Origin of the sequence: Weissella sp. MSCH1, from assembly GCF_045799135.1 — a bacterium.
GTDB lineage: Bacteria > Bacillota > Bacilli > Lactobacillales > Lactobacillaceae > Weissella.
In genome coordinates this window covers 1-57671 of record NZ_JBJMBA010000033.1, presented here as the reverse complement: position 1 = coordinate 57671, position 57671 = coordinate 1, and the positions used below count along the sequence as shown (strand labels likewise).

The 57671-nt window shown below is 44.1% G+C and carries 51 protein-coding genes, 1 tRNA gene and 1 other RNA gene (1 of these 53 running past the window's edge); 41 read left to right on the top strand and 12 right to left on the bottom strand.

The features are described from left to right. The 13 genes from murC to ACJ28U_RS03710 all read left to right on the top strand — a co-directional run. On the top strand, positions 1-792 hold the 3' portion of the coding sequence (gene murC, locus ACJ28U_RS03770) for a UDP-N-acetylmuramate--L-alanine ligase (protein ID WP_099088055.1). It extends 549 nt beyond the left edge of the window; only the last 792 of its 1341 coding nucleotides appear in the window; its start codon lies beyond the left edge, outside the window; it ends in the stop codon at positions 790-792. A 146-nt stretch (positions 793-938) separates the two neighbouring features. Next, a complete protein-coding gene (locus ACJ28U_RS03765; RefSeq protein WP_099088054.1) occupies positions 939-1670 on the top strand; it encodes a Bax inhibitor-1/YccA family protein in 732 nt (243 codons plus the stop codon). A 98-nt stretch (positions 1671-1768) separates the two neighbouring features. Beyond that, entirely contained in the window at positions 1769-4483 is a 2715-nt protein-coding gene (gene polA / locus ACJ28U_RS03760; protein WP_407618423.1) for a DNA polymerase I, read from the top strand. A gap of 189 nt (positions 4484-4672) precedes the next feature. Further along, a complete protein-coding gene (gene mutM, locus ACJ28U_RS03755; protein WP_407618422.1) occupies positions 4673-5506 on the top strand; it encodes a bifunctional DNA-formamidopyrimidine glycosylase/DNA-(apurinic or apyrimidinic site) lyase in 834 nt (277 codons plus the stop codon). 3 nt (positions 5507-5509) lie between these two features. Then, positions 5510-6103, top strand: a complete 594-nt coding sequence (gene coaE, locus ACJ28U_RS03750) for a dephospho-CoA kinase (protein ID WP_407618421.1) — start codon at positions 5510-5512, stop codon at positions 6101-6103. Positions 6104-6117: 14 nt separating this feature from the next. Then, positions 6118-7473 (top strand): DnaD domain protein, encoded by a 1356-nt coding sequence (locus ACJ28U_RS03745; protein WP_407618420.1) that lies wholly within the window; start codon positions 6118-6120, stop codon positions 7471-7473. Between the two features lie 6 nt (positions 7474-7479). Further along, positions 7480-8424, top strand: coding sequence for a primosomal protein DnaI (gene dnaI / locus ACJ28U_RS03740; RefSeq protein ID WP_099088049.1), 945 nt, complete (start codon positions 7480-7482; stop codon positions 8422-8424). Beyond that, the gene (locus ACJ28U_RS03735; protein ID WP_407618419.1) at positions 8424-9530 is read left to right on the top strand and encodes a YibE/F family protein; all 1107 of its coding nucleotides are present in this window, start codon (positions 8424-8426) and stop codon (positions 9528-9530) included. The genes dnaI and ACJ28U_RS03735 overlap by 1 nt, the downstream gene beginning before the upstream one ends. Then, complete coding sequence (locus tag ACJ28U_RS03730; protein WP_407618418.1) at positions 9527-10318, top strand: YibE/F family protein; 792 nt, start codon at positions 9527-9529, stop codon at positions 10316-10318. The genes ACJ28U_RS03735 and ACJ28U_RS03730 overlap by 4 nt, the downstream gene beginning before the upstream one ends. Before the next feature lie 98 nt (positions 10319-10416). Further along, entirely contained in the window at positions 10417-11106 is a 690-nt protein-coding gene (locus tag ACJ28U_RS03725; protein ID WP_010373616.1) for a response regulator transcription factor, read from the top strand. A gap of 15 nt (positions 11107-11121) precedes the next feature. Further along, positions 11122-12594, top strand: a complete 1473-nt coding sequence (locus ACJ28U_RS03720; protein ID WP_099088046.1) for a HAMP domain-containing histidine kinase — start codon at positions 11122-11124, stop codon at positions 12592-12594. Between the two features lie 60 nt (positions 12595-12654). Continuing rightward, on the top strand, positions 12655-13656 hold the full coding sequence (locus ACJ28U_RS03715) for a nucleoid-associated protein (RefSeq protein ID WP_010373612.1): 1002 nt from the start codon (positions 12655-12657) through the stop codon (positions 13654-13656). Positions 13657-13774: 118 nt separating this feature from the next. Further along, positions 13775-14593, top strand: a complete 819-nt coding sequence (locus tag ACJ28U_RS03710) for a glycoside hydrolase family 73 protein (RefSeq protein ID WP_407618417.1) — start codon at positions 13775-13777, stop codon at positions 14591-14593. Between the two features lie 46 nt (positions 14594-14639). Here the strand turns inward: ACJ28U_RS03710 and ACJ28U_RS03705 are convergent, their stop codons facing one another. Continuing rightward, entirely contained in the window at positions 14640-15068 is a 429-nt protein-coding gene (locus ACJ28U_RS03705; protein ID WP_010373607.1) for a hypothetical protein, read from the bottom strand. Between the two features lie 255 nt (positions 15069-15323). On the opposite strand from ACJ28U_RS03705, the gene yjeM reads away from it, so the two are divergent. The 7 genes from yjeM to ACJ28U_RS03670 all read left to right on the top strand — a co-directional run bounded on the left by yjeM (position 15324) and on the right by ACJ28U_RS03670 (position 22112). Further along, a complete protein-coding gene (yjeM, locus tag ACJ28U_RS03700) occupies positions 15324-16808 on the top strand; it encodes a glutamate/gamma-aminobutyrate family transporter YjeM (RefSeq protein ID WP_407618416.1) in 1485 nt (494 codons plus the stop codon). Between the two features lie 105 nt (positions 16809-16913). Beyond that, on the top strand, positions 16914-17288 hold the full coding sequence (locus tag ACJ28U_RS03695; protein ID WP_099088042.1) for a hypothetical protein: 375 nt from the start codon (positions 16914-16916) through the stop codon (positions 17286-17288). A gap of 77 nt (positions 17289-17365) precedes the next feature. Next, positions 17366-17437: transfer RNA gene (locus tag ACJ28U_RS03690), tRNA-Gly, on the top strand. 142 nt (positions 17438-17579) lie between these two features. Further along, positions 17580-18866 (top strand): ISL3 family transposase, encoded by a 1287-nt coding sequence (locus tag ACJ28U_RS03685; protein ID WP_407618415.1) that lies wholly within the window; start codon positions 17580-17582, stop codon positions 18864-18866. A gap of 263 nt (positions 18867-19129) precedes the next feature. Next, positions 19130-20074 carry a membrane protein insertase YidC gene (gene yidC, locus ACJ28U_RS03680; RefSeq protein WP_010374295.1) on the top strand — a complete coding sequence of 315 codons (945 nt, stop codon included), beginning with the start codon at positions 19130-19132 and terminating at the stop codon, positions 20072-20074. Positions 20075-20206: 132 nt separating this feature from the next. Next, on the top strand, positions 20207-21025 hold the full coding sequence (locus ACJ28U_RS03675; protein WP_407618414.1) for a glucose 1-dehydrogenase: 819 nt from the start codon (positions 20207-20209) through the stop codon (positions 21023-21025). A gap of 181 nt (positions 21026-21206) precedes the next feature. Continuing rightward, positions 21207-22112 carry a YitT family protein gene (locus ACJ28U_RS03670; protein ID WP_407618413.1) on the top strand — a complete coding sequence of 302 codons (906 nt, stop codon included), beginning with the start codon at positions 21207-21209 and terminating at the stop codon, positions 22110-22112. Between the two features lie 65 nt (positions 22113-22177). Here ACJ28U_RS03670 and ACJ28U_RS03665 read toward each other — a convergent pair whose 3' ends face one another. The 5 genes from ACJ28U_RS03665 to mvk all read right to left on the bottom strand — a co-directional run bounded on the left by ACJ28U_RS03665 (position 22178) and on the right by mvk (position 26938). Then, positions 22178-22729 (bottom strand): TetR/AcrR family transcriptional regulator, encoded by a 552-nt coding sequence (locus tag ACJ28U_RS03665; protein ID WP_029237510.1) that lies wholly within the window; start codon positions 22727-22729, stop codon positions 22178-22180. A gap of 170 nt (positions 22730-22899) precedes the next feature. Continuing rightward, positions 22900-23937, bottom strand: a complete 1038-nt coding sequence (gene fni, locus ACJ28U_RS03660; RefSeq protein WP_099088040.1) for a type 2 isopentenyl-diphosphate Delta-isomerase — start codon at positions 23935-23937, stop codon at positions 22900-22902. Positions 23938-23948: 11 nt separating this feature from the next. Next, a complete protein-coding gene (locus tag ACJ28U_RS03655) occupies positions 23949-25007 on the bottom strand; it encodes a phosphomevalonate kinase (protein WP_407618412.1) in 1059 nt (352 codons plus the stop codon). Continuing rightward, complete coding sequence (mvaD, locus tag ACJ28U_RS03650) at positions 25007-25993, bottom strand: diphosphomevalonate decarboxylase (RefSeq protein WP_407618411.1); 987 nt, start codon at positions 25991-25993, stop codon at positions 25007-25009. The genes ACJ28U_RS03655 and mvaD overlap by 1 nt, the downstream gene beginning before the upstream one ends. A 9-nt stretch (positions 25994-26002) precedes the next feature. Then, positions 26003-26938, bottom strand: coding sequence for a mevalonate kinase (mvk, locus tag ACJ28U_RS03645; RefSeq protein ID WP_099088037.1), 936 nt, complete (start codon positions 26936-26938; stop codon positions 26003-26005). Positions 26939-27078: 140 nt separating this feature from the next. Between mvk and ACJ28U_RS03640 the strand changes: the two genes are divergently transcribed. The 4 genes from ACJ28U_RS03640 to ACJ28U_RS03625 all read left to right on the top strand — a co-directional run bounded on the left by ACJ28U_RS03640 (position 27079) and on the right by ACJ28U_RS03625 (position 32633). Then, positions 27079-29901, top strand: a complete 2823-nt coding sequence (locus tag ACJ28U_RS03640; protein WP_099088036.1) for a helicase C-terminal domain-containing protein — start codon at positions 27079-27081, stop codon at positions 29899-29901. Between the two features lie 63 nt (positions 29902-29964). After that, on the top strand, positions 29965-30477 hold the full coding sequence (locus tag ACJ28U_RS03635) for a DUF5590 domain-containing protein (RefSeq protein WP_407618410.1): 513 nt from the start codon (positions 29965-29967) through the stop codon (positions 30475-30477). Positions 30478-30506: 29 nt separating this feature from the next. Further along, on the top strand, positions 30507-31802 hold the full coding sequence (gene asnS, locus ACJ28U_RS03630; protein ID WP_010374320.1) for an asparagine--tRNA ligase: 1296 nt from the start codon (positions 30507-30509) through the stop codon (positions 31800-31802). Between the two features lie 90 nt (positions 31803-31892). Beyond that, complete coding sequence (locus ACJ28U_RS03625; RefSeq protein ID WP_099088034.1) at positions 31893-32633, top strand: DnaD domain-containing protein; 741 nt, start codon at positions 31893-31895, stop codon at positions 32631-32633. Between the two features lie 38 nt (positions 32634-32671). Here ACJ28U_RS03625 and ACJ28U_RS03620 read toward each other — a convergent pair whose 3' ends face one another. Beyond that, complete coding sequence (locus ACJ28U_RS03620) at positions 32672-35008, bottom strand: PBP1A family penicillin-binding protein (protein WP_407618409.1); 2337 nt, start codon at positions 35006-35008, stop codon at positions 32672-32674. Positions 35009-35026: 18 nt separating this feature from the next. Next, positions 35027-35629 (bottom strand): Holliday junction resolvase RecU, encoded by a 603-nt coding sequence (recU, locus tag ACJ28U_RS03615; RefSeq protein WP_010374330.1) that lies wholly within the window; start codon positions 35627-35629, stop codon positions 35027-35029. Positions 35630-35729: 100 nt separating this feature from the next. Here recU and ACJ28U_RS03610 point away from each other — a divergent pair, with 100 nt between their 5' ends. The 14 genes from ACJ28U_RS03610 to accA all read left to right on the top strand — a co-directional run bounded on the left by ACJ28U_RS03610 (position 35730) and on the right by accA (position 51613). Then, positions 35730-36293, top strand: a complete 564-nt coding sequence (locus tag ACJ28U_RS03610) for an SLOG family protein (RefSeq protein ID WP_099088032.1) — start codon at positions 35730-35732, stop codon at positions 36291-36293. A 92-nt stretch (positions 36294-36385) separates the two neighbouring features. Further along, positions 36386-36766 (top strand): cell division regulator GpsB, encoded by a 381-nt coding sequence (gpsB, locus tag ACJ28U_RS03605; RefSeq protein ID WP_010374335.1) that lies wholly within the window; start codon positions 36386-36388, stop codon positions 36764-36766. A gap of 24 nt (positions 36767-36790) precedes the next feature. Continuing rightward, an RNA gene (rnpB, locus tag ACJ28U_RS03600) (RNase P RNA component class B) lies at positions 36791-37161 on the top strand. Between the two features lie 98 nt (positions 37162-37259). After that, the gene (locus ACJ28U_RS03595) at positions 37260-38390 is read left to right on the top strand and encodes a class I SAM-dependent RNA methyltransferase (RefSeq protein ID WP_099088170.1); all 1131 of its coding nucleotides are present in this window, start codon (positions 37260-37262) and stop codon (positions 38388-38390) included. A gap of 37 nt (positions 38391-38427) precedes the next feature. After that, the gene (pcrA, locus tag ACJ28U_RS03590; RefSeq protein WP_407618408.1) at positions 38428-40719 is read left to right on the top strand and encodes a DNA helicase PcrA; all 2292 of its coding nucleotides are present in this window, start codon (positions 38428-38430) and stop codon (positions 40717-40719) included. Between the two features lie 23 nt (positions 40720-40742). After that, the gene (ligA, locus tag ACJ28U_RS03585; protein WP_407618407.1) at positions 40743-42779 is read left to right on the top strand and encodes an NAD-dependent DNA ligase LigA; all 2037 of its coding nucleotides are present in this window, start codon (positions 40743-40745) and stop codon (positions 42777-42779) included. A 53-nt stretch (positions 42780-42832) separates the two neighbouring features. After that, entirely contained in the window at positions 42833-44017 is a 1185-nt protein-coding gene (locus ACJ28U_RS03580; RefSeq protein WP_407618406.1) for a CamS family sex pheromone protein, read from the top strand. 104 nt (positions 44018-44121) lie between these two features. Beyond that, a complete protein-coding gene (locus ACJ28U_RS03575; RefSeq protein ID WP_010374849.1) occupies positions 44122-44757 on the top strand; it encodes a YfbR-like 5'-deoxynucleotidase in 636 nt (211 codons plus the stop codon). A 120-nt stretch (positions 44758-44877) separates the two neighbouring features. Then, a complete protein-coding gene (locus tag ACJ28U_RS03570; protein ID WP_407618405.1) occupies positions 44878-46026 on the top strand; it encodes a CAP domain-containing protein in 1149 nt (382 codons plus the stop codon). A gap of 22 nt (positions 46027-46048) precedes the next feature. After that, positions 46049-48061 (top strand): excinuclease ABC subunit UvrB, encoded by a 2013-nt coding sequence (gene uvrB, locus ACJ28U_RS03565; RefSeq protein ID WP_407618404.1) that lies wholly within the window; start codon positions 46049-46051, stop codon positions 48059-48061. A gap of 80 nt (positions 48062-48141) precedes the next feature. Beyond that, positions 48142-48555 carry a biotin/lipoyl-containing protein gene (locus ACJ28U_RS03560; protein ID WP_010374855.1) on the top strand — a complete coding sequence of 138 codons (414 nt, stop codon included), beginning with the start codon at positions 48142-48144 and terminating at the stop codon, positions 48553-48555. A gap of 64 nt (positions 48556-48619) precedes the next feature. Then, positions 48620-49996, top strand: coding sequence for an acetyl/propionyl/methylcrotonyl-CoA carboxylase subunit alpha (locus tag ACJ28U_RS03555; RefSeq protein WP_407618403.1), 1377 nt, complete (start codon positions 48620-48622; stop codon positions 49994-49996). Then, positions 49993-50847, top strand: coding sequence for an acetyl-CoA carboxylase carboxyltransferase subunit beta (locus ACJ28U_RS03550; protein ID WP_407618402.1), 855 nt, complete (start codon positions 49993-49995; stop codon positions 50845-50847). The genes ACJ28U_RS03555 and ACJ28U_RS03550 overlap by 4 nt, the downstream gene beginning before the upstream one ends. After that, entirely contained in the window at positions 50840-51613 is a 774-nt protein-coding gene (gene accA / locus ACJ28U_RS03545; protein ID WP_407618401.1) for a carboxyltransferase subunit alpha, read from the top strand. Before ACJ28U_RS03550 ends, accA begins: the two co-directional genes overlap by 8 nt. Positions 51614-51655: 42 nt before the next feature. Here the strand turns inward: accA and ACJ28U_RS03540 are convergent, their stop codons facing one another. The 4 genes from ACJ28U_RS03540 to ACJ28U_RS03525 form a co-directional block, all read right to left on the bottom strand. Then, positions 51656-53116 (bottom strand): peptide MFS transporter, encoded by a 1461-nt coding sequence (locus ACJ28U_RS03540; RefSeq protein ID WP_407618400.1) that lies wholly within the window; start codon positions 53114-53116, stop codon positions 51656-51658. A gap of 174 nt (positions 53117-53290) precedes the next feature. After that, positions 53291-54058 (bottom strand): 6-phosphogluconolactonase, encoded by a 768-nt coding sequence (locus tag ACJ28U_RS03535; protein ID WP_407618399.1) that lies wholly within the window; start codon positions 54056-54058, stop codon positions 53291-53293. 155 nt (positions 54059-54213) lie between these two features. Next, positions 54214-54483 (bottom strand): hypothetical protein, encoded by a 270-nt coding sequence (locus tag ACJ28U_RS03530; protein ID WP_407618398.1) that lies wholly within the window; start codon positions 54481-54483, stop codon positions 54214-54216. A gap of 3 nt (positions 54484-54486) precedes the next feature. Beyond that, the gene (locus ACJ28U_RS03525) at positions 54487-54909 is read right to left on the bottom strand and encodes an HIT family protein (RefSeq protein ID WP_407618397.1); all 423 of its coding nucleotides are present in this window, start codon (positions 54907-54909) and stop codon (positions 54487-54489) included. 122 nt (positions 54910-55031) lie between these two features. Here ACJ28U_RS03525 and ACJ28U_RS03520 point away from each other — a divergent pair, with 122 nt between their 5' ends. The 3 genes from ACJ28U_RS03520 to trmB are packed head-to-tail and all read left to right on the top strand — an operon-like array spanning position 55032 to position 57488. Next, complete coding sequence (locus tag ACJ28U_RS03520; RefSeq protein ID WP_010374871.1) at positions 55032-55733, top strand: ABC transporter ATP-binding protein; 702 nt, start codon at positions 55032-55034, stop codon at positions 55731-55733. Next, on the top strand, positions 55733-56842 hold the full coding sequence (locus ACJ28U_RS03515) for an ABC transporter permease (protein WP_407618396.1): 1110 nt from the start codon (positions 55733-55735) through the stop codon (positions 56840-56842). Before ACJ28U_RS03520 ends, ACJ28U_RS03515 begins: the two co-directional genes overlap by 1 nt. After that, positions 56826-57488 carry a tRNA (guanosine(46)-N7)-methyltransferase TrmB gene (gene trmB, locus ACJ28U_RS03510; protein WP_099088020.1) on the top strand — a complete coding sequence of 221 codons (663 nt, stop codon included), beginning with the start codon at positions 56826-56828 and terminating at the stop codon, positions 57486-57488. Before ACJ28U_RS03515 ends, trmB begins: the two co-directional genes overlap by 17 nt. The last annotated feature ends 183 nt before the right edge of the window (positions 57489-57671 follow it).

Genomic DNA, 57671 nt, shown 5'->3' with positions numbered 1-57671 from the left:
TACACAGGTGTTGATGATGTTCGGAGCGCTTTTGAAGACTTTGGTAATCACGTCAAGAAGGGGATTTTTGCTTGGGGTGATGATGAACAATTGCGCAAGATGCAAGTTGATGTGCCCGTCTATTTCTATGGTACAAATCCAGAAACTGATGATTTTTACGCCAAAGACATTAAGCGTTCAACAACTGGTTCAAGTTTCGATGTTTACTATCATGATGAGTTTTTGGGTAACTTTGAAGTGCCTTTGTTTGGACAACACGGTGTCTTGAATTCTTTGGCGGTGATCGCTGTTGCGTACTTTGAAAAGATTGATGGCGACTTGGTTCGCAAGGAGTTGTTGTCTTTTAAGGGTGTTAAGCGCCGCTTTACTGAAAAGCAAGTCGGCCCCGTAACCATTATTGATGATTACGCACACCACCCATCAGAAATCACTGCGACGCTTGATGCAGCTCGTCAAAAGTATCCTGGCCGTGAGCTGGTAGCGGTTTTCCAACCACACACATTCTCACGTACCATCGCGTATCAAGATGACTTTGCAAAGTCACTTGAACTCGCAGACAAAGTATATCTAACGGAAATTTTTGCATCTGCTCGTGAGCAAGCGGGCGATATTTCGTCAAAAGACTTAGGGGCTAAAATTTCAAAGTTTGGTGGGATTGTATCACCAACTGATGTTGCGCCATTGTTGGATCATGAAGATGGGGTCTTTATCTTTATGGGGGCCGGCGATTTGCAAAATACAGAATTTGCGTTTGAAAAGATTTTGGCAAATACGCAAACCAATTTGCAGTAAACCAAATTGGCTTTTAGCTTAAAAATTATTTAACCTTAGTGCGACTTTTAATGTTGTACTAAGGTTTTTTGGTATAATAATAGTATGGGGTTAGTAATTGAAACACCAAACCATTGCCGAATAGGGCAACGAAAGAGGTAGACTATATGGATAATTTTGGTTTTGAACAACAAGGACCGCGTTTGGTAAATCCAGACGCAACAGGTCTAAATGATTTCTTTAAAAAGGTTTACACCTACATGGCGTTGGCTTTGTTAGTAACAGCAGCGACAGCATATCTTGGTGTAACACTGTTTGCCGCACAAATTGCAGCTATATTTAGTAGCACAATGTCATCATTGGTGATGTTTGCCGTGATGATGGGATTTGTCTGGTTATTTTCTAGTCGTGTGTACACAAATCCCGGCCAGGCATTCGGAATGCTAATGGGATTCTCTGTGTTGAACGGTGTAACCTTTGCAGTCATTGGATTGACAACTAGCTTGGGGATGATTGCCTCTGCTTTCTTCACAACGGCTTTGTTGTTTGCAGGAATGGCCTTGTATGGCTTTACAACAAAGAAGTCGATGTCGTCACTTTCAAGCATCTTGTTTGGCTCGGTAATCGCTTTGATTATTGGCGGTATCATCAATATGTTTTTCTTTAACAGCATTGTTTACTTGTTCTTGTCAGTTGTCGGTGTTGTCGTATTTGCGATTATGACGGCCTATGATATGAATCGACTTAAGACGATGTATATTGAGTACGGCTCACAAGGTGACGCCACACTGACACAAGGATTGGCTGTGTCAGGTGCCTTGTCATTGTACATGGACTTCATCAATTTGTTTATTTATATTTTGCGTTTGTTCACGGCTTTTGGCGGCTCACGCGATTAAACTTAATTTTATTAACGGCATCTCTGCGGAGGTGCCGTTTTTCTGTTACTATATTAAGTATCAAAACGTTTGGGGGCATCCCCGGAAAAGAGATGAAAATGGCAAAACCAACATTACTTTTAATTGATGGTAATTCCCTGGCTTTTCGGGCATTTTTTGCACTGATCAATCAGGTTGACCGCTTTGTAAACCATGAAGGCCTTCATACCAATGCCTTAGTTGGCTTTAATAACCTATTAGATGGAATTGTCGATCCATTCAAGCCCGATTTGGCGTTAGTTGCCTGGGACGCTGGCAAAACAACTTTCCGCACGGGTAAATTTGATGATTACAAGGGTAATCGTGATAAGACACCACAAGAATTGGTTGAACAATTTGAACCGTTGCGTAAAATGGTGGAATTACACGGGATTAAGTCGTACGAGCTGCCAGGTTACGAAGCTGATGACATTATTGGGACAACGGCTCGCATGGGCGAGGCTGCTGGTTATGCGGTGACCATTGTGACCGGTGATCGTGATATGACTCAGTTGGTGTCTGATGATGTCTCAGTTTGGGTAACTAAGAAGGGAATCAGCGAAATTGATCATTATACGCCTGCAATGGTTGCGGAAGTCTATGATGGTCTCACACCAGCCCAAATTGTCGAAGTGAAGGGGCTGCAAGGCGACACAAGTGATAATTATCCAGGAGTTGCGGGTATTGGCCCTAAAACAGCGATCAAGCTAATGAAGGAATACCATACCATTCCTGAAATGTATGAACGTCTGGACGAAATGAAAGCCTCGAAGCAAAAAGAAAAGTTGATTGCCGGCAAGGAGGATGCACTCTTGTCGCGTGATTTGGCAACGATTCGGACGGATGCACCGGTTGATTATGATTTAACTAGTTTGACGTACAACGGACCGGATTACGAGGCAATTATTCCGTTCTATCAACATCTTGATTTTAAGGCTCAACTAGTAAAGTTGGCGAATCAGGGGCATACCATTCCAGTACCTACGGGTATGCAGAATGGGGACGATGGTGAACCGGCTCATGATATGAACAATACGCCATTGGAAGTCCGTTCATTAACGGCCACTAATCTAACGCATATTGAACAGCTTGGTGATGAGATTAGTTTTTATCTTGAGCTTGATGATGAAAATTATCATACGGCAAACCCAGTTGGTTTTGTGATTGGTAATAACGAACACGGCTATTTTGTGAGTCGCGACATTGAGTTGCTGGTACAAGGCACACCGGTTAACCGAATTCTACAAGATCCAACTGTTAAAAAGAACGTCTTTAATGCGAAGGGCACGATTGTTGCATTACGTCGCTTAGGCCTAACATTGCCTAACGTCGCATTTGATTTGTTGTTAGTTGCCTACTTGCTTGACGCAAATGACAACAACAATGATATGGGGGCTTTAGCCCATGAAAATGGTTACTACGCCGTTCGCACGGATGAAGAAGTTTATGGTAAAGGCGCTAAATTTGCGATTCCTGAGGCGGATGAGGATCTTTTCGAACACTTGGGGCGCAAAGCAATGGCTATTCAATATTTGAAGGACCCATTGATGGCGAAATTGACAGAACACGAACAAACACAGTTGTATGATGACATTGAATTGCCACTGACGTATGTACTGGCCGATATGGAAGCGACCGGTATTACAGTTGATGCGAATACGCTACTTGAGATGCGAAGTAAATTGACTGAGCGGTTAGCGGAACTCGAGCAAACTATTTACCAACAGGCCGGCCACGAGTTTAACGTGCAGTCACCAAAGCAGTTAGGTGTAGTCTTATTTGAAGAGATGGGTTACACCCCAATCAAGAAGACGAAGACAGGTTATTCAACAAGCGTAGAAGTTTTGGAGCAAATGGGCGATGTACCGCTAGTTGCCTCGATTTTGGCTTATCGTCAAATTGCAAAGATTCAATCGACTTACGTTGAAGGATTACTACGTGTGATTCACGGTTCGGATTCTAAGGTACACACGCGTTATCTGCAAACCCTAACTCAAACTGGTCGATTGTCGTCAGTCGATCCAAATCTACAAAATATTCCGGTCCGGATTGAAGAAGGACGTCGGATTCGCAAAGCCTTTGTACCACGTGAGAAGGGGTGGCGAATTCTAAGTGCTGATTATTCACAGATTGAGTTGCGTGTCTTGGCACACATTACAGGCGACAAGCACTTACAAGAAGCGTTTATCAATGGCGAGGATATTCACGCGGCAACAGCGCGTCGTATTTTCGGAATCGGTCCGGATGAGACAGTCGACGGTAACATTCGTCGTCAAGCCAAGGCGGTTAATTTTGGTATCGTGTATGGTATTTCTGATTTTGGTTTAGCAAAAAATATTGGTGTCTCACGAAAGCAAGCTAAGCAAATTATCGACACGTACTTTGAACAATATCCTGGGGTGAAGACGTGGTCTGAAGAAATTATCGCCGCAGCACGCGAGCAAGGATATGTTGAGACGATTGCACATCGTCGTCGTTACTTGCCAGATATTAAGGCGAAAAATTTCAATTTACGTAGTTTTGCTGAACGCACAGCCATGAATTCACCTATTCAAGGCTCAGCGGCTGATATTATTAAAATCGCCATGATTAACATGGAGAAGGCGTTGCGTGACGCTGGTTTGCAAGCTAAAATGCTCTTGCAAGTACACGACGAATTGATTTTTGAAGCGCCTGAGTCAGAATTACCAATTTTGCATGAGCTTGTACCACGTGTCATGGATTCAGCAATGAAATTGGATGTCCCTTTGATTGTTGCATCGCATGAAGGTGAAACTTGGTATGATGCAAAGTAACGTTTAATCGCATACTGACACTGTAAGCATTAGTTTCGGCTAGTGCTTATTTTTGTATTTCCAGGTTAATAAGTCACATGAAAAATGGTAGACTAGAAGATACCGAAAACATAAAGTTTGCTTTAATCCATGGGTGCTAGCCTAGGAATAAAGTGTTAATGAGCACATGCCAAAGGGGGATGAAGACAGATGCCAGAATTGCCAGAAGTCGAAACAGTCCGACGCGGGTTAACCCGCTTAGTTGTCGGGCGAACTGTACAAGGTACTGCCGTACGGTGGGAGAAAACAGTCGACGGCCTATCACCGGAGGAATTTGATGCTGAACTAGCCGGGCGACGAATTGAGGCGATTGATCGTCGCGGTAAATACTTACTGTTCCGCTTTTCCGGCGGGATGACCATGGTGTCTCACTTACGAATGGAGGGGGCGTATTATACTGTGCCGGCAGGAATCGAGCCGGGTAAGCATGATTTAGTGACTTTCCACTTAGATGATGGCATCGATTTGTTGTATCGTGATACACGTAAATTCGGTCGGATGAAATTAGTGCCCGACACGGAGGCGTTACAAGTTGCTGGCTTAGCCAAAATTGGTCCCGAGCCAACCGAGGCGACTTTAAGCTTGGCCTATATGGTGGCAGAGTTTGGTAAATCACGCATGCACGTGAAGCCGTTTTTACTAGATCAAAGTCATATTGCTGGATTAGGTAATATTTATGTTGATGAAACACTATGGCAGTCAAAGATTCATCCTTTGACACCGGCAAATAAACTTTCTGAAGATGAGTTAGCGGTACTTCGGGACAATATTATTGCTGAATTAGCACGGGCAACCGAACATCACGGCACCACTGTGCATAGTTTTACCACCGCATTCGGGGAAGCTGGTGAGTTCCAAAATGAGCTACAAGTTTACGGACGGGTTGGTGAACCTTGTTTACGATGTGGTCATCCCCTAGAAAAGATGAAAGTCGCCCAACGTGGGACGACTTTTTGCCCGGTTTGCCAAGTAGAAAAGGATTAAAACATGTTTAAATTAGGATTGACCGGTGGGATTGCCACTGGTAAGTCAACGGTATCAACACACTTCAAAGAGCAACACATCCCGGTGTTAGATGCAGACGTCATTGCACGTGAGATTGTTATGCCCGGTGAGCCTGCTTTAGCTGAGATTGTGGCAACCTTTGGAGAAGAGATGTTGCTGGCTGACGGTACGCTCAATCGTCAGGCACTTGGGTCAGTTGTCTTTGGTAATCCCGCCAAATTGCAGCAATTGAATGCCATCACGCATCCGCGGGTACAAGCATCCATGCGGGCGCAAATTGCCGCACATGAAGCTGCAGGAGAACCACTAATTGTATTGGACATCCCACTATTATTAGAAGGAAATAACGCTGCCGGCGCCGATGCGGTAATGGTTGTTAGTGTGCCGGAAGAGGTGCAAAAGCAACGGCTCATGGCACGTAATAATCTGTCTGAAGAGGCCGCTTTAAAGCGGATTAACTCGCAGATGTCTTTGGCCGAGAAACGCCAGTTGGCTGATTATGTTATTGATAATGCTGGCACAATTGCTGAAACCTATGCACAAGTGGATGCCGTGTTAGCACAAATTTTGCATTAAAAGGAGCAAATGGGATGACTGAATTTAGTATTCGTCAGCGCTATCGTTTGATTTACGATGAACCTATCAATTTAGCTGCCGTTCAGTCATTGACTAAGGTTTATTTGCCAATCATTGGACGAGACGCATTTACTTTGTACTTAAACTGGGCGATGCTTGGCGAATCCACGGATGCCGCCAATCAACATGCTGATTTGTTGGATGAACTAGCCATGAGTCAGCAAACGTTTTTGACTGCCCGTGAAAAGCTTGAGGGAATGGGACTACTGAAAACCTATCAGCAAGAAACCAGTTTTGGCGTACAATGGGCGTATCAATTGTTCCCACCAATGGCAATGAAAGCATTTTTGGCAGATATCATGTTATCAAGTTTGTTGCATCACTATCTGGGGGATGATTCATTCGAGCGGCTAATTGCTGAAACTAAGCCCAATGAAACGACAATTCCTGGGCAAAATGTCTCAAAGTCCTTCTTCGATATGATGGGGCAAGAATCCTTCCAACGATTGCCAGCCGCTCCGTTCCAGAGTGATGATACAAAGTCAACGTTGCAACGTGAAATTGCCGCGAGTGATCAGCAGCTGAACATTACCTTGATGGCTGATATGTTGCAGTCTTTCGGTATTACACAAAACGACCTACGTCAAAACCAAGCGGATTTAATTATTCAAAAGAGTCTCTATGGCTTGAGTGATGTCGAATTGGTGCGGTTGATTCAGGGGACGGTCGATGCTTCCGGTAAGCTAAGCATTACGAATTTACGCCAAACATTACGGCGAACATACGAGCAAGGACAGCGTGTTTCAGATGCTGTTCAACAGGTAACTGAAAGTCAGCCTAAAACGACAACGCCTAATGAACCAGTGGCGACTAGCAATCCGGCAGCTGGAATTATTCAAACCGCTCGGACAACCGCCCCGTTGGTTTTTCTTAAGAGTCTCCGTGAGAATGCAGGCGGGTTTGTGACTGATAATGAAGTGCGGGCTTTGAATGATATTGCGCAGCTGGATAAGATTAAGCCGGAAGTCCTTAATATCATGTTGTTCGAACTTACAGTTGTTGAAAAGCGTACGAATCTTAGCAAAGCGTTGCTACAAACAATTGTGAACGACTGGGCACAAGCCGGTGTCACGACAGCAGTTGATGCGATGACTTATCTTCAGAAGCGAACGAAGCAAAGACAAGAAAAAGCACAACAAAGTGGTAAGTCGGGGGCAAAACGTTGGCAGCGTAAGGAACCGGTTGTTAAGGAGACCCGTCCGGATTGGGAAAATCAAAAAGCAACGGCGGTTTCGACTGAAGATGCAACGGCGGCTAAAAATGCGCTTGCCGAACTGCGTGCGCGAAGACAACAATCAAAGAAGGAGTAATAACGTATGGCAGATGAACCATTTAATGTAGGCGAAGCGTTAAATCAATTTATGGATAAAAAACACTTACATGCTCGTTATGCAGCAATTCAAAAGGAAGTGTTCGAACAACCGGATATTAAGGCTTTTTTTCAAACCCATAAAGATGAATTATCGCGTGAACTGGTGAATCGGGACTTCTCAGTTTTGTATGAATACTATACGCAGCAAAAGAATGCTGCGGCTGGTAAGCCGGTTGTGCATACAGGATATAAGCCCGTTCTTGCGCTAGCTGAAAATCGCATTGTCATTGTCTATCAACCAGATGAAGCGACTTTGGCCGCACAGCGATTACGTATGCAAGCTAATTTAGTTCAATCGATTGGCATGCCCAAGTTGATTGAGCGTGCCCGTCTTGATGATTTTTCAGAAGCGGACGCTGACCGGAGCGCGGCATTCACAGCTGTGATCGCTTTTGTGAGTGCTTATATTGCAAACCCTAAGCAATACCATCGTGGTCTCTATATTCATGGATCATATGGCATTGGTAAAACTCACCTAATGGGGGCCATGGCCAACGAATTGGCGCAGGAAGGGATTCCAGTAACGCTCGTGCATTTCCCAAGTTTCGCGGTTGAAATGCGTAGCGCCATTGGATCAAAGGAAAATCCGCAAGATAAAATTAACACGATTAAGCAGGTGCCAATTTTGGTACTTGATGATATTGGTGCCGAATCAATTACTGCTTGGATTCGCGATGATATTCTAGGTGTCATCTTAGAGTACCGCATGCAAAATGAACTACCGACATTTTTCACCTCAAATTTCTCGATGAACCAGCTTGAAACAGAGCATTTTACCGTGACTAAGGACGGCGCAGAGCCAGTCAAGGCCGAACGGTTAATGCAACGCATTCGTTACCTGGCTAAGGAAATTCAAATGGCCGGTGAGAACAGACGAGTGATTGATTAATGGGAAAGTACAAGCGAATTTTGCCATGGGTTATTTTGGTCTTTATCAGCCTGCTGTCAGTGGTTGTCCTGCGCCATAACGCACCAATGTACGACACACCAATTGGTGAGGTAACCCATGTACAAACCACGAAAACGGGCCATTCAAGTGATCAATTTGGTAATCATGTCAAGACAACGACACAACGTGTAACGGTTAAGCTTTTAAACACGACACATAAAGGACGGGTTTTGACGATAGTTAATACGTACGACAGTGCGATGGCTATCAATCAACCGGTAAAACCCCATAATCAAATTTTCCTATCGCGGGCTGATGATGCGACCTGGCAATTTAAAACGCTTAAACGTGACACTGTTTGGGTGCCTGTGATGATATTTGTACTTGGTATTCTTATCATTTCAATGGGGCGGGCCGGTCGACTGACGGTTTTATCACTTGGTATTAATATTTTGTTATTTATCGTTACGGTCACGCTTGACTTGGTAACTGACAATGGGAACATCTTCTGGCTGTTTATGATTTTTAGTGTTATTGCGGCCGCTTTGACACTTGGGCTAGTAATGGGCTTTAGAAATCGACAAATGTGGGTGATTTTCTTAACGGTGCTGACCGCGACGGCGTTAGCACTCTTAATTTCGGAGATTGTCTTTACGGTTACTAAACAAAATGGCCTACACTTTGAACTCATGTCATATATTACGCAATTACCTAAACCTTTGTTTATGGCTATGACACTCGTCGGTGTGTTAGGGGCTGTGATGGATGAAGCAACCGATATGATTGCGACGTTATTTAGTGTTCAGAAAGAGCGGCCTGACATGACCATTCGGGAAATCGTTGCAACTGGACGTCACGTTGGTCAAGAAATTTTTGGTGCCTTAAGTAATACCTTGTTTTTAATTTTTATGGCCGAACAAATCCCGATGGCGATTCTGTATTTGCGAAATGGCAATAATTGGGGCTTTACGTATATGATGAACATGTCATTGGGGATGATTCAAACATTAATTAGTGCTATCGGAATTGTCTTAACCGTACCGGCAGGGATTATTTGGGTATTGATCGTTCGTAAATGGCAGCGACGAAAGGAGGCCTTGTCATGAGTGTCACCTTAATGTTGTCGTTAATTCTATTAGCCTTGATGATTATTATCGGGGGCATGAAGGGAATCGGCGCGTTTGTCAGCCTCTGGATTAATTTTGCCATAATGGTAGTGATGATTATGCTGATTAATTTCCAGTTTAATGCCTTGGCTGTCCTTCTAGTGGGTGGTGCGTTTTTATTGACGGTTACGATTCTAAGCGCATGTGCTGACGAACGGACAACGACCATTGCACTGATGGCCAGTTTCATCGTCATGTTCGCCTTAGTTATTTTGATTTTGCCAGCTGAACATTTAGCGATGGCACAGGGATTTGCTGAGGAGAATTCTGAAGAACTCGAAGGCTTATCACTTGGTATTAATATTAACTTTGTCACACTGGGCATTGTTGCAGCATTGCTAGCCACCCTTGGGGCAATCGCTGAGGCTGCCATCGCAATTGCGGCTGGTATTGGCGAGTTATTGGCCGATCAACCCCAAATGTCGTTGGTTAACCTTGCCAAGTCCGGGCAACATTTGGGTCAACAAATTATCGGAACCGCTGTGAATACGGTGTTGTTTGGGTTTATGGCTGATTTTTTGAGCCTGGCCATTTGGTTTGGTAAACTAAACTATAGCCTGGGTGAAATTGTGAATGCGAAATTATTTACCTCATCAATGTTGAGTTTGCTCTATGCCATTTTAGGTGTCATTGTCATTTTGCCAATTACGATGGCCATTTTTTTGTGGCAACAACGTCGTCAATTGCAGACGGACACGAGGACAAATCACGATTATGACGGCAAATAACTAGGATTTATTAGAAAACCATGTTATGCTAGTTTTAAATATGTCATGACTTTTTGGGAATGACCATATCCTGTAGAAAGTAAGATGAGGTATAACACATGAGTAGTGTCCTTGTTATTGAAGATGAAGTAAATTTGGCTCGTTTCGTTGAACTTGAATTGCAACACGAAGGTTACGAAACGCATGTGGAAGATAATGGTCGTGGCGGCTTACAAGCTGCCTTGGATAACGACTATGATTTAATTTTATTAGACTTGATGTTGCCTGAATTGAGTGGGCTAGAAGTGGCTCGCCGTTTGCGCGAAGTAAAAAATACCCCCATTATTATGATGACTGCACGCGACTCAGTGATTGATCGCGTTTCAGGTTTGGACTACGGGGCGGATGACTACGTTGTGAAGCCTTTTGCGATTGAAGAATTGTTGGCCCGCGTACGTGCGTTGTTGCGTCGTATTAACATTGAAACAGAAGAGCACAGTACCCACCAAAGTGTTGTCCGTTACCGTGACTTAACTGTTGAAAAAGAAAATCGTATTGCCCGTCGTGGTAACGATATTATTAATTTGACTAAGCGTGAGTACGAGTTGTTGCTGATTTTGATGGAGAACATTAATGTCGTCCAATCTCGTGAAGAATTGCTGAAGAAGGTTTGGGGATATGATTCTCAAATCGAAACCAATGTTGTTGACGTCTATATTCGATACTTGCGTAACAAGATTGATCAACCAGACTCACGAGCATCTTATATCCAAACCGTTCGCGGTACAGGATATGTGATGCGTCAGTAATCACGGGGGCCGCTAATGGGTAGTGAAACATCCATTATTAAAGAAACACCGCAACGGAAGGGGCTCTCACTTAAGTGGAAGTGGGCCCTAGGTTCTGCTGCCGGTGTTTTTTTAATATTTATTATTTTCGCTTGGTTCATGATTCAAGCATTTTCGACACAGATGCTAAAGACTGAGCGTCAGCAAGTTAGTTCGTCGCTTGAAGTCGTAACGACGCGGTTGCAAAATTTAGATGAATCTAAGTTGCTACCTGCTAATGTCGATGACATGTTGCGTCCAAAGTCAAATGACCTAGATAAAGTGGTTAACGATCCAGTGCTACAGCAAATCACGCGGCAAGACTACACGGTTCGCGTCTACAATGCGAACGGAGCGCAAGTTTATCCGATTGGCGGGCAGGGAGTGGCTTTTCGCAAGGTGACGCATCAGGAAATCACGTTACAACACGATCATGGTCCCGCGATGCTGGTTGGTCGACAGGAATTACGGAATACAGCCAATAAAGTTATTGGGTACGTCGTTATTGAAAATCATTTGACCAGCTATCACGCGACATTTAATCGTGTTTATATGATTATTGTTATTCTGATTGGCTTAGGCTTGTTTTTGGTGGCTTTGTGGGGGTACTGGTTATCTGATTATCTATTACGGCCAGTTAACAACATCAAGCGCGTGGTGGATGAGATTCAATCTGATCCGCAATCACAAGCACGGGTTGTTAATGAGGACCGAAAACCCGACGAATTGACGGACCTATCTGATTTGTTGAACGATATGTTGAATCGTATGCAGCGCTTTATTTTGCAACAACATCAGTTTGTGGAAGATGTCTCACACGAATTACGGACACCAGTGGCCATCGTTAAGGGACACATGGAGTTATTGAATCGTTGGGGTAAAGATGATCCAAAAATTTTGGATGAATCAATTACTGCTTCTTTGCAAGAAATGCGTCGCATGGAAGGGCTTGTCTCTGAGATGCTTGACTTAACACGTGCGGATCAAGTTGAGTTGACATTCCGAGACGGTGATACGGACGTTAAGGATATGATTAATGGGATTTATATGAACTTCCAAATGATTCACCCAGACTTTACATTTGGGCTGGATGATGATTTAAAGGGGCCAACAATCGTTAACATGAACCGTGATCACTTAGAGCAAATCTTAATTATCTTGTCGGATAATGCTGTGAAGTACAGCCAGAATCGTAAGGAGATTCATTTTGCGGCATCGCGTTCTGGCAATATGGTTGAGTTGGCCGTGCAAGACTTTGGTGAAGGCATCAGCCCAGAAGATGCGGCCCGCGTCTTCGATCGTTTCTACCGCGTCGATAAAGCACGTTCACGTAAGCAAGGTGGTAATGGACTTGGCTTGAGTATTGCGCAAAAGTTGGTCGAGGGTTATGGCGGACATATCGAACTCGAATCAGCAATTGGGCAAGGATCAATTTTCAGAATCACGTTGCCTATTAAGCAGCAAAAATAGTAAACTATAAGTTGCGACTGTCTTCCGGTCGCAACTTTTTTTACAGAAATCGAGAGCATTATGATACTAAAGCACGTTATTTTACATATTTTGGATAAAGACGCTGGCAATCTAATTGCCTCACAGGCTGAGATTGATTTAACACAGCCAGGGCTACACGATTATCTGGAAAAAATCATCCTAAAATTTCAGACTGGTGATTATAAGCCAGGCACATTAACCGGTGAAGATTATTTGGCGCAAACTATTGATGATAATAACGGGCTAACGTTTGCCGAAAAGACGACACAACTGGCTGAAAAATTATTTGATAATATTGCCGCAAGTGAGGCCGTACCGGCTGGTGACTTATTAAGCTTTGAATTTGCTGAAGGAACTGATGATTTTTTCGGTCTCATTAAGTTAAATTTTGCACCGCGTTACGCCCACATCGTGGATTATCGGGATGATCAACTAGTTAACAACCTCGTGCTTAACCAGGCTGTCTTGCCGGGTGCTAATCAAAAAGCGGATGAAGGAATCATTGTTAACTTAATGACCGGCGATTATATGTTGGTTGAAAAGCAATATTTGATTGATGGTCACCGCATCAATTATTTTTCAGAGCGTTTTTTGCAATTGGAACCCGAAGTTTCTACCAAAGACAATATCAAAACAATCAAGCGAGCCGTGAAAACAGTTGCTGACAAATTTGATGTTCCTGAGCACGAAGCAATGGCGGCCACCCAGAGTGCGATTTTTGATTCCGTTCAGGAGGATGGTCAAATTAATACTGCTGACATTGCTGAGGCCGTTTTTAAAGGTAATATTTCTGCAAAGCAGGCTTATCAAGAAGTCATTGCGGATAAAGAGATTGAGACTGAAATTGCCGTACCAAATGTAGAGCGCTATGAAAAGAAATACCGGCTCCAACGTTTCAAATTAGATTCAGGGATTGAAATTGCAATTCCGATGGATATCTACCAAGATCGCAGTAAGGTGGAATTTGTGAATAATCCAGATGGCACAATGTCGCTGGTTATTAAAGATATTGAATCAATTGTCAATAAATTCACGTCATAAGGTAATTTTTAATTGATTACACAGTGATAGTTCTTGATTTTGTCATGGTTATCACACCTGTTTTACGCAGAAGCGCGTTATAATTTATGTATTGATATTAAATAGGGGAACATTAATTATGGCCTGGCCTTTTAAGAAAAAAATTATGTTAGCAGTTGTGCCTCTAACGCTATTTAGCGCTGGTGTGACGACATCGCTAACTGTACACGCAGATAAAAAAGTACAACAAAAACCTGCTACCCAAGATTTTGACTTGGATGCCTTTTCAACGGATCTTGATAAGATGGATATGATGGTCGGACCGGTCAAATTCTCATCAAGCTCAGTTTCTATCCATGTTGCAAAATTAGCAAAGGGGACAACTGAGGCGAGTCCGATTCCAGATTCACCATTAGCAAATGGCACGCTACCCGCGGCAGCAACGCCTAAGCTGACTGATGGTAAGTTTGATATCCGTACGACGCTTTGGAATAAGGAAGCTGACGATGCAGAAACGTTCTTTAATACGATTGCGCCAGATGCACAACGTGTGGCCATTTCATATGGTGTGCGCCCATCCGTCTTGATGGCCCAAGCCGCACTGGAATCCGACTTTGGACGCTCGTCATTAGCCTCTGTATACAACAATTATTTCGGAATTAAAGCTGTCAGTGGTCAGGATAGTGTTGATTTACCAACTAACGAAGAAGTTGATGGTAAAACCGTCCGAGTAACGGCTGCCTTTGCCCGCTATGATTCAGCCGTTGATAGTATGGTTGCCAATGCTAGTTTGTTGCGCAATCATGAAATGTACTCAGGAACTTGGCTAGAAAATACGAGTTCTTACTACGATGAAACAAAGGCGTTAACAGGAACTTACGCAACAAGTTCGTCGTATGCACGAAGTTTGAATGCAGTTATCACAACTTATCGTCTAGCAGCTTTGGACATTAAGTAATAAAAAGCACCACCTAACAAGACTTGTTAAGTGGTGCTTTTTACATTTAATCTTCAGTTTCGTCTAGCTCGGCAGACTTTTGTAGCAGTGCTTGAAGCTCATTCTTACGACGATCGCGCGGAATAAACAACCCGAGCATGTCTTCATTAATACCTGCCATAACGTGGATAACTTCACCAGCGTCGTTAGTCTCAACTGTCAATGGTGACTTCAGTGACTTGTTAGGACTAGCGATGACATCATTGATGGTCCAATCATCAATTGACATCCCGCGTGGATTTTTGAAAATAGTCGCTTCTGGATCCTCAGCGGCGCAAATTGCTCGCATTGTTGGGATAGAAACGGGGAGGGCAGATGAGTCTTTTAATTGAACCAATTCATATGCCAAGTTGTTACGTTCGAAAAAACTCTCAACCGACTTTAACGCATTAAGTGCAGACGTGCGGTGAGAAAATGAGTATACCGTGACAGTCATGGAATTCCCTCAATTCATGTAATTACTAATGTATCCATTGTTTCACATATTAAAAAACAGTCAAGTGTTTCAATTGAATAACAAGGATTTCTTTGTTTCAATTTTGTCGTTTATGAAAATATGATTGTAATCGAATGACATTTCGATTTGATTTCACGAGTTGAATTGTCATGCCCTGGAAACAAGCGTAAAATAGCTACCTGTATATTTATGAATTTTTCATAAACGATAATCGAATATTTAAGGAGTTTTCTCATGGATAAGAAGCGTATTGGCCTTGGCGCCCTCGTCATGATGATGTTTACCACCATCTTCGGGTTTGCCAATGGTCCAGTTGCGTTCGCACGTATGGGCTACGCGGCAATTATTTGGTACATCCTGGGAGCATTGCTATTCTTCCTCCCAACATCAATGATGTATGCTGAATTTGGGGCATCATTTAAAGATGCTAAAGGTGGTATCTACTCATGGATGGAACGATCACTTGGTAAGAAGATCGCGTTCATTGCGACGTTCATCGGACTTGCCTCATGGATTATTTGGATGATTTCAGTCTCACAAAAAGTCTGGATTCCATTGTCAACGTTGATCTTCGGTAAAGACATGACGACTACGTGGTCACTATTTGGTATGAATGGTGGCCAAACAGTTGGGGTACTTGCGGTTGTCTTCGTCATTGTGGTTGCTTTCTTTGTCACCCGTGGTGTTAAGTCAATTTCACGTATTTCAGCCATTGGTGGTATGTTTGTCATGGCCTTGAACGTTATTCTGGTATTGGCCTCAATTGCCGTGCTAATCGGTCACGGTGGTCATTTTGCTGAGCCATTACGTTGGCACTCATTCTTGGTTTCAGGTAATCCTGACTACAAGACAATTGGGCAAATGATTTCATTCGCTTTGTATGCTATTTTTGCCTACGCTGGTTTGGAGCAAATGGGTGGTATCATGGAGGATGTTGATAACGCTGAAAAGACATACCCAAAGGCCGCGCTAATTGCGACAACAATTATCGGTCTTGGTTATGCTGTCTCGATTTTGCTTTGGGGTGCCTCATCTAATTGGGCACAAATCGCTGGTGATAAGAGTGTTAACTTGGGAAACATCACGTACGTCTTGATGAATAACCTCGGTACGCAATTAGGCGATGCATTTGGCATGAGTCATGCTGGTGGCGTCTTGCTTGGATCGATCTTTGCACGCTTTGCTGGTGTTTCAATGTTCTTTGCTTACGTTGGTTCATTCTTTGTCTTGACGTACGCGCCTTTGAAGTCATTCATTTTGGGTTCTCCTAAGGAAGTTTGGCCAAAGAAGTTCATTGCTTTGAACAAGCATGATGTACCGGCTGTTGCAGTCTGGTCACAAGCAATCTTGGTTTCAATTCTAATCATTTTGATTTCATTCGGTGGAAAGAGTGCCACACAGCTTTACTTGGTTTTGACAAATATGGGTAATGTGTCATCAACACTACCATATGTCTTCCTGGTGGCAGCTTTCCCATTGTTTAAGCGTCTCAATGATGTTGAACGACCATTTGTGTTCTATAAGAGCCAAACGGTTACTTGGATTATTACGATCCTAGTCGAAGCATTGACCATCATTTCAATTATTTTGACGATTATCTCACCATTCCAAACTGGTGACCTGTTCGGTGGAATCTGGACAGTCGCAGGACCAATTTTCTTTGGTGTCTTAGCTTGGGTACTATTTACACTTGGCGAAAACCGTCACGGTAAGTTGTAATATATAGAAAAACGTGTTCATTGTGGACACGTTTTTCTTTTGCAAATTTTCGAAGACGTGCTATATTTTTAGACAATATTAAGAACGGTGAAGGAGGTTATACATATGGCTGAAGAAAACTATACCCCAATTGATGAATTAACGAGTGAAGAGCACACCTGGTATGCAGTTCGCATGGTTGGTGAAGAAGTCGACACGTTATTAACAGCTGCCCCAGATTACGATGAAGCTGTTGGGATTGCACATCGTACAGCACAGCAATTTCCAGACTTTAAACTCACTGTTCAAAAGGTTATCGGGGTATTCATGGATAATACCCGGTATGATAAAATGACTGATTTAAACTGGTATGGGGTTATGCCAGCTCGTCGTAAGGATAATTACATTACCCAGATTTTCTCAAACTTCAAGGACCTGAACGATTTTTTACAAGATAATCGCGCTGAAAAGTTTAGATTTGTCAGTTTATTAGCGGACTAAATTAATTAAAGGGTTGACGTTTTCAATACTAACGTGTAATATAATATATGTTGTTGAGGCGATGATATATATTATATGCGGATGTAGTACAATGGCTAGTGCTCCAGCCTTCCAAGCTGGGAATGCGGGTTCGATTCCCGTCGTCCGCTTTTCGGCTCTATACTTTCTGGTGTTGGTGGAAGAAATTCCATCAACACCTTTTTGTGTTTAATTCTTAATTGCAAAAAGAAAAACACCAGTTTCCTGATGTAGACTAAAGTCGCCAAACCAAATCTAAAGGAACTGATGCATATGAATAATACTATCTTACGTTACGTCGGATTAACAGACCCAAATTTTAAATTTATCGTGAACTCCGACAATGAATATAACCGTTATGAGCATCGTGGCAAGGATAACCACAAAGCATTGATTACACGTGCCACTCTTGAGAGTGACATTATGCGTTGCCCTGACTGTGGCTATTTAGAGCACGTCACTAAGTACGGTTATACCGATGATATCGAGATTTATCTGCCAACTACGAACGGCTATGACAATCGACTCATCGTGAAGAAGCAACGATTCCACTGCGATAACTGTAATACGAAGTTCAATGCGAAGTCACACGATTTACTCGACAATTCTAAATTTTCTCGTCCGTTGGTGAATCAGATTATCGCGATGTCACAAGATGATATCTCTCAAAAATCAATTGCGCGTGCATTGCGTGTATCGACGAGCAGCGTGCATAGAGTTATCAACTCAGATCAAACATACTATTACGATTTCCAGCGACAATTACCTTCGGTATTATGTTTTGATGAAGTGCGCACTTCAGCCCACAATATGTCCTTTGTGTACGCCGACGGCGAAGCACATCAGTTGATTGAGATTCTGCCTGACCGCTTATCTAAGAACATCAAAGAACACTTTTTAGGCTACTCTCTTCAGAATCGTCGACAAGTTGAATACGTCATCATTGATTTAAATGCGAACTACGGCCAATTTGTCCGTGGCTTATTTCCCAACGCCAAAATTATTATTGATCGCTTTCACATCGTTCAAAGAGTAGCACAAGCTCTCACCGGACAACGCGTAGCAGACCAACGCAGCATTGAGGATAAACGGTATTCTCGCGAATACGCCATCATGAAGAGTCAATGGCGTTTATTTATGAAGTCATACGACAAGCTGAACAAAAACACTCGCGTTTATTTAGCTGGTGTAAAAGAATTGATGACCGAAGAAGAAGCATTGGACCTTGTTTTTCGATCATTCCCAACGCTTCACGCCACTTGGCTCACATACCAGGCCGTTTTAGAAGCAATGCACGAGCAAAATATACAAAAATTCTCTGATATTCTTGTCGGCTATTCACCACTTAGAAACGCCATGGACACTGCAATATCAACATTCAGCAAGAATTTAGCTGGTGTGTTGGAAAGCCTGCGGTCACCTTGGTCAAACGGTGTCATCGAAGGTATCAATCGTAAAATCAAACAAATCAGTCGCACTGCCTACGGTTACCGCAATCAACTCAACTTCTTCCGTCGCATCCGCACACAATTGGTTCACCCACGAATCATTCCCGCTTAAAAAGAAAAACCTGGATTGCGTGGGCAATTGGCCGTTGCCAATTGCCTACACAATCCAGGTTATAAAAACTCAATAATCACCGATTTTAGTCAGAATTTTCTCCGACCAACACCATTTGACAAAGAGCCCGCTTTTCTAAAGTAGCAATCAATGATTGCTACTTTTTTAATGGTTAAAAATCTTTGTAAAGTTAGTTTACAAAGATTTTTTTGTGATATAATGGATTATTGTAAAAAAGAGAAATAGGTAAGGATCGATATTCCATGAAAATTAAAGGCTTAACGCCCATCTTGTTTATTTTATTGATTATTTTGTTTGTTACTGGTCACGCAGACTTTTTGGAAGGTCCGTTGACTAGCTTCATGCACATGTCAGAAGACTGGATTGGTGGTACGAACGCAGTTGGTTGGTCAATTGTTATTTTGACATTTGTGGTGCGATTGATTTTGTTGCCAATGATGATTCACCAACAACGTGGCGCAACCATTCAGCAAGAAAAGATGCGTTTGTTGCAACCGCAGATGAGCAAGATTCAAGAAGCACAGAAGACAGCACAAACACAAGAAGAAAAGATGTTGGCATCACAAGCTATGATGGCAGTTTACCGTGAGAACGGTGTTTCAATGCTTGGTGGTATGAATTTTGCCACATTGATTATTCAATGGCCTGTCTTTATGGGATTGTACGCTGCTATTAAGAATTCACACGAAATTGCACACGCTACTTTCTTTGGCATTAACTTAGGATCACAATCACCTGTGTTAGCAATTGCCACGGCTGTTGCCTATGGTGTTCAAGCATACTTGTCGTTGATTGGTATTCCTGCTGAACAAAAGAAGCAAATGCAATCAATGATGTTAATGATGCCGATCATGATGTTGATTATGACTTGGGTTACTAACGGTGGTATTGCGTTGTACTTCTTCGTTGGTGCACTGGTTATGATTATTCAAACGTTGATTATCATTGTTTGGCGGCCAAAGTTGCGCGCGCAAGTTGCTGAAACGTTCGTCGTAAAAGATGTCGTTGATGATGCACTGGCTGGACGCTTGCAATCGGAGCCAACAGGCCCATTTGCTGAAGCCATGAAGGCAGCGCAAGCGCAACAACAAGGGACAGAACGCAAAGATATTACAGGTAATGTCAGCGAAAGCGATACTGATTCATCAAAGTCAAACGGTCGTAATGCTGGTAAACAAAAGCGTTAATTAAAATTTTTAATCCTAAAAAGACCAAACACTTACTGTTGTTTGGTCTTTTTTTGGTTCATCCGATATTAAAGATTATTCATCATTAGCAATAGGTTATGACGTACAATAGTCACATGGAGGGTGATATCTATGACAATTAATCATACGACTGATACAACTCGCTATCCCGATTTACGTGGTAAAACCGTAGTTGTGACGGGTAGCTCGTCAGGTATCGGTGAAGCGATCGCACGTCACATGGGGTCAGAAGCGATGAATGTGGTTATTAACTACATGAGTGCTGATGAAAAGGTAATCGACGGGCTGATCTACCTAATTGAACAATCAGGCGGACATGCCGTCGGTATCCGGGCTGATGTGGGAACAGAAGCCGGCGTCCAAGCAATTTATGATAAGGCAATTGAAGCGTTTGGTGATATTGACGTATGGGTCAATAATGCTGGCTTCGAAATTCAATCAGCTACGCACGAGACTTCGTATGAGGACTGGCAACGTGTGTTGCACGTTGATTTAGATGGGGTATTCTTGGGGACTAAAATTGCTGTGCAACACTTTTTGAAGCACAATAAGCAAGGTAGCATTTTAAACACGTCGTCAATTCACGACATTATTCCTTGGCCTACCTATGCGTCTTACGCAACGGCTAAAGCTGGCGTGCTGATGTTTACTAAAACAACGGCTTTGGAATATGCTGAGCAGGGTATTCGGATTAACGCGATTTCACCAGGTGCTCTAGAAACGCCGATCAACGCGCAACGATTTGCAGATCCCGCCGTCCGGGCTGACACAGAAAGTATGATTCCAATGAAGAAAGTCGGAGACCCAGTTGATGTTGCGAATGCGGCGGTTTGGTTAATTTCAAACGAAGCTTCTTACATTACCGGTACAACGCTTTATATTGATGGGGGAATTACCCTCTATAATGAATTCCAAGGTGGCCGTGGCTAACGCCATAGTCGATTGGTTGATGTTAACCGTGACCTTTAAACTGGTCGCGGTTTTTCGCTATTTTTAACCGATTAAGAAAAATTTTGGTACACTTGAGTTAATATGGTTGGTTTTGCCCCTTGATTTAAACGAGGGGCAACCGATTACCACACGATAATTTATTCAGATTGGGGATTGTGCCATGGCAGAACAAACAATGGCCACGCGGGTGATTGAAAAAATTCGACTTCGCGATTTCATCATCTTTACAATTGGAACCAGCATGTATGGTTGGGGACTAGTTAACGTTAATATTCCGAGCCACTTGGCGGAGGGTGGGGTGACCGGAATTACGCTGATTTTTAGAGCGCTATTCCATATTAACCCGGCCCTATCAACCTTGTTCTTTAATATTCCCTTGTTGTTGCTTGGTTTACGAATGCTCGGGAAGCGGGCCTTGATTTATACATTGTACGGGATCGTTGGCTTGTCCTTTTGGCTCTGGTTCTGGCAACTGTACCCCATGCATTTAGATCTACATCATGATTTGCTTATTTCAGCCATTTTAGCCGGTTTCTTTGGTGGACTTGGTTCTGGCTTAATTTATCGTTTCGGGGGCACAACGGGCGGTACAGACGTCATTGCGCGTATCCTAGAACAAAAGTTAAATATTCCGATGGGGAAAACGTTATTTGCGTTAGATGTGGTGGTCTTAACAGTGTCACTAGTCTACATTAACATTGTGGAAATGATGTACACACTGATTGCGGCGTTTGTATTCGCCCAACTTGTTAACTTTACCCAAAAGGGCGCTTATGCAGCTCGGGCATTCCTGATTTTCACAAATTACCCCGAAGAAATTTCGCATGCTATTATGCAAGAACTTGAACGTGGCACGTCACTGTTGCATGCAGAGGGGGGCTTTACGCATAATGAACGGAAAGTTGTCTATGCCGTCGTCGATCCTTCAGAGATGAACATTGTACGTCGGTTAATCAATGATATTGACCCGCAAGCCTTTGTGACTGTGATGGATACACAGGAAACATTCGGTGAAGGGTTCAGTTACGCGCAACCCAAGAAGCGCCGGTTCAACCTTCTACCTTAAACTAAAAAGACGAGATAACCTCAAATGGGTTATCTCGTCTTTTTAGTTAACTGGCACAACAACAATTAGAGGTTTGCGTGTTGTGCATCAGTCATTTCTGTTGCAATCCGTGCCATCTCAGGTACTGATTCATGCATCCCCGTAGCGATCCAGCGAATAGCTAGTGCCAACATGCCAGATGCCGTAAAGTCAGAAACGTAATCGATAGATGTCGAATGGTTTGCTTGGCTGCGGAACAATTCTGCATACAACCCATGCAAAATATCGCGCAAAGGTGGGTAAAATTGCTCTCGTAATCCGGCGTTCAACAAAACGGCAATCGCCATTCCGTTTGCTTGGATAAAGCCAAAGAAGGCACTCGCAATTTGTTCACTTTCCAAAGGCAGAGCAGCAGCTTCCTTCGCAAAGTCATCTGTTAGTTGTTCAACAATAGTCTTGATGACCGCTTCCTTTGTGCCAAAGTGGCGATAGAAAGCCATCCGTGACACGCCTGCCATGCGGGTAATTTCAGTAACCGCAAGTTGGTCATAGGACTGGCTTTGCAACAAAGTCAGCGTTGCATCAATGATTTGATCGTCAGTCTGCTGACGAATACTCTCCGTTAACATGTTCTTCATGCTTCCAATATACCGACTTTTAAGGTTGAACGGGGTGGGTTCTCGATAATCGCAAGCTGACCTTTAACGCCTTTAACAATCATTTAACTTTGCCACTGAAATTTAAGACTAATCCAATAAAAAAATCCCAAAACAATACCAATTGATTGCTTTGAGATTAAAGACTTTGTTTATCGACGTTGATCGATATAGTTTTTCAACTCGGGTGATAGGACTGTTTGGACGTGTTGTAAATCAGCTTGCTGTTCAGCACCAACCATCGCGTAAAGCTTTGCGAGATGATTTTGCCAACGCTGAATTTCAGTGATGACGCCATCCGTTCCCTCGTTCAAGACCGTGTGTAGGAAATGTCCTGCGACACCGACCGCTTTTGCACCCAAAATTTGAGCTTTCAAAACGTCGAGTGGGTCTTGAATACCGCCAGTGGCGAGGATTGTTGGCGCATCAGCGACTAGTTGCGCTTCTAACAAACTTTCGGCAGTTGTTTGACCCCAGTCATACAAATAGCCGTGCTCAGCCGTCATTGCCCGATTACGACGATCTTCGATAACGGCAAAGTTTGTCCCAGAACGGCCACCAAGATTGATATATTGGGCGCCTAAATCACGTAATTGGCCAATGGTTTCCTTAGCCATGCCAAAGCCGACTTCTTTAATAATCACGGGGACGGAAACCGTCTGAATAATATTGGCTAATTCGTCTTGCCAAATATAGTCACGATCACCCTCAGGCATGACAACTTCTTGGGCGACGTTAATGTGAACTTCTAAGGCATTTGCGCCAATCATATCAACAACTTCTTGGGCATGAGCCGCGGTATGACCGGCACCGATGTTGGCCATAACAAAGCCATCGGGGTTGATTTTTCGAACGACTTTAAATGTGTCAATCGCATTTTCGTCCTTTAAAGCCACACTTTGTGAACCAACAGCCATCGCCAAACCGGTCTCCTTGGCAGCAGTTGCTAACTGCGCATTAATCTTACCGGTTTTTTGGCTACCGCCGGTCATCGCTTCAATATAGAAGGGGGTTTTAAAGTTAAAAATTGGGTCATCAACCGTTAAGTCAACATTAGCGACTTTCGTTTCAGGTAACCCTTGGTGAATAATTCGAACCTGGTGTAAAGATGACACTGGCGCATGGCGCCGGAATTCGGCTTCTGCCAATGACAAGTGTTCATCTTTACGATGTGCGTGTGCAGATTCCATAATACTTTCTCCTAATTAAATGCAATTGCTAAAGGTAACGGCGTAATTCCAGCACGTTGCCAAGCATCTCTAATTGCGCTTGCAACTGTCGCATCATTTGTCAGGGCGATGCCATTATCACCACCGCCAGCTCCTGATATTTTAGCACCTGCACCAGCTTCTGTGGCGATTGATAGGAGTGATAGGAGTGCCGGTGTAGCATAGGCGAGTCCAACGCGACTGGCATAGGCAAATAATTGTTCCTGGCTCAATTGCATGGCCGCACGAACTTTATCAAAATTGGCTTGGCGCAATCCTGTTTCGATCATACCCACTAAAGGGGCGGTATTCTGTGCTAAAAGTTGTTTAGCAGCATCCCGATCGGTTAGGCCACCACTTTCGAGTAGCGCTTGTGTATCCGCAGGTGACCCAGTCCAACCGACCAAGAGTGACCAATCGTCTGGTAGTGCTAAAGGTTCAATTACCAAATCCGGCCAGGTTGCTGCCAACATTTCAGAAACATAACGATGTTGGTCAAGCCAATCGAATATAACGGGTGATGCGAATTTTTGGTAGCGAATAATGCCACCAAATGTCGCCGCAGCCAAATCTCCCATAGATCCCGCCTTAAAATTAGGGGTCGTTAAGGTCGCTAATGCACCTAGCTTATACTGTTGTAGTGGCGACATTGGTAACTCGCTGAGCGCGACATAAGCCTTAATCAAAGCCATCACGACGGCTGCTGATGAACCAAGACCTAATTTTTGTCCGGCCATGGTTAGTTGACTATCAATAGAAACGGTCAACCCAGTAAAAGGTTGACCGTTTTCTATGGCATACGTCTGGATTAATTGCAGGGTGCGAAGGACTAGACGCCAGTCATCATCCAAAGCGACCGTCAACAATTCAGAGCTTGATAATTCACGGTGGCCAAGCAAATTACTCGTCACACTGATTAATGTATCTGTTCGTGGGTCAAGATTGACCGTGACAAACCGATCGACTGCCATGATAATGCTAGGTTGTCCAGGCAGTGTGACTGCATATTCACCGGCTAAGTATAATTTGCCGGGGGCTTTTGCCATAACCATTAAATCTGATCTCCTTCAACGATTTTGGTACTTGGGCCTGGCGTTGCAGTGCGAACGACAACACCAGGAATTGCCTCAACTAAAGCCGCTGTGATGACCTCAGTATCAGCTGGTCGTGAAATTAACTTGACGTTTGGTCCAGCGTCCATTGTCGCGTAGACGGAGATGCCACGTTCACGAAGCGTGGTTGCTAGGTTGATTACCTGCCACGAGGAATCAGTCAAGTAATTAAACGCTGGCTGGGCAGTGGCGTTTGTCGCATGCATTTGTAGCGCATTGGCTTCCGCTAATTGACCAATTTGATCAATATCGTGGTTCGCAATGGCTGTTTGCATAGCAGGCACCAAGGCATTCGACCGGTTAACCCAATCATCATAGAAAGGTGAGGTTGCTTTTGCATGCTGCATACCACCACGTGAATCTATTTTTTTAGGCTGATCGTTAATAATCACTGTTAACAATTGTATTGGCCAGTCAATTGTCTCGACCAACGGCTTAGCAACTGAAGTTAGGTCATCATGACCGCGATCCCATTGGGCGAAACCACCAAAAATCGAGCGCGACGCTGACCCAGACCCACGACGCGCTAATCGTGACAGTTCAGCCGGCGATAATGCCAAACCGGCTGCGCGACTAGCTGCACCAGCTAAGGCTGCAAATGCAGAGGCCGAAGATGCCAAACCAGCTGCCGTTGGGACGTGATTAGCCGAACGAACGTGGGCATAGCGCGTTTCGCCAGCCATTTCACGGACCAAATCTAAGAAGCGGGTAACCTTGTCGTAGCCTTTACCAGTCATTACCACATCATCAAGTGTTACGTCATCCGCGACCAATTCTGCATCAAACCAAACAGTTGTGTCGGTATAAAATTCATCCAGGGTTAGCGAAATTGACGTTGTTGTGGGGAGCATGAGCGTTGTATCTGCTTTACCCCAATACTTCAGTAGGGCGATGTTCGTGTGTGCGCGTGCTGTGTAGTGTGTCATAACTGCCTCCTAGATTTGCGGGTACTGTTGTGACCACACTTCTTGTGCACCAGCCGCTTCCAAAGCCAGCATAATGCGGTGGGCATCAGTATCATCCTTGGCTAGTGCTAACATAGCACCGCCAACGCCACCACCAGTTAGCTTGGCTCCTAAAGCACCAGCTTCACGAGCTGCTTGCACAAGGGCTTCAAGCTGGGGGTGTGAGACGCCGAGTGCTGCCAGGTGTTGGTGGGCCGCATTCATGTGGTTACCCAGGGCAACGATGTCATCGTGAGCTAAGTCCTCACGTGTATCACGGGCAATGGCACCTAATGCATCGATATGGGCCTGCGTTTCAACAGGCTCATTGGCTAATTGTTCACGGACAACCGAAACCGCCAGACCGGTTTGGCCATGTACACCCGTGTCAGCAATGATCAAGGTACCATGTAGCGCCATTGACATTGGTTCAGGAACCGAACCTTTTACAAACCAAACCGGCACATCATGGGCAGTTGTTGCCGCATCGATGCCGGAAGGTGAACCGTGGGTAATGGCCTCTTCGACATTAGCCCAGCGCTGCAATTCTTCATCTGGTAAGGGCGTATCAAAAAATGCGAAAAACGCCCTAATAATGGCGATTGCCGATGCAGCAGAAGACCCCATTCCGCGTTCTTGGGGGATGTTTGATTGAATCCGCAAAGTAAACGGCGCATCCAGTGCGTCGAAATGACGCAAGAGGCGCAGAATTAATTGTCGAACGCCTTCATATACTTCAGCCATCGTTGCCAGAGGTCCTTGATACCCTTGTGCAATCACGACTTGTCCAGCTTCTCGAGCTTCGATTGTTGCTGTCATTGCCAAATCCGGTAACGGGAGGGCAATGGCAGGTTGGCCATAAACGACCGCGTGTTCGCCAAGCAAGATCACTTTGGCGTGGCTAGAACCACTCGCTAGCTTTTCCACTATTAGAAACCACCAATCCATTCTCATTTTTGTTTTTAAACTGCTACTATCATACCAAACCCGCCTATAAATAGGGAAATGAATCAGTAAAACGTATGGTATAATTTAAATATTATAAAAGAAGGTCGTGGTACGCTCTGATGCTAAATAGAGACATCTATGCGGTTGTAGACTTAGAAACAACCCGTACAACGAGCGAAACGGGCCGTATTATTCAGATTGCGGTCGCATTCGTACAAAACAAAAAAATCATTAATCAATTTTCAACATTGGTTAATCCGGGCGAGCAAATTCCCCGCAATATTACACAATTGACCGGTATCACTCAAAATATGGTAAAGGGGGCACCGTTCTTTGAAGACGTCGCAATGACACTTCATGCGATGCTACAAGGCACAATCTTCGTTGCGCATAATGTCAATTTTGATTTGCCATTTTTAAATGCAGAGTTCGAACGTGTTGGGTTAACCGCGCTTAAAAGTACTGCTCTGGATACAGTGCCACTTAGTCAAATTCTTTGGCCGACAGCACCAGGTTACCGATTAGTCGACATGACAAATTACCTGTCACTCGAACATAATCATCCGCACCAGGCTGATAGCGATGCATTAGCAACCGGCGAGTTGTTAATTGCCATCTTAAAACGGGCTGAAGGGTTACCGATGATCACGCTTCAGGCATTAGCTGATTTGCCATTGGTTCTACCACGTGACACGAAAACCGTATTTGAAAAAGCGTTAGCGAAAAACCAAGCAGAGCCACAACCATTGCCTAGTCACTTACAAGTGATCGATAGTTTAGCGTTACGTCGTTTTTCAGAACCGGCACCTTTGGTTACTGGCAAGGCGACAAGTTATCCTGCTAAAAAGGCTGCTAAAGAGCAACTATACGGCAAGACGCTGGCGTACCGTGAACAGCAAGCTAAGTTGATGAATGCCATTTACACGCATTACACCGAGGCTGAACTGTCTGAAACACCAGGAGAAACAGCCTTTGTTGCGGAAGCACCGACGGGGATGGGGAAGACTTTAGCTTATTTGTTGCCATACGCATACCTAGCTGATGAACAGCACAAGCAAGTGGTCGTCGCAGTTCCAACAATTACGTTACAACAGCAAGTGACCGAAACAATCAATACAACGTTGAAGGATATTCTGCCGTTTGAAGTTCGCGGTGCCAGTTTGAAGGGGCGCACACATTATTTGAACTTGCAAAGCTTCAAGCGCGCACTCCGCGTTGATGAAGGATCAACATCCCTCCAATTTATTAAGGCGCAAATCCTAGTTTGGTTAACCGAAACGTTAACTGGTGATTTTGATGAGTTGAACTTAATTAACCCGCAAGTTGATTTTATGGCGAAATTAGCCCAACCGGCTAATAATCCAGCAGGATCACCTTATTACGGTCACGAGTTTAGTGAACGTCAACACATCTTGGCGCAAAACGCACAATTTTTGGTTGTTAACCACGCCTACTTAGCGGAATATGCCGCTGAATTGGGTGATAGTATTGATACACCATATTTAATTATTGATGAAGCACAAAATTTGCCAAATGCAGTCTTAGAACAAAGTCGCCATCAATTACCATTTCAGGTTTGGCTGACACGTGTTCAGAACGCGACAAATTTGGTTTTGCGCGATAACGAACCTTCAATTGGGATTATTTTGAACCGGTTAGTTGGTGGGCAACAGCTCAAGTCACGTTTTCTACAAAGTCTTGAAGCATTGTCTTCAGAATTGCCCAAATTACAAGTGGCATTCTACCGTCGCTTCTTGTTAAACGGACACACGCCGGCAACGGAAGGCCATTACGAGGTTGAGCTACCAATCTCTGATTTAGCACAATTTTGGGTTGATCAGACACATCGTTTGCAAAGCATGCGACAGGCCGTACGTGACCTAGCAGATTCCTTGGATTATTTGTTAGCCCAATTTAGCAACACAAAGAACGCCTTCTCACTTAGCGAACGCCAACATCTGGCTGATTTTCGTCGGTTACTTGAAAGTATTGCGAAATACGAACAACGACTAACCACTTTCCAACAGGATTTGGTTGATTTCCCAGATGCAAGTGTGTTCTGGTTAACTGAAAATCAAAATCACGATAACAGTAATCTTAAATTGAGTGGTGGGTTGTTACACACGCTTGATTTCTTTAAAGACAAAGTTTATCCGCATTTCATGCCACCAACGGTGATTGGTGCAACCTTGTTTACCTCAACAAAATCGGGTTACCTATATGATCGGTTAAATATCGACCGTGAGACGGTTTTTGCCCGGCGTTACCCCGAAGTTTTCGATTTCGCGCACCAAGCCGAACTAGTGATGGTTGAAAATGCGCCATCGCCAACTGATGGTGGCTACGTCAGCTACTTAGCGAAGCAGTTGGTTCAGTTAACTACGACGGTGCAAGAGAACACACTGGTCTTGTTTAACTCATTAGAAACGATTCAACAGGTTTATAATCATATGCAGTCAAACCAAACTTGGCAGCAGGGCAATATGACCTTGTTGGCACAGGGGATGACAGGTACGCGTAGCAAAATTATGAAGCGCATGGCCAATGAGTCACATTTGGTTGTACTTGGTGCGAATAGTTTCTGGGAAGGTATTGATCTGCCGGGTGACCAATTACGTTTGGTCGTGATTGCCCGCTTGCCATTCGATCAACCTAATACCGTCCTCCAACGCGCTGAAGAGGCTGTTTTGATGGCACATGGTAAACAGCCGTTCTACCAGAGCACCTTACCCAAGGCTGTCTTACGGCTTCGGCAGGGAGTGGGGCGCTTAATTCGCAAGCCGGATGACTTTGGTGCGGTCGTTATCTATGACCCACGCATCTTAACAAAGTCGTACGGGAAGACCCTGCGAAATATGATGCCAGATCAAATGCCACAGCACGTTTCGCAAGACCGAGATGTTGTCCCTGAATTGAAGAAATTCTTTGACCAACACCGCTAATATTGGTAAAGTAATAGATGATTTTGTTTTGCATTGACAAAACAGCTAAAGGAGCCACGTAAGATGGAGATGCGTACAATGTCCCGTTCTCGGCGTCGTGGCCACGGTCGGCGTTGGCTGATTGGCTTAATCGTTGTTCTGGTGCTTATCGCAGGTGGTGCAACTATTGCGTCGATTGCGCTACGTCCCGTGAATACTGCGCGGGAACGTGTGACGGAATTGGCGATTAAGCGAAATAAGATCACCTCAGCAACTCAATTTTTCCGAGTTTCTCGACAGCATACGTACTACAGTGTGATTGGTGAGAATAAGAAGCATCAAGAAATTGGTGTCATTGTTAAGGATAAGTCGAAAAAGATGACAACCGTTCAAATGAAGAATGGCTTATCTGCTGCTGAGGTGCGTAATCTCGTTAAATCAAAATATCAGCCAAAGCGAATTACCAGTTTGGGGCTTGCCATTTATGAGCAGGTCCCAGTCTGGGAAGTAACCTTTACTGATAAGCAAGGTAATCTTAATTTAATTACCTTCCAATTCTCGGATGGAAAAGCAGTTCGAACCATCCAACACTTATAAGTTGATATTAATTAAGGGAGTTCATAGAGATGGATACAATTCGCATTGAAGACGCGAAAAACTATGTCGACCAAGAAGTTCGTCTAGGCGCTTGGCTACGTAACAAGCGTGGTTCAGGTAAGATGCAATTCTTGCAATTACGTGATGGTACGGCCTTCTTCCAAGGTGTTGTTTCAAAGGAAGCAGTTGGTGAAGAAATCTTCGCCAAGGCTAAGGCTTTGACACAAGAAACAAGCATGTACTTGATTGGAACGATTCGTGAAGACGAACGTTCACCATTCGGATACGAAATGCAAGTTAAGGATTTGACGGTGGTTGGCGAATCTGATGGTTATCCAATCACGCCAAAGGAGCACGGTACTGATTTCTTGATGGATCACCGTCACTTGTACCTACGTCACATCCAACCATTTGCAGTTTTGCGTATTCGTAACACAATCATTGCTGCAACTTATGAATTCTTCAACAAGGAAGGCTTCGTCAAGATTGATTCACCAATTTTGACAGGTTCAGCTCCTGAAGGTACGACCGAATTGTTCCACACGGAATACTTCGATACGGATGCCTACATGTCACAGACTGGTCAATTGTACGCTGAAGCAGGCGCAATGGCCTTTGGGCGTGTCTTCACATTTGGACCAACGTTCCGTGCCGAGAAGTCAAAGACGCGTCGTCACTTAACTGAGTTCTGGATGATTGAGCCTGAAATGGCTTGGATGACGCAAGATGACTCATTGGAAGTGCAAGAACGCTACATTGCCTACTTGATTCAAGCTGTTTTGGATCGTAACCAATATGAATTGGACTTGTTGGGCCGTGACAAGGAGTTGTTGCAATCATACACACAACTTCCTTATCCACGTGTTTCATACGATGATGCTATCAAGCTTTTGCAGGAAAACGACTTTGACGTTGAGTGGGGTGTTGACTTTGGTTCACCTGAAGAAACGTTCTTGGCTAACCACTTTGCAAAGCCAGTCTTTATCACAAACTTCCCTAAGGAAATTAAGGCCTTCTACATGAAGCGGCACCCTGATCGTGACGATGTCGTTATTTCAGCTGACCTTTTGGCACCTGAAGGATACGGAGAAATCATTGGTGGTTCTGAGCGTGATACAGACTACGATTACCTTGAGCAACGCATCAAGGAACAAGGCTTGGATTTGAAGGAATACTCATGGTACCTAGACTTGCGTAAGTATGGTTCAGTGCCACACTCAGGCTTCGGTCTTGGTCTAGAACGTGCTGTCACTTGGATTACTGGTGAGGAGCACATTCGTGAGGCGATACCGTTCCCACGAACAATGAACCGTTTGTGGCCATAAGCTAAAAATAAACCTAAAAAACCGGTACAATAACTGTATCGGTTTTTTAATCACAGATATTACTGCATAAAATGCGAAAGGAGACCGTTAATGACATCAGAACTAAATTGGACGGCCTACCTAAAAGCTGGCCAGACCACAATTAGTAACTATTTATTACAGCATTATCGCGACCTTGGAATGAGTAACGATGAATTTTTAGTTTTCGTACAAACCAAAGCCGGTATCGACCATGGCGAATTAGAACCTAGTACTACAAAAATTGGCGAGGCGCTTGGATGGGAACCGCAACTTGTATTCGGCCATCTGGAATCATTACGTGCAAAAGGCTTAGTTAAATTCGTGAGCGTTCGCGACGGTAGTGGGCGAGTGACAACCCAACTTGATTTTGAACCTTTGTATACACAATTAATGCGTATTTCAGGCGGGGCAAAGCAAGCAGCTGCGCAACGGGTTGAAACCCAAGGTGAACCGGCCCAAAGTAAAGATGATTTGAGTCGAGCCACAATTTACAACCTTATTGAACAAGAGTTTGGCCGGCCATTAAGTCAAATGGAAATGGAAACCGTTAAAAACTGGTTTGATGTTGATCACTTCCAGCCGGAATTCATCAAAGCAGCCGTGCAGGAAGCTGTTTTGAATGCAGCCTTAAACTTGCGTTATATCGAAACCATTTTGGTCGCTTGGCAAAAAAAGAACTACCATTCAGTTAAAGAGGTTCGCCAAGAACGGCAAAAACGATCACAATTTAAGCAGCTTAATCAAGAAGAACGCGTCAACATTCCAACTGATGTTGATATTCTTAACACTGATTGGTCGCAATTTAAGTAACAGAAAAGCCCTTTGGAATACTCCAAAGGGCTTTTTCATCATCTTGAACTTTCTCGCGTCGCAGGTGCGCTACTGCTTGAAGCAGGCTGTGTTGACGACGCACTTGAACTTGGTGCATTCGAACTGCTACTTGCGGGTTGTGATTCGCTACGAGAAGCACTTGATTCAACTTGTGAAGATGAAGTGCTTCGTTCTTCGGCACTTGATTCACTCGCAGAAGTAGGGGTTTCGCTTGCTGGTTGCTCAGTAGAACTTTCAACTGGTGCAACTGATTGTTGAACAGTTTGTTGTTCGCGTTGGACAGTTGGCGTGCGCGTTGTTGAAACAGCGCCTGTACCACCAATTGTCTTTTCGTTGGCCACATCAGCACCAACTACCTGGTATTCCTTGATACCATTGACCGTTACTTGACGGACAGTATCCGGCATCGTCCAATCAGAACCATCATCGCCACCCGACATAACATAATCCATCAAGGCTTTGTAAGCGTGAAGGGCGACGTATTGTTCTTCACCCTCAGCTAGATAGTGACCCGGTTCGTTTGGCCTGTCGTATCCAGTCCAAACTGAAATTGAGGCTGACTTAGTAAAACCAGTAAACCATGTATCGTGAGCAGCACCATCAGGAACATCAGCGCCATCTTCATAACCAACAACACCAGTTTTACCAGCTTGGCTATAGGCATTCGTGTTGATCATCTTGGCATATGAGTCGGTAATAACTGACTTCATCATATTTGTTAACATGAAGGCCGTTGATGACTTCATTGCTGTTGAGCCTTCGGCCTTGTAGTCTTTCACAACACCACTTTGTTCAGTAATCTTCGAAATGTACTGTGGCTTATAATAAGTACCACCGTTGGCAAACGCTGCATAAGCGGCAGCTTCTTGTTCAGTTGAAACATTAATACCAATGGCACTTGAACCAACCATTTCGTTGGCTGGAATATCAATGCCCAGTTTCTTCAAAAATTCTAGCGACTTTGTGTAACCGACCTCTTGCAAGGTACGGATAGCTGGAAGGTTACGAGATTGTGCCAATGCATTACGCATGGTCATTGAACCCATAAACTTGTGATCCCAGTCGTTTGGTTGAATATTTGTACCTGGGTAAGTGTAAGGTGTGTCCAAAACTAAGTGATTAGTTGACCAACCCAGGTTTTCAACTGCGGGACCATAGTCAACAATGGGCTTTGCAGTTGACCCTGAAGAACGAACTGTGTTTGTGGCACGATTTGTTCCCTGCAAGGCAGTCAAATTACGACCACCAAGTTGGGCAATAACTTTACCATTATTCGGATCGGTTACTGTCATACCGACTTGCATATCATCGTCTTTCCAGTTGACATAGTCGGCTGTGTTACCAATGGCGTACGCGCGATCTTGTACTTTCTGGTTCAAATTCGTTTGAACTGTCAAACCATCTTTGTTCACGTCGTAGCCGAGTTTCTTAATTTCGGCCAACGTTGACATGATGTACGCATCATCAACCTTTGCTTCTTCATCTTGAGTTGAACTAGAAGGGTGGGTCGTCATCAAACCATCAGTCACAGGCAATGCCATATACTTCTTAGCTTGAGCTTGCGTAATCACGTTGTTTTGCGCCATTGCTTCCAAGACTTCATCGCGACGTGCCTTGGCACCCTTTGGATTGACGTAAGGGTCATAACCAGAAGGGGATTGTGGTAATCCTGCCAACAAGGCCATTTGTGGCGTTGATAAGTTCTTCAAATCCTTACCGAAGTAATATTCAGCGGCAGTTTTCATCCCATAAACGCCGTTACCCATATAAACTTTGTTCATATAAAGCGTTAAAATCTGATTTTTTGAATATTCTTTTTCTAGCTTCAACGCTAACCAAGCTTCTTGGGCCTTACGTTTAATCGTTTGATCGCTCGCAGCCGTTGAGAAAGCCGTCAATTTAATCAATTGTTGCGTTAATGTTGAGCCACCTTGCAGGCCAAGTGACGACCCGGTAAAGTTGGCAAACGCTGCCCCTAAAATACGTCGGGGATCCACACCGTGGTGCTTATAGAAGCGTCGGTCTTCAATTGAGACCACTGCCATGCGCATTTCTTTAGGAATCTCTGATTGTTTAGCCATCTCGCGCTTGCTACCTGTTGTGTAGAAAACGTTACCGTCTGCATCAAGCAGTTGCGTCTGAGATGTGCCAACTAAGGCAGAGTTGGTGATTTTTGGAGCAGATGAAGCGTAGTAAGCGAATACGCCTGCGCCACCCAATGCACCAACTACGCCCAATGTTGCGAGCGTTAGGATAGTATATTTTGCATATCGCTTGGCCTTTGAACTAGTTTTCTTGGGCTGTTTGCGGGATGTCTGAGCATTACGTTGCACACGGGACATCTCTTCTGTCATAACGAAAGTTCTCCTTACTTAGTTACGTTGATTAAGCAGTTCATCGACAGCGACAAGGTAAGGGGTCGTGGGGTTAATGCCCAACGGCACCTGCGCACCTTGTGCGACAATGACATCATATGGTATTGATTTACGCGCCGTCTCTTGCGCGTCCCAGTAGTCAAATAACAGCTGGGCCCAAATTACGTACGTCTCACGCAATGTCGTAAATCGAATAATCATAAAGGCCAGGCCTTCTGAAGCGACCACCTGCTTTAAATGCTTAATCTGATGTTCATGGACGTTTTTCAATGGAAAAGAGCGTTTGTTAGTTGTTTCTTTTGCATCGAAATCAATATAACGGCCGTGATAAACACCATTATAATCAGTTGTTGAAGCCTGACGAAAGTATGCTTCAGTAATCTTGGCAGCCGAACGAGCAGGGTAGCTCACGTTTACGATTTGAATCGGCGTCGGTTTCTTATGAATAACCGCCTGACCGGAAACTAAATAAAACTGATTAGCATCATTTAAGTCACCTTCAAGCGACATACCACGATTACTTTGCGAACTTGATTTTGCCACTGGCTTCGCAAACGCACTTGCATCAAAGCGGCGTCCATTTGGATAATTAAAAGCCATTTCGTACTCCTGCGTCTTAAGGTATCCTTAGTATTATACCAAAACAAACAAGATACTAACAATAGGACTAAAACGAAACATAAATATATGGAGGTACACCATGGATCGCATTTGGATGACTGGCTTTCGTAGTTATGAACTAGGAGTAAATGGGGCCAAAGACCCTAAGCTAGCTGTGATTAAATTTGCCATTGAGCGATTATTACGGACAAGTATTGAAGATGGCGCGGACTGGCTGATTACTGGCGGTCAAATGGGCATCGAACAATGGGCTATTGAAGTCGCACTTGACCTACAAGCGACAGATTATCCCGAGTTTCAAATTGCATTAATGACCCCGTTTGCCAAATTTGGCGCGCAATGGAATGAAAACAACCAAGAAAAGTTGAACCAGCTAAAAAGTCGCGTCAATTTTAGTAGCACTGTTCACCAAGGTGATTTCGGTGGGCGGGCACAAATGCAGGCTTATCAGCGGTTCATGTTGACCCACACTGACAAAGGCATTATTTTCTTCGACGAAGAAGCAACTGAGTCAAAGGCCCGTTATGATGACACCGCCATGCACGAGTATGCTGAAAACTATGATTATCCAGTTACCCGCATTGATCTAGATCGGTTACAAGACTATGCCACTGAATATCAAGACTTGCAATGGGATAACTGATAAGTTGTTAAGAAATCTTCATAAACTGGTTTTGTCATGACGCCTAAAAACTGGTAAACTAGACTTATGAACTAAACGGAGGAGTCCAAGTGATGGAAAATGTTCTACACAACCGCGAAGAAATCCTGAATAAGGAATTTAAGAAGACACGTATCGGTGCCGGATACGACATGACAGATGTTGATGCCTTTTTGGACGAAATTATGACGGATTACCAAGCGTTCCAAAACAACATTAATGAGTTGTCGACGCAAAACGACAAGTTAAAGGCACAAGTTGCAGAACTAACGAAACAAGTTAGTGCTTCAGCTACGGCACCTAAGGCTACACCAGCTGCGCCAACGGCAAACACGAACATGGATATCTTGAAGCGTTTGTCTAATTTGGAACGTCGCGTCTTTGGTACACCAACGGAACCAGCTGCACCTCTTTCAACTTCTGTTGAAGAAAAGGCTACACAATCAGCCGAATAGGTGTATAATAAGTAAATGCGATGTGTTAGTGGGTAATTGCGTGTGGCTTATGTCGCATGAGGAAAGTCCATGCTCGCACTGACTGTGATGTCAGTAGTGTTCGTGCTAGCTGAAAAAATAAGGCTAGGCAGCCGATTTAATCGGTTGACGGCCAACGAAAGACCTACGGGTAACTATGGTTTAGTAGTTGTGAAAGTGCCACAGTGACGAACCGTCAAAGAAATGCGACGGGTGGAACGCGGTAAACCCCTCGAGCGGGCAACCCAAACTTTGGTAGGGGCGCTTGACCTAGCGAATTGAAGCGATGGTCGGGGAGACAGAAATGTCTGAGATAGATGATTGCCACCGGTTATAGACCGCCAATCTGTAATCGGTACAAAACATGGCTTATAGCTGACACATCAGGCAGCCGACGTCCTCGTGGCGTCGGCTTTCTTTTTGCACTAAAACCCTCATTTTGGGGGATACATACAAGAAAATGCAGGTGAAAAATATGCAAAATTTTAAATTGATGGCCACGATGGGTGCTGGACTTGAAGCGCTTGTTGCACGTGAATTGAAGGATATGGGCTACGCGACCCAAACCGAAAATGGACGTGTCTTCTTCCAAGGAACAATGGAAGATATCTATCGTACCAATCTTTGGTTACGTGTCGCTGATCGTATCAAGATCGTCGTGACTGAATTCGATGCAAAGACGTTTGATCAATTATTTGAAAAAACAAAGGCTTTTCCTTGGGAAGATTTGTTGCCTTACGATGCAGAATTCCCAGTGAATGGACGTTCGAAAAACTCAATCTTGCACTCAGTGCCAACGGTCCAAGCGATTACAAAGAAAGCCATTGTTAACCGTTTGACTGACGCTTATCACGCCCGCGGGTACTTACCTGAAACTGGTAACCGATTTGTGTTAGAAACGGCAGTTGATAAGGATCACGTCATGATCACTTTGGATACGACGGGGGATTCTTTGTTTAAGCGAGGTTACCGTACCGAAAAGGGCGGTGCGCCACTTAAGGAAACTATGGCAGCTGCCTTGGTCAATTTGGCACACTGGTTCACTGATAACCCATTCGTTGACCCAACAACTGGGTCTGGAACGATTGCAATCGAGGCGGCCTTGATTGGGCGTAACATCGCGCCTGGACTGAACCGTGAGTTTGATATCACATCATGGGACTGGTTTGATAAAAAAATCGGTGAAACTTTGAAAGCACAAGCACGTCAGTTGATTGACTTCGATGTTGAATTAGACATCACTGGTTATGATATTGACGAAAACATGATTGAAATCGCAAAGGCTAATGCCGAAGCAGCTGGAGTTGGCGAAGATATTGTCTTCAAGCAATTAGCTGCTAAAGACTGGTCAACCGATAAGATTAACGGTGTTCTTGTGGCCAATCCACCATATGGAGAACGTCTGGGTGACGAAGATGCCGCCCGTCAGTTATACAGTGAGATGGGGCACATTTACAACCACATGCCTACCTGGTCAAAGTACATTTTGACATCAGACGAAGGTTTCGAAGAAGCGTTCGGTGCGAAGGCAACTAAGAAGCGTAAGTTGTATAACGGTGCTTTGAAGGTTGATTTGTACCAATACTGGGGTAAGAAGATTCGCTAATCGTGCACAATGCACAATTTGAAAGGGGAGACAACACATGAGTTCACTACTTGATGGCATGAATGACAAACAGGCTGAGGCGGTTATGACAACGGAAGGTCCGTTGCTTATCATGGCCGGCGCCGGTTCTGGTAAGACACGCGTGTTGACTCACCGCGTCGCCCACCTAATTAAAGACTTGAACGTGATGCCTTGGCGAATTTTGGCCATTACATTTACAAACAAAGCCGCCCGTGAAATGAAGGAACGTATCGGCCAACTGGTTGACGCCGAAGATGCAGATGCGGTCTGGGTATCAACTTTCCACGCCTTAGCTGTGCGAATTTTGCGTCGTGACATCGACAAACTAGGCTACAAAAAAGATTTTTCAATCATCGATGCCGGTGCACAGCGAACACTTGTAAAGCGCATCCTGAAAGATTTGAATGTGGATATTGAAAAGTATGATCCACGTTCTGTGCTAGGTGCTATTTCCAACGCAAAAAATGCCATGGAAAAGCCGGATGCCTACACTGAAAAAGCTAATGGGCCTTTCGAAGAAATTGTAGCGAAAGCATACACTGAATATCAGCACCAACTTGCGATTGCACAATCGGTCGACTTTGATGATTTGATTATGTTAACGATTGAATTGTTGCATCAAGAGCCGGAAGTGATTGAATTCTACCAAGAAAAATTCTTATATGTGCACGTCGATGAGTATCAGGACACCAACGACGCCCAATATGAATTAGTCACGCTATTATCAGCAAAACACCGCAACTTGGCAGTTGTGGGAGACTCTGATCAGTCTATCTATGGTTGGCGTGGGGCCAACATGCAAATCATCTTGAATTTTAATAAAGATTACAAAGATGCTAAGACTGTTATGTTGGAGCAAAACTACCGTTCAACGCAAACTATTTTGGATGCTGCTAATGCAGTTATCGAACATAATAATGAACGCATTGCTAAAAATCTGTGGACTGACAATGGCATGGGCGACAAAATCACTTATTACCGCGGACAGTCTGATAAAGATGAGGCGTTGTATGTTATCGCCCAAATTCGTGATGGTGTACAAAATCAGGAACGGAATTATCGTGACTTTGCTGTGTTATACCGTACGAATGCCCAGTCACGTGGTATTGAAGAAGCTTTGGTGAAGGCCAACATGCCTTATACAATGGTGGGTGGTTCAAAGTTCTATGAGCGTAAGGAAATCCGTGATGTTCTTGCCTATTTGGCTTTAGTGACCAATCCAGCTGATAATGAAAGCTTTTTGCGCGTGGTTAATGAGCCAAAACGTGGTATTGGTAACACCTCAATCGAAAAGTTACGTGCCTTTGCCTTACAGAATGATTGGCCATTATTAGATGCCGCCACAAATGCGGTGATGATTCCAGGCTTAACAACGCGTGCCGCTAATCAACTGACGCAATTCGCTGAATTAATTAGCACGCTCCGTCAGCAGACAACATTCGACCTAAGTATTACGGATTTGACACGTCAAATTTTGGATCGTACGGGCTATGAAGAACAATTCAAAGCCTCACCAACGCCCAAAAACCAAGGTCGATTGGAAAACTTGGCAGAATTCCTATCAGTAACTGAAGAATTTGATAAGAAGTACGAACCGACGGAAGAAAGCATCTCTAAGTATGTGGACTTCTTGGGCGAATTGGCCCTTGTGTCTGACCTTGATAGTGTGGATGAGGACACAGATAACCAAGTCACTTTGATGACGTTACACGCTGCCAAAGGATTGGAATTCCCTGTGGTCTTCTTGGTTGGCATGGAAGAAAACCTCTTCCCACTATCCCGCGCAGCAGCTGACGATGCCCAACTAGAGGAAGAACGTCGATTGGCATATGTGGGGATTACGCGTGCCAAAGAGAAACTCTTTATCACTAACGCGTACTCTCGATTGCTGTATGGTCGGACGACAAGTAACGTTCCATCACGATTCATCGATGAAATTAGCCCTGAGCTGATTATGCAGCCAGCCGGTCAACAATTATCCGCTACTGCAAATCGTGACGGTGCCTTACCATTCGCACGCCGAACGCAACAAGCAACGGCAACAACGTTTGCTGGTCGACAACGTCAAGCTGCGCAAAGTGGTACGCCGTTCCGAACTACCTCGACAGTTACGTCAGCAACGCCTGGCACTGGCGCTGATAAAAAGGCCTGGACGATTGGTGACGCTGTTAGTCATAAAAAGTGGGGTGTCGGCCACGTTGTCAAAGTTTCAGGTACTGGTGAAGACCAAGAATTAGATATTGCTTTCCCTGATCAAGGGATTAAACGTTTGCTTGCTGCCTTCGCCCCAATTCAAAAGGTGGAGTAGCACTTGCAGGAGGTTATAGAACAATGGATAACTTTCAAGATATCGCAACGATGACTGTCATTGAAGCGAAAGCAGAAATTGACGCGCTACAGCAAGATTTGAAGCAATGGGCGCAAGAATATTACGAAAATGATGCGCCGTCTGTTGAAGATGCCGTCTATGACCGTGAATACAATCGATTGGAAGCGCTAGAAGCAGCCTATCCCGAGTTAGTAACGCCAGACTCAATCACGCAACAGGTTGGCGGCAAAGCCACTAAATCTGATTTGCCAAAGGTAGTTCACGACATCCCAATGCTGTCGCTAGGTGATGTCTTTTCGTTGGATGAATTGTACGACTGGCTGGCAACAACACAAAAATCATTTAACACACCGCTTAGCTATAATGCTGAGTTGAAAATTGATGGTCTTGCGATTAGTTTAATTTATGAAAACGGTGAACTGATTCAAGCGTCAACTCGGGGCGATGGTAACATCGGAGAAGACGTTACGGCAAATGTACGCCAAATTAAACGGATTCCCAAAAAACTGAATGAACCAATTTCAGTTGAAGTACGTGGCGAAGTGTATATGCCGAAAGCAGCTTTTGTGACGTTAAATGAGCAACGCGAACGTGACGGTCTGTCAACATTTGCCAATCCACGTAACGCAGCGGCAGGATCGCTACGCCAATTAGATGTCAAGGTGACAAAACAGCGCCAACTGGATGCCTTTTTATATGCTGCAGTTGACGCCGAAAATACACTTGGTGTCACAACACAAGCTGGCTTATTACAACGGTTAGCTGAACTTGGACTGCCAGCTAACCCAACGAACGCAGTTGTCGCTTCTGAAGCAGACATCGCAGCCTACATTAATGATGAAACAGCCACCCGTGATGAGTTAGCTTATGGAATCGATGGCATTGTCATCAAAGTTAATTCCCTAGCTTATCATGAGGAGTTGGGTAACACTGTTAAAGTGCCACGTTGGGCGATTGCGTATAAGTTCCCGCCCGAAGAGGCTCACACTGTTGTACGTGACATTGAATGGACCGTTGGCCGAACAGGGGCAGTTACACCAACAGCTGTGATGGATCCCGTCCAGTTGGCAGGGACAACCGTCGCCCGCGCTTCGCTACACAACCCAGATTATTTGAATAGTAAAGATATTCGAATTGGTGACACTGTGACCTTGCACAAAGCAGGGGACATTATTCCAGAAATTGGCCAGGTAATTTTGAGCCAGCGTCCAACAGATAGTGAAGTTTATCAAATGCCTTTGGGCTGCCCAGCTTGTGGTCAAGAATTGGTGCACATTGATGGTGAGGTGGCTTTGCGCTGCATTAATCCTTTCTGCCCAGCACAAGTTCAAGAGTCATTGACGCACTTTGCTTCTCGCGATGCGATGAATATTGACGGACTTGGACCAAAGATTGTTGGACAGTTACTCTCACGTAATATGATTAACCAAGTTTCTGATTTGTATCGCCTGACATTTGAACAATTGCTCACTTTGGACAAGTTCGGCGAGACATCAGCTAACAATCTATTACGCGCTATCGAAAATTCTAAACAAAATTCAGTCGAACGCCTGCTATTTGGGTTGGGTATTCGTAACGTTGGGGCAAAAGCTGCTAAGACCATTGCTGCAAAATTTGTGACATTAGATGCCATCGCCCACGCAAGTGCAGATGATATCGCAGAATTACCTGGCATGGGCTTGATTATCGGGCACAGTATTGCGCAGTATTTTGATACTGAGCATGCACAAGAGTTGGTCGCTGATTTTGAGCAACTCGGCGTTAATACGCGTTACACGCAAGCCGTTGAAATTGCAACGGATACTATCTTTTCTGATAAGAAGGTTGTTTTAACTGGTAAATTAGCGCTATTCAGTCGCTCAGAAGCGACCGCTTGGCTTGAATCTCAAGGGGCAACCGTTAGTGGTTCCGTTTCTAAAAAAACTGATTTGTTAATTGCCGGTGCTGATGCTGGATCAAAGTTAACCAAAGCACAAGAATTGGGCATAGAGATTTGGTCAGAAGCGCAATTGCGTGATAGTATGGATAACAACAACTAAAAATGAATATTTGTTGACGATAGGCAATATTTCGTCAACTAAAGGAGTAACACATGCGTGCATTAAAATGGATTGCCGGTATTCTCGGTGTTGTTGTGCTAGCAGCCGCGCTCGTGTTCTTTGGAAATTTCTTTTCAAAGAACTCATCAAACGTCGCGACAAAATCTGGCACAACAAAGTCTGCGAATTCTTCATCAAAGAAAGGCATTCAAGTCACTGGTAAAACGGATGATTCATCATACAAAACTGTCATCAAAGACGGTAAGTATTTAACAAGTAAGGCCCGTGGAATTACGGCTGGCCGAGAATCAAACAACTTCAATATGGTCAGTTTTGAAAGTGGTCTCTTGGACTTTTCAAAGGAACACTTCAATACATCTAAGTACGTGTTCCAAGAGGGACAATATCTCTCAGCTACAACGGCGACAGAGTGGTTGGATCGTAAGGCGGCCGATAATACAGATGGATTAAATCCAGAAGATAATGGTAAAACTGACGATTCACGAGCACCTTTCTACCTACAGACACTTGAAGAGCAAGATTTCATGACGCAAGATGGTAACGACTTGAAACTCGCTGGAATCGTTATCGGTATGGCTATGAATACGCAGGATGTCTACCAGAAGGAACAATGGGGTGCGAACTTTACGCAAGACATTTCAAAGGCTGACCGCATTGCGCACGGTAAGGAAATGGCTGCAGAAGTTGTCAAGCGCTACCGTGCTATAAGTGGTGTTGGTAATGATGTGCCAATTTATGTGGCAATGTACGCCCAAGCACCTGAGGATTCATTATCAGGTGGTAATTTCTATAGCTGGAGTGTTGCTAACTCGGGCGATACCTTGGGCAATTGGACTGACTTGGATCGTCAAACGGTTGTTTTGCCAATGCAAGATGGGACAACATCAGAAAAGTCCGTTGGTAGTGCTTTGAATACGAGTTTTAAGAACTTCACGGATAAGCTCCAAGGATTCTTCCCAAACTTGTCTTCAATCACTGGCCAAGCTTCTTATGATGGCTCGAATTTGAAGGGGTTGAACGTCACTGTTTCAACACAATTCTACTCAGCAACAGAAATTGAAAGCTTTGCTAACTACATTGCTGAAACAGCACCAAGTTATCTACCAAATGGCGTACCTGTACAAATTCGTATGGAGGCCTCAACTGGTATGCAAGCCTACATTATCAAGGGTGCCAATGATAGTAAGTACACTGTTACAATCCTTGGTTCATACTAAAACGTTTAACCGACAATCCCGTAAAATGGATTGTCGGTTTTTACTTGCATTTTACTAAGAATACCCGTAGTATAGAAAAAATGAAATTTTGGGGGAGTAAGAATATGGGAATGCATCAATACCTATCTGGATTAAATGAATTGGAAATGATTACGCGTGCACCGGGTTACTTCAAGTACCAACCACATTCTGTTGCAGCCCATTCATGGAAAGTAACTGAAGCTGCGCAATTTTTGGGTGACATTGAGGAACAAGCTGGCAATGAAATTGATTGGCGTATGTTGTACGAGAAGGCCTTGAATCACGATATTACGGAGCGCTTCATTGGTGATATTCGAACACCAGTTAAATACGCATCTGCAACTTTACGTCAAATGTTAGCGGATGTTGAAGATTCATTATCAGACAACTTCGTCAAAACAGAAATTCCAACGGAGCTACAAGCGGTTTACAAGCGTCGCCTTCACGAAGGCAAGGACGATACTTTGGAGGGACGTATTCTTTCCGTCGCCGACAAGGTTGATTTGTTGTACGAAGCATACGGCGAACTACAGAAGGGTAACCCTGAGCCTGTGTTCCTGGAAATTTACAAGGAAAGTCTCGCCACTATTTTCGCCTTTCGCGATATGCCAAGTGTCGCTTATTTCATCAAGGAGGTTTTGCCAGAACTATTGGCAGAACAATTTCCTGGATCAGAACAACTCCAACGTATCTACATTGGAATCTTTAATTCAAAATAGAGAATTTCCGGTATAATAATAGTAAGAGACAAAAAGCCACTGCATTCTCAGTGGCTTTTTGATTGTTTTACCAACCAGTGATGATTAATTGTAATCATTGGTATTATGGAGAGAGAATCTATGAGAGTAAGTCGCACTTTATTGTTCAGCGCAGTCGTTGTTGCTGAACTTGCGGTTGGCCTGGCAAGTCAACCCACTGTGATTTCTGCTGCACCGGCAACGGCGGAAGAAATCAATAATAATTATCAAACTGTTCGATCGACGAAAGATTCGTTGGGACACAAAATTTTTGCGCAACAGCAAATTGTGGCGAAAGACAATGCTGATGTCTATCGTATTTTAGCAAAAAAATCCGACGGATCATTTCAACAAATTGCCTCTACAAACGATAAAGGTGTGCTGAAAAAGTTGACGCATTATCGGGCGCTGCCATATATTCAAAATACGTCGGCCCTGACACCACAACAAGCATCATTAAAGTCACACACAAAATTACTGTCATTTGTGGGCGGACAATTGTCGAATAATTTGTCATTTAAAACACTGAAAACACTAAAAACCACGTTGGTAACCGCTGATGCGCAAGTGTCGATTATGGCTCCCGTCAAAAAGGGACAGTGGACAACAACACTCTACTATCATATTAAAAGTGATACTGGCGACGATGGTTATGTTAGTGCGAAAGCAGTTAAACAATTAACCGACCCCAATCAAGCAAGTAGCGCGTCGACAAATAATGCCACTTTGCCGTTTGATAAAAAGACAGCATTAAAGAAAATGACGTCTGAAATCAACGCATTACGCCAAAAAAATGGCGAAAAAAAAGTGGTATTAAATAATAAATTGCGAAAAATCGCTCGTTATCGCGCACAGCAGCAAGCCAAAATGGGGACACTCGATAACCACATGGGCATGCAGACGGCCTTTGATCGCAATGGTGGTAACACTTGGTCACTATCTGGGGAAAACCTTCAAATGGGGGACACAACCACATTTGGGACATCAGCAACTGATTTTGGTAAAAATACGGTTGCTAACTGGTACACTGATAATGGAGTTGCCAATTTTTCTCACCGAAAGCTGATGTTGTCGCCGTACATGAATCAAATTGGGGTCGCGTTAAGTGAAAAAGACGGTAAAATCTTTATCGTAACGGAATTTGGTTCAACTAAAAATATCAATCAAACTGGCATCGATGCTTGGAATGATTATTTCAAATCAACCAGCGAGACGGGGACGTTCAATCGACCAGCGCATGATCTAAACTAACAATACGGAAGCGAGGGGCAATATGATAAATCGCGATGATAGTCATGAATATGAGGTGGTTTCAAAATATGAGCCAACCGGTGACCAGCCAACAGCGATCGACAAGCTAGTAACCGGTCTTAAAAACGGGGTAAAAGAGCAAATTTTGCTAGGTGCCACCGGAACAGGAAAGACATTTACTATTTCGAATGTGATTGCCCAGGCCAACAAACCAGTTCTTGTCTTATCACATAATAAGACGCTGGCTGGCCAATTATACGGTGAATTTAAAGAGTTTTTCCCAAATAACGCGGTTGAATACTTCGTTTCTTACTATGACTACTATCAGCCCGAGGCATATGTACCATCATCTGATACCTATATTGAAAAAGACTCTTCAATCAACGATGAGATTGATAAGTTACGTAATTCTGCGACGGCTTCCTTACTTGCTCGAAACGACACCATCGTCGTGGCATCAGTCTCGTCTATTTTTGGATTAGGTAGTCCTGAACAGTATAATGACCACGTTATCAACGTCCGTGTGGGTGACGTGATTGAACGTAACGACCTCATGCGTCGCCTCGTTGATATTCAATTCCAACGTAATGATATTGACTTCCAACGTGGTCGTTTCCGCGCTCGTGGTGATGTTTTGGAAGTCTTTCCGGCATCATCTGATGCTAAGGCGTTGCGCATTGAATTCTTTGGTGATGAAGTTGACCGAATTCGTGAAGTTGATTCCCTTACTGGTGAAGTAACGGCTGACCTAGATTTGGCCACCATTTTCCCAGCTACTCACTTTATGACCAATGATGCCATTCGTGAGCGAGCACTAAAGACCATCCAAGCTGAATTGGATGCCCAGCTAAAAGTCTTTGAAGAAGAAGGCAAATTGTTGGAAGCACAACGCCTGAAGCAACGTACTGAATATGATATTGAGATGATTCGCGAAATGGGCTTCACCAGCGGCATCGAAAATTATTCACGCCACATGGACGGACGCGCCCCAGGCGAACCACCGTTCACGTTACTCGACTTTTTCCCAGATGATTTCTTAATTATTGTGGACGAGTCTCACGTAACCATGCCCCAAGTACGCGGTATGTACAAGGGTGACCGTGCTCGTAAGGAAACGTTGATTGACTTTGGATTCCGACTACCATCGGCTCTGGACAATCGACCACTACGTTTAGAAGAATTTGAAGAGCACGTTAATCAAATTATCTACATGTCAGCGACACCTGGTGATTATGAAGAAGCGCGGGTTAGCCATGATGATGTCGCCCAACAAATCATTCGTCCAACTGGACTGCTCGATCCGGAAATCGAAGTTCGGCCAGTTATGGGGCAAATTGACGACTTGTTGGGTGAAATTAACGAACGTGTCGCCAAAGATGAACGTGTGTTCGTAACGACGCTTACCAAGAAAATGGCGGAAGATTTAACCGATTACCTTGAAGATGTTGGCGTTAAGGTTAAGTACTTGCACTCTGATATTAAAACGCTTGAGCGTACTGAAATTATTCGTGATTTACGACTTGGTAAATTTGATGTTTTAGTAGGTATTAACTTGCTTCGTGAGGGAATTGACGTACCGGAAGTTTCTCTGGTCGCGATTTTAGATGCCGACAAGGAAGGGTTTTTACGTAATACTCGCTCGCTGATTCAAACAATTGGACGTGCAGCCCGTAATGAAAACGGTCACGTTATTATGTACGCCGACAACATCACTGGGTCAATGCAAGCTGCGATGGAAGAAACTGCCCGGCGTCGTACGATTCAAATGTCATATAACCAAGAACATGATATTACGCCTCATACCATCAAAAAGGAAATTCGCGGCCTGATTTCTGTCAGCCATGATACGACGGAGACTAACGAATCAACTAGCTTTACTGAAGTTGCCTTTAAGGACATGGCTCGCCCAGATCAGGAAGCAATGATCGCTAATTTGGAAGACCAAATGCGCGCAGCTGCCAAGCGATTGGACTTTGAAGAGGCCGCCAGCTTACGCGATGCTGTCATGGAACTTAAACTACAACTTGGTGTCTGACGGCATTGCACACTATGTTATAATAGTTATTGGTATTTCTGTTGTAAACACAGAAAAATATAGATTGCTAGGGGATTATCATGGATTTTAGTCTAGCTGATATTCAGGCGTTAATGCGTGATTTCGAGAATAGTTCATTGCGTGAATTCAAACTCGATACAGATGACACCCATTTATACTTGAACAAAAATGAAGCGCAAACGACACCCGTGTATCAAGCAACAACGGTTGATACACCAGTTACTGTTGATGAAACACTAACAATCACGGCCCCATTGGTTGGGACATTGTATTTAGCCTCGAAACCGGGTGTTGCAAACTTCAAGCAAGTGGGAGACCCAGTTTCGATTGGTGAAACAGTGGCAATTATCGAATCGATGAAGTTAATGACTGAGGTACACAGTGAGGTAGCCGGGACTATTGTGGCTATTAACGCTGAAAATGAAGCGGTCGTTGGTTATGACGACGTTTTGTTTACGGTACAACCGAATTAATTCATGAGAAAGAGAGGCCGGAACGTTGTTCCAGCCTCTTTTACGTTAATGGAGTTTAAAAATAATGTACAAAAAAGTATTAGTTGCTAATCGTGGTGAAATTGCAGTCCGTATCATTCGGGCTTTGCATGAGTTGAATATCAAAGCAGTGGCAATTTATAGCACTGCAGACAAAGAAGCTTTGCACGTACAACTAGCCGATGAGGCAATTGGAGTTGGCGGACCTAAGCCGCAAGATTCGTACTTAAACCGGCAAAACATTGTCAGTGCAGCCTTATTGACCGGTGCTGAAGCCGTCCACCCAGGCTATGGCTTCTTATCTGAAAATGCCATGTTTGTGAACATGTTACATGACGTTGGCATTGATTTTATCGGGCCTCGAGCTGAGACCATCGACTTGATGGGGGATAAAGCGGCGGCACGAGAAACCATGCGGGCGGCGGGCATTCCCGTCATACCGGGAAGTATCGGTACATTAGCAACGAGTCAAGAAGCTGCTGAAATTAGTGCTGAAATTGGTTATCCAGTCATGCTTAAAGCAGCCGCTGGTGGTGGTGGTAAAGGTATGCGTTTCATTCCTGACGTCACAACTTTAGTTGAACAATTCGATCGCGCCCAAGCTGAAGCAGTACGTGCTTTTGGATCCGGTGAGATGTATGTTGAAAAAGTGATGACAGACGTTCGCCACATCGAAGTTCAAATCATGCGCGATGCAACGGGACAGACCGTTTATTTTCCGGAACGTGATTGCTCTATTCAACGTAATCACCAAAAAATGATTGAAATGTCGCCTGCAGTTGGTATCACAAGTGAGATTCGCGAAAATCTAGGTCAACTGGCAGTAAAAGCCGCGAACGCTTTAAACTACGTTAATACCGGCACCTTTGAATTTCTTGCTGACCGTGATAATCATTTTTATTTTATGGAAATGAATACCCGGATCCAGGTTGAGCATCCAGTCACCGAAGCCGTGACAGGGTTAGACCTCGTCAAGATGCAAATCCTTGTGGCTGCAGGTGAACCATTGCCAGTTGCCCAACAGGATATCCAAGTTAAACAGCATGCAGTAGAAGTTCGTTTAAATGCTGAAAACCCACACAAAAACTTTCAGCCGAGCGCTGGACAAATTTCATTTAGTTACTTACCGTTTGGTGGCCCTGGCGTGCGTTTTGATTCGGCGATTTATACCGGCGAAGAAATCGCTCCCTATTATGATTCAATGATTGGTAAAGTGATTGTATCTGCCAATAGTCGCGACGAGGTCTTCACAAAGTTATCTCGTACACTGGACGAAGTGGTTATTCACGGTATTGATACTAATCTCTCAATTCAACGGGACTTGGTACATAATCAGGCCGTACAGCAAGGCATTGTCCCAATTGATTTTGTGGAAACGACATTTTTGCCGGCCTGGTCAGTAGAGGAGATTCAAGAACCATGACGCAATTATTTGAAAATAACCCGGATAAATTTAAACACACAGCACCAGCGGATGCCCGGACTCGTGGTCAAAAGGGCGACTGGGTAACTTGTGCTTTTTGTGGCGCACAACAGTATAAAGAAGAGCTTGGCGAGTTCTTAGTTTGTGGTGTTTGTGGCTATGGGTTCCGCTTAGGGGCGGCCCAACGTGCCAACATGATGACCGACAGTTTTACTGAATGGCACGCTGACATCGAAATGACAACACCGGATTTCCCTGGCTATGCCGAAAAGTTAACGCGCGCTCAGGCTGCGACTGGCCTAAAAGAGGCTGTTTTGACTGGTGAAGCCATCATTGAACATCAGCGGACTGCCTTGGCCATTATGGACGCTGGTTTCATGATGGGGTCATTAGGTGCTAAGACTGGTGCCAAGTTGGTGGCTCTATTTGATGATGCGACGGCAAACGGCTTACCAGTTATCCTTTTTTCTGCATCTGGCGGTGCGCGAATGCAGGAGGGGATTCGAAGTCTGATGCAATTAGCAAACGTTTCTGCAGCAATCGCACGGCATCGCGAGGCGGGTTTGGTATACATTGTTGTCTTAACAGATCCAACCATGGGTGGGGTCACAGCTTCCTTTGCCATGCAAGGTGACATCATCTTGTCTGAGCCACACGCTTTAGTCGGGTTTGCTGGTCGCCGAGTTATCGAACAAACAATTCATGAAACACTGCCCAAGGATTTCCAACGCGCTGAGCATATGCAAGCTAGCGGATTCATTGATGCGATTGTCGCGCGACCTGAGTTGCAACATTACCTTGGTCAGCTCTTGCGCGTACACCAAGCACCAAAGGAGGATGCCCATGTCTGACAAAACACCGATTGAAATCGTTCAGGCTTCCCGTGAAGACCGCTTTTTGGCTCGTGATATTATTGCTGGTTTGATAACAGATTTTCAAGAATTACACGGCGATCGTGCTCAAGGAGATGATCCCGCCATCATTGGGGGTGTTGGCCTGTTGGATGAACAGCCAGTTACAGTTATTGCCATCAATCGTGGTGCTGAAATCGCTGAGAAATTACAAACACGTAACGGATCACCTGAAGCAAGCGGTTATCGAAAAGCGTTGCGCTTGATGCAACAAGCCGATCGATTCAATCGACCAATCATCACCTTCATTAATACACCAGGCGCTTTTCCAGGCAAGACTGCTGAAGAAGGCGGGGTTGGTCAAGCAATTGCTGAGAGTATCTTGCAAAGCATGTCTTTTAAGGTGCCAATGATTGCCGTTATATACGGAGAAGGCGGGTCAGGTGGTGCTCTAGCACTAGCAACATCTAACCGAGTATGGATGTTTGAACACGCCATCTATGCCATGTTGTCACCAGAAGGGTTTGCATCGATTCTGTTTAAAGACGCCAAAAGAGCAGATGAAGCCGCCGCATTATTGGGCTTAACCCCGCAGGAATTGTTAGCAGCTCATGTGGTGGATCGTGTTATTCCTGAACTTGATGATCATGTTGCATTTTACGAACAACTTCGATTCGATTTAAAAAATGAAATAGCCGACTTACAAAAACTGTCGACTACAGAACTGATTGCACAACGTCAACAACGTTTTGCACAATTTTCATAAATAAAAAGGACCTCAAATGAGGTCCTTTTTATTTATAATTTATTACTCTGACAACCCGACTTGAAGTGCCTTAATCCGCTTAGAAGCAATCCAAAGCAAGAAACCAGCCACAATCGTAATACCACCGATAATCAAGAAGTAATTAATTTCTGTTGATTTTGAGTACAACTGAACTAACTGGGCATTCGCCGCTTGGGCGGTTGCATCAGATAGATTCCAAACAGTTAACATTTGTGCCTGGAATGCCACCGGCGCCATCTTTGCTGACGCTGATAGGCCAACTGGCGAGATGAGCATTTCACCAACTTCAACCAACGCCCACGAGGCAATCAACCACAGTGCGTTGAAGTGGTGATTAACGCCATACAGCATGCCTGGAAAGGCCATCCAAACAAATGATAGCCCCGCAAAAACAAGCCCTAGTGAGAATTTAACACCCGTTGATGGTTGCTTATCACGTAGCTTTTTAGACCATAGCCACACAAAGAATGGTGTAAACAACATAATGAACAAGGGATTTAATGACTGGAACCAAGATGCTGGTGCACCGTGCAAGGCTGTTTGATCAGATGCAAACAACGCCAAGACAACAGATCCTTGTTCTTCGATTGACCAGAAGAGCATCGCGGCAATAAAGAGGGGAATGTATGCCCAAACGCGCTTGCGCTCCGCTTTGGTCGTCTTATCAGAAGTTAACATGACCACAAAGTAAATAACTGGCACCAAAATTGCCACGAACGTCAGCAAATTAATGACGTTGTTAATGTTTAATGCATGCATCATGGCCATCGCGCCAATGATTACAGCGAATACGACGATAATCCCAACAATTTTACAAATCAACGGCATGATTTCTTCTGGTTGCAAAGGAGAAGGGGCTTGGTGCGCTGTGTCCTTCAAATGCTTGCGTCCATCAAGGCTGTATTGGATCAGACCGAAGAACATCCCAATCGCCGCTAATGAGAACGCAACGTGAAAATTAACATGCACTTGGAACCAACCAACCAAAAGAGGTGCGACAAACGCACCCAGATTGATACCAAACACGTAGATAGAAAAGCCGGCATCACGGCGCTCATCCCCAGGCTGATACAAGTTACCAACCATCGTGGCCACGTTCGGCTTCAATAGACCCGTTCCTAAAATAATTAAGGCAATTGATAGGAATAATCCCAGCTTAGCTAATGGAATTGCCAAGGAAATGTGCCCGAACATAATCAAGACACCACCGTAGAATACCGTTCGCCAAGGTCCAAGTACTCGGTCAGACAAGTAACCACCAATAATACCTGACAAATAAACCAATGATCCATAGATTGACATGATGGCGGCACCCGTTGCTTGGCCAAAACCTAAGCCGCCTTTATCAACCGCATAAATCATGTAAAATAGCAAAATGGCACGCATACCATAATATGAAAAACGCTCCCACATTTCGGTGAAGAACAAGGTCATCAGGCCTCGAGGTTGGCCGAAGAAGGAGGTATCACGTTTCTGTTCCATCAGAAAAAACCTCACTCTTAACAGTTACTCATTGTACTGAATTAATATTCGTAAATTTGACAATGCATTTATTTTACGCCGGTTTTTCATAGAATGCAATTTTTCTTAATTTATCTCACATTAAACAGAAAAAAGCGCCTTTGTTACCTGACAAAGACGCTTTTAATATTCTCATTATGACATCACTGCATTCGCTGGCGTAACCGTAGCTGCTGGCGTTGGCAAAATTTCTGATGCAGCTTCACGATCCAAAAGCAACGTGAAGTTAGGGTGGGTTTGCAAGATCGACGCTGGGACCTCTTCACTGATTGGACCAAAGAAAGCTTCCTTGATAATGTTCGCCTTCTTCTTACCAAACGCGATCATCACGATTTCCTTGGCGCTCATGATTGTCTTAGGCCCCATTGACACGTAACCGGCAGGAACTTTCTCTTCAGAACCAACAGAATGAACCAACGCGGCGTAAACTTGGTCATTTGCCTCAGAAGGGATATAGCGTGTCCCGTCTTCAAACTTGGTCACACCAGGCAGGTTACCTGCGTAACGACCATCTGAACCAATCCCGAGTAGCATAAAGTCCAACCCGTTAGCTTGTGCCAGACGCTCATCTAAGGTATCCCAGTTTGACAAATCCAAACGGTGGTACAAATAAGCGGGCATTTCCGCTGGATTCAAAAAGTACTTACGTAACGTTGAAGTTGTCATACCTTCTTCTGAATCTTCTTGTGGCACTTCGTCAAAGTTCCACAAGTGAAGCTTAGGCATGTTTGGATCATGAATACGTTCCGTAAACTTTTCCAAGCATTGCTCGTAAGAAGCGACAGGTGAGGTACCAGCCGTCAAGGCAATGTTACGTACCTTTGGATCATAAATTTTTTGTAGTAGAATGTGAGACGTTTCGTTTGTTACATCTTGCTTTGTATCAACAATTTCAATTCGCATATTTATTCTTTCTCCTGACTTTTGTTTCACTTAACACTTACAAGTGTAGTGGGAGAATTTGACTAATTTTTGAAGGGTACGCAAAGAATATTAGTGAGTGGTCTAGTATTGGTCCAAGCAAAAAGCGCTATCGACCATCGATAACGCTTTCACCATTATTTCTTCTTTTTAAGCGAGGCTAGTTCTGTCTGAATGCGAGCTTGCGCTTCTGCAATTCGATCCAAACGAGGCTGGTTCTTAAAATTCATTTTTTCTACTTGAATTTGTAAGTCTTTTGTAAATGCTTGGACATCGGGTACAGCCTGTTGTACATTCGCCACAGCTTCCTTTAGTTGCTTGGTACCGGCAGTTGTTCGCTTAACGGCCGCAACCCAAGCCATGACATGTTGCTTTTGTGTTTCAAAAAAGGCTTTTGCTTGATCCATTAGTTAGTCCTCCATGTGACTCGCAATCCGGTCAGCCAATGCACGATAGTCGTCTTCTGACGTTGTTTCACTGTGGTCAGGCATTGGCACATCAAAAGTATCGTCCGCGTAACGTGGAATTAAGTGGAAGTGGGAGTGGAACACCGACTGTCCTGCGGCTTCACCATTATTTGACAGAATATTCAGTCCAATAATCTTTTCATCACTTTCCTTAATTGCGCGGGCAATTTTAGGTAGCTTTGACAAAACACGCGCCGCTAACTCTTCATCGTATTCAAAAATATCTGCGACGTGTGTCTTTGGCACCATCAAGGTATGACCAGGCGTAACTTGACTCAAATCTAAAAATGCCAACACATCATCATCTTCATATACCTTATAAGCGGGGATATCACCCGCGATAATCATATCAAATACATCTGCCATGAGAATGCCTCCAAGTTTTATATATTACTTCTATTATAACGTGCTTTGTGCTGTGTGTCCGGGCGTAAATATTAAGGATTATTTGGTAAAATAGAAATAGACGAAAAAACGGAAGTGAAAATATGACATTATCAGTTAAAAATCTTTCGGGTGGTTATGGTCAATTGGCTGTACTACACGATATTTCATTCGATATTCAGGCCGGCGAATTACTAGCGTTGGTTGGATTGAACGGTTCAGGAAAGTCGACGACCATTAATCACATCATTGGTTTATTGGCGCCCAAGCAAGGGCAGATTACCCTAAATGGGGTAACGCTCCAAGCTGATCCCGTCAACTATAAATCTCAAATCGCCTACATTCCAGAACAACCAGTTTTGTACGACGAATTAACACTTCGTGAGCACCTCGCATTAACGATTGATGTATATGGATTAAATGAAGAAACTGCTTGGCAGCGTGCAACAAGTCTCTTGCACACGTTCCGCCTGGATAACAAGCTGGATTGGTTTCCAACCCATTTCTCAAAGGGTATGCGACAAAAAGTAATGATTGTCATGGCTTTTATCACTGATGCCCCATTTTTTATTATCGACGAACCATTTCTGGGGCTCGATGTGATTGCCGTTAACGATTTGTTAACACTAATTGACGCGCGCAAAGCGACTGGTACGAGCTTCTTGCTAACAACGCACGTGTTAACGACCATTGAAAACCACGCTGATCAATTCATTTATTTGCGTGATGGGCAGGTTGCCGCGCAGGGAGCCGCGCAAGACTTCGCAACATTAGTGCCGGATATGCAACCCAACGAGGTAAACTGATGGATAAGCGGCACTTATTTCAACAACGATGGACACAACAATGGCGTCTCTTCAGTAAGTACTTACGATACGTGTTTAACGACCACGCTGTCTTGGCGTTATTTTTCTTATTAGGGGCAGCTGGCCTTGCATACCGCAACCTTTGGCAACATGCGCCGATTACGCTGGAAACAAAAGCCTTGCTGTTAATTATCCTAGTCATCACTTTGGTCATCTTCAAAACACCGGCTAATTTTTTAAAACCGGCTGATCCTGTGTTCTTAATGGGTGATGAAACCGCGTTGCGACGTTTGTTCAAAACAGCTACGCTATACAGTGCAGTCATTAACGGTGTGATGCAATTTATCATGACACTTCTTTTGTGGCCGATGATGTTTCGCCTGCTGACGCCGTACTTGAGTGTGGTCATTTTAGTAACACTTGTCCTGGTGATAACTAAAATCATCCTGACAATCACCGCAGCTAAACGTATCGCAATGTATCGACAAGCCGAAGCAGGTGACATGATTGATTGGCGTGCATTAATTGCGAATGAGGAAAAAAGGCAGAATAGCATCCTAGCTTTTTTCAACTTATTTATTGATGTGCCCGGTCAACGACCAAGTATCAAGCGTCATCGTTGGGCGGATCGATTCATCGACAACTGGCCAGGCCGGCAGCAGAATCCACTCGTTAAACTAATGGTGACGACTTTCATCCGTCAGAGCCAATTTGCCGGGGTCTGGGTGCGCTTAACTGCCATCGGTATCGTAGCCGGTCTGGTTACGACAGGGTGGCTACAAACAGCTCTCTACGCGATTTTAATGTACTTGATTGTGTTGCAGGTATTACCTTTAGTCGCGAGCCATCAACAACTCGTTTTTGACCATTTATTCCCTGTTACAATTGGCCAACGTCAGCAAGCATTCCGCTTTGCCATAACACCTTGGTTAGTCTTAACCATTATGATTTGGTCGCTGGTGGGATTCGCAACGACGCCTTCTGTCACACTTCTATTACAAAATGTCATAGGACTTGTCGTAGTAGGCGTTATTTTGGTATTCTGGTATACGAATCGCAGAATTGCAAACACGTTTAGAAGGAGAAATTCACGTGCGTTTACGAAATAAAAAGTGGACAAGCCCTTGGTTGGCAGAACACACGGACTTAGTTATTACTCAGGACCGTGCAACCGGCCTACAAGGCAACTGGCAAAGCATCTTTGAAAAGGTGCAACCATTGCACGTCGAGATTGGGACTGGTAAGGGACAATTTATTATTGGCATGGCCAAGAAATACCCTGAAATTAACTTTATCGGCATGGAGATTCAAGAGGGGGCGGTTGCAGTCGCCGCACGTAAGGCCGATGAAGACCCAGCTGACTTACCTAATTTGAAATTCATTTATGGTGATGGTGCTGGCGTTGAGACGTACTTTACAAAGGGTGAAGTATCTAAACTCTTCTTGAACTTTTCTGATCCATGGCCAAAGAGTCGTCACGAGACACGTCGTTTGACGTACAAGTCATTTTTGGCCGGTTACCAAGCGGTATTGCCAGCGGGTGGAGAACTAGAGTTTAAAACCGACAACCGTGGCCTGTTTGAGTATTCATTGTATTCATTCGCTAACTACGGCATGGTCTTCTACAAGGACGGCATTTCACTGAACTTGCACGAGGACGAGGAAAAAATGCAGGATAACGTTGAGACAGAGTACGAGCAAAAGTTCGCTTCTCAAGGATTCCCAATTTACAAATTTACTGGTTCTTTCAAGTAATACAAAAAAGACGACTAATCACGTTGATTAGTCGTCTTTTTTGGTTCAAAGTCAAATGGTACTGATGACCGGTAAAATTTAATATTTTGAACCTTGCTTAGGCAGCTGATTTCACATTGTTGAGATCAGCTGCCTTTTGCTTATAGTTCATTGAGTAGAAACTATTCTTGAATGAGATAAGAA

Coding starts and splice junctions, on each gene's coding strand:
- yjeM (WP_407618416.1), top strand. CDS start 15,324: ATGGATAAGAAGCGTATTGGCCTTGGCGCCCTCGTCATGATGATGTTT.
- ACJ28U_RS03625 (WP_099088034.1), top strand. CDS start 31,893: ATGACATCAGAACTAAATTGGACGGCCTACCTAAAAGCTGGCCAGACC.
- ACJ28U_RS03555 (WP_407618403.1), top strand. CDS start 48,620: ATGTACAAAAAAGTATTAGTTGCTAATCGTGGTGAAATTGCAGTCCGT.
- ACJ28U_RS03620 (WP_407618409.1), bottom strand. CDS start 35,008: ATGACAGAAGAGATGTCCCGTGTGCAACGTAATGCTCAGACATCCCGC.
- ACJ28U_RS03550 (WP_407618402.1), top strand. CDS start 49,993: ATGACGCAATTATTTGAAAATAACCCGGATAAATTTAAACACACAGCA.
- polA (WP_407618423.1), top strand. CDS start 1,769: ATGGCAAAACCAACATTACTTTTAATTGATGGTAATTCCCTGGCTTTT.
- ACJ28U_RS03515 (WP_407618396.1), top strand. CDS start 55,733: ATGGATAAGCGGCACTTATTTCAACAACGATGGACACAACAATGGCGT.
- ligA (WP_407618407.1), top strand. CDS start 40,743: ATGGATAACTTTCAAGATATCGCAACGATGACTGTCATTGAAGCGAAA.
- ACJ28U_RS03655 (WP_407618412.1), bottom strand. CDS start 25,007: ATGGTTATGGCAAAAGCCCCCGGCAAATTATACTTAGCCGGTGAATAT.
- ACJ28U_RS03715 (WP_010373612.1), top strand. CDS start 12,655: ATGATACTAAAGCACGTTATTTTACATATTTTGGATAAAGACGCTGGC.
- ACJ28U_RS03580 (WP_407618406.1), top strand. CDS start 42,833: ATGCGTGCATTAAAATGGATTGCCGGTATTCTCGGTGTTGTTGTGCTA.
- ACJ28U_RS03665 (WP_029237510.1), bottom strand. CDS start 22,729: ATGAAGAACATGTTAACGGAGAGTATTCGTCAGCAGACTGACGATCAA.
- ACJ28U_RS03765 (WP_099088054.1), top strand. CDS start 939: ATGGATAATTTTGGTTTTGAACAACAAGGACCGCGTTTGGTAAATCCA.
- yidC (WP_010374295.1), top strand. CDS start 19,130: ATGAAAATTAAAGGCTTAACGCCCATCTTGTTTATTTTATTGATTATT.
- gpsB (WP_010374335.1), top strand. CDS start 36,386: ATGGAAAATGTTCTACACAACCGCGAAGAAATCCTGAATAAGGAATTT.
- asnS (WP_010374320.1), top strand. CDS start 30,507: ATGGATACAATTCGCATTGAAGACGCGAAAAACTATGTCGACCAAGAA.
- ACJ28U_RS03670 (WP_407618413.1), top strand. CDS start 21,207: ATGGCAGAACAAACAATGGCCACGCGGGTGATTGAAAAAATTCGACTT.
- fni (WP_099088040.1), bottom strand. CDS start 23,937: ATGGAATCTGCACACGCACATCGTAAAGATGAACACTTGTCATTGGCA.
- recU (WP_010374330.1), bottom strand. CDS start 35,629: ATGGCTTTTAATTATCCAAATGGACGCCGCTTTGATGCAAGTGCGTTT.
- ACJ28U_RS03685 (WP_407618415.1), top strand. CDS start 17,580: ATGAATAATACTATCTTACGTTACGTCGGATTAACAGACCCAAATTTT.
- ACJ28U_RS03525 (WP_407618397.1), bottom strand. CDS start 54,909: ATGGCAGATGTATTTGATATGATTATCGCGGGTGATATCCCCGCTTAT.
- ACJ28U_RS03695 (WP_099088042.1), top strand. CDS start 16,914: ATGGCTGAAGAAAACTATACCCCAATTGATGAATTAACGAGTGAAGAG.
- ACJ28U_RS03610 (WP_099088032.1), top strand. CDS start 35,730: ATGGATCGCATTTGGATGACTGGCTTTCGTAGTTATGAACTAGGAGTA.
- pcrA (WP_407618408.1), top strand. CDS start 38,428: ATGAGTTCACTACTTGATGGCATGAATGACAAACAGGCTGAGGCGGTT.
- accA (WP_407618401.1), top strand. CDS start 50,840: ATGTCTGACAAAACACCGATTGAAATCGTTCAGGCTTCCCGTGAAGAC.
- ACJ28U_RS03540 (WP_407618400.1), bottom strand. CDS start 53,116: ATGGAACAGAAACGTGATACCTCCTTCTTCGGCCAACCTCGAGGCCTG.
- ACJ28U_RS03730 (WP_407618418.1), top strand. CDS start 9,527: ATGAGTGTCACCTTAATGTTGTCGTTAATTCTATTAGCCTTGATGATT.
- ACJ28U_RS03570 (WP_407618405.1), top strand. CDS start 44,878: ATGAGAGTAAGTCGCACTTTATTGTTCAGCGCAGTCGTTGTTGCTGAA.
- ACJ28U_RS03560 (WP_010374855.1), top strand. CDS start 48,142: ATGGATTTTAGTCTAGCTGATATTCAGGCGTTAATGCGTGATTTCGAG.
- coaE (WP_407618421.1), top strand. CDS start 5,510: ATGTTTAAATTAGGATTGACCGGTGGGATTGCCACTGGTAAGTCAACG.
- ACJ28U_RS03745 (WP_407618420.1), top strand. CDS start 6,118: ATGACTGAATTTAGTATTCGTCAGCGCTATCGTTTGATTTACGATGAA.
- ACJ28U_RS03535 (WP_407618399.1), bottom strand. CDS start 54,058: ATGCGAATTGAAATTGTTGATACAAAGCAAGATGTAACAAACGAAACG.
- ACJ28U_RS03520 (WP_010374871.1), top strand. CDS start 55,032: ATGACATTATCAGTTAAAAATCTTTCGGGTGGTTATGGTCAATTGGCT.
- dnaI (WP_099088049.1), top strand. CDS start 7,480: ATGGCAGATGAACCATTTAATGTAGGCGAAGCGTTAAATCAATTTATG.
- mvaD (WP_407618411.1), bottom strand. CDS start 25,993: ATGACACACTACACAGCACGCGCACACACGAACATCGCCCTACTGAAG.
- ACJ28U_RS03575 (WP_010374849.1), top strand. CDS start 44,122: ATGGGAATGCATCAATACCTATCTGGATTAAATGAATTGGAAATGATT.
- ACJ28U_RS03720 (WP_099088046.1), top strand. CDS start 11,122: ATGGGTAGTGAAACATCCATTATTAAAGAAACACCGCAACGGAAGGGG.
- ACJ28U_RS03640 (WP_099088036.1), top strand. CDS start 27,079: ATGCTAAATAGAGACATCTATGCGGTTGTAGACTTAGAAACAACCCGT.
- ACJ28U_RS03595 (WP_099088170.1), top strand. CDS start 37,260: ATGCAAAATTTTAAATTGATGGCCACGATGGGTGCTGGACTTGAAGCG.
- ACJ28U_RS03635 (WP_407618410.1), top strand. CDS start 29,965: ATGGAGATGCGTACAATGTCCCGTTCTCGGCGTCGTGGCCACGGTCGG.
- ACJ28U_RS03675 (WP_407618414.1), top strand. CDS start 20,207: ATGACAATTAATCATACGACTGATACAACTCGCTATCCCGATTTACGT.
- ACJ28U_RS03705 (WP_010373607.1), bottom strand. CDS start 15,068: ATGACTGTCACGGTATACTCATTTTCTCACCGCACGTCTGCACTTAAT.
- uvrB (WP_407618404.1), top strand. CDS start 46,049: ATGATAAATCGCGATGATAGTCATGAATATGAGGTGGTTTCAAAATAT.
- ACJ28U_RS03710 (WP_407618417.1), top strand. CDS start 13,775: ATGGCCTGGCCTTTTAAGAAAAAAATTATGTTAGCAGTTGTGCCTCTA.
- ACJ28U_RS03530 (WP_407618398.1), bottom strand. CDS start 54,483: ATGGATCAAGCAAAAGCCTTTTTTGAAACACAAAAGCAACATGTCATG.
- mutM (WP_407618422.1), top strand. CDS start 4,673: ATGCCAGAATTGCCAGAAGTCGAAACAGTCCGACGCGGGTTAACCCGC.
- ACJ28U_RS03735 (WP_407618419.1), top strand. CDS start 8,424: ATGGGAAAGTACAAGCGAATTTTGCCATGGGTTATTTTGGTCTTTATC.
- ACJ28U_RS03725 (WP_010373616.1), top strand. CDS start 10,417: ATGAGTAGTGTCCTTGTTATTGAAGATGAAGTAAATTTGGCTCGTTTC.